Genomic DNA, 46,796 nt, shown 5'->3' on the forward strand with positions numbered 1-46,796 from the left:
AGACCCTGTTGGGCGATCCCACGAATGCAAAACAGAAACTGGGCTGGGAGCCGGAACTGACCGTCCAGCAGATGTGCGAAGAAATGGTCTCCGAAGATCTGAAAACGGCCAAACGTCATGCACTGCTAAAAGAGCACGGGTATGAATTGCCGGTCAGCCTGGAAAACGGCTGAGGAGTAGGCTTATGCGTAAGATCTATGTCGCCGGTCACCGGGGTATGGTAGGCGGTGCGATCCTGCGCCGCCTTCAGGATCGCAAAGAGGCGGGGGAGTCGCTGGAACTTGTTACACGAACCCACGCGGAACTTGATCTGACGGATCAGTCCGCCGTTCGAACCTTTATGGAAACCGAACGCCCCGATGTCGTGATACTTGCCGCCGCAAAAGTGGGCGGCATTCACGCCAACAACACATATCCAGCTGATTTTATTTATGAAAACCTGATGATCGAGTGCAATGTGATTCATCAGGCTTTTGCTTCAGGCGTCAAGCAACTGTTGCAACTGGGCAGTTCCTGCATCTATCCCCGAGCGGTTCCGCAGCCAATGCGCGAAGATGCGCTGCTGACCGGGGTTCTGGAACCCACCAATGAGCCGTATGCCGTGGCCAAGATTGCAGGTATCAAGCTGTGCGAAAGCTACAATCGCCAGCACGGTGTCGACTATCGCTCGGTCATGCCCACGAACCTCTACGGGCCGGGTGACAATTTCCACCCTGAGAACTCGCATGTTCTGCCCGCGCTGATCCGCCGGTTCCACGAGGCGGCCCGGGACGGTCTGGATGAGGTTGTGATCTGGGGAACTGGAAAGCCACGGCGCGAATTCCTGCACGTGGACGACATGGCCGAAGCCTCTCTGTTTGTGCTGGACTTGCCGCGAGAGGACTACGAGGCGAACACGCAACCTATGTTGAGCCACATCAACGTCGGTTGTGGTTCAGACGTGTCGATTGCCGAATTGGCCGCGCTGGTGGCGAAGGTCACTGGTTTTTCGGGCAAGATAACCCAGGATACCAGCAAACCTGACGGCACAATGCGCAAATTGATGGACGTTTCACGGCTTGCTGACATGGGCTGGACCGCGCGGATTGAACTGGAAGGCGGCATTCGCGAAACCTACGATTGGTTCCTCAAACAATCCGACGCGGACATTCGGGTTTAAGGGCCGCCCGGCAAACCTGCCGGACGGCCATCCATCAAAACCAGCGTCCGACAGCAATCATGACGGGTGCCGGTGTGGATGTATCGGAGCTTGCCGACATCACCTGATAGGTCACCTGAGTGTCTGATGCTGTGCCGCAGCCAACAAAACGCTGCGGCGCGCCGCCGTTTCCACTGACGGCGGGGGTGCTGCCGGCGACGAATGCGGCCGGGAAATCCCACGTCATGACCGCGCCGGTGTCGAACAGCGCGCCTTGCGCGTTCGTACAACTCACTCCGGCTAGCGTTGCCGAGCAAATCTGGGTTCCGTCGGCAAATCTTACGAACTCTCCGTTTGCGGTGCTGCCGCGTTCGATGACGGCACCCGTGGGTGCACCGGCATTTTCAGAAACCGTGCCCACCAGATTGCCAGGTCCGTACCCGTAATCCGCCCGCATCAGTCTGCCGGGTGTGGTATCGTCAGCGCTAATCTGCACGGCTGCGCCGCTGGCTGTTCCCGTGGCCGGATCGATGGCCAGCGCTTCAGTCCACGATCCGCCATTCGGCGAAACCTTGATGGTAAACCCTGTTCCCCCGGTCAGCCCCATTTCCGCGTGACCGGTCCAGTTTGACTGGAACAGAAGAGACGCGGTGTCTCCTGCGCTCGCCTTGTTGATTTTCAACTGATGCCCGGCCCCGTCGTGAGACAAGAGCGTTGCCGGTGCACGCACCGACAAGCGGTTGTTTTGATCATGGCTGGTCGCAATGCCGACACCATCGAGGTTCTGAAGCTCAACAGGCGGCTTGACCCACGCTGAGCCGTCCCAGACCACAAGCTGGCTTGCGAAAGCATCCCATGCCCGCCATCCCGCGCGGGCAGAGAAAAAGTGCCATGTGTCGTCCAGCCAAGCCGCAAGCTTACCCGCCTGACCTACCCAGTCTCCGGTCGGATTGGTCCCCAGGCTGTGAATATCCCCTTCGGCAGGAGAGACCGGCGGTGTCATCGCATTGGTAGACGCCAAACTCAATTGAACGACAAGGTCCAGTTTGCGCAGTGCCTCATTGTGGGTGACGTGTTTTTGCGCCTGTGAAGGTTGCAAAAAGGGCAGGGCCAAAAGCGGCGAGATCTGTGGCATCGGAATCTCCTGTCGATGTTGTCCGGCAATTCGAATTGCGCGCAACCCTGCGACCGAACCAGTAAATCTCATCCGAGCAGCCCGAGCTCTCAGTTGATTTTTTGTTTACCGTAATTTCTCGAATTGGAAACAAACGCCACAATTGAGCCCATTTGTAGACCCAGCCGCGACCTTCACCGCCTGCAACATGGTTTGTGGAGTGGAAACAAAATTGTGGTGGGGCCATGAAACCGGTGTTTCAGGGGCGTCTGACGGCAGGTCAGGCTGTTCTGGATTTAGATTTGCGTGATCTTCAGATAATTGACGGGCCGTCGGGGCCGATCCTTTACGCGGCAACAGGTCAGAACGGGGGCATCAGTGCCTTTGACGTGAACGAGGGTGCTCTGGCATCGTCGCTTCCTGGAAAGGTGTTCTTTTCACCGGCGGATGTTGGGCTGGGTGTCGGTACGCTGGTCGACGCCGATACAGGGACCGGGCCAAAGCTGTTGCTTGGATCGGGGCCAGGGCACAGTTTGATCGGATACGACCTGCATGCGAATGGCGGATTTGGCAGCAAAGCCGAAACCGGGCTGCCGAGCGGCTCGGGCGGAACTATCAGCGGAGTGGCAACGGCATATCTGACGGATGGTCGGATGGCCCATTACGTACTGGATGCGAATTCGGGAAAACTTGGCAGCTACGTAGAAAACGCCAACGGCGGATTGGATGCGATCGCAGATGCACAAATAGACGCGCTTGAAACGCAGAAGGGCGCAAGCATTCACGACGTGCAGTCGGGCGGTTCGCGCTACGTCGTGGTGGCAGGAAGTGGCTGGGCAGGCCCGGGCAGTGTCACCAGCTACCGTGTCGATCCGGCGACCGGCGCTTTGGAACAGCGTGACATCAGCGGGGCTGTTGACGGATTGGGAATAAACACGCCAACCACAATGGCAACCGTCAGTGCGAATGGGACCGCCTGGGTCGTCGTCGGCGATGGCGCTGCTCAATCCCTCAGCGTTCTGCGATTGGGCGCAGATGGCAGCCTGACACCGACCGACTACTTGTTGGACACGCAGGAAACGCGTTTTGGCAATGTTCAATCTGTTGCGATGCTGGAAACAGACGGCAGGATTTTTGTTGTCGCCGGCGGAGGGGATGACGGATTTACCCTATTCACCCTTCTGCCCAACGGCCATTTGCTGCAGCTTGCGACGCTTGCACAAGCACCCGGGCGCGGCCTGCGGGACGTCACGGCATTGGAAATTGTCCGCGTCGGCGACGAATTGCAGATATTTGCTGCAGGTGAGGGCGCCCCCGGAATTTCCCAGTTCCGTGTATCGTTGAAGGATCTTGGGCAGGTAAAGCACGATCAGGATCCTGAGGCCCAGACCGTTATCGGAACAGGCGGCGATGATTTGATCGTTGCGACCGGCGAAACTTCCTCTGCCGGGGCGCGTGACCGGCTTGAAGGCGGAGCGGGGGATGACATTCTGGTTTCCGGAGGCGACGGCAGCGACATGCATGGCGGTACAGGGGCCGATGTATTCGTTGTGACCGAAGGCCAGCATCACATACTGGATTTCAATCCAGCCAAAGACGCCCTGGACGTTAGTGGATTGCCGTACCTTTACAGTCCCTTGCAACTTGATCACGAGGTAAAGCCGGATGGGATTGTACTGCGTCACAACGGAACCGAGATCCGGATTACATCTGCGGATGCCAGCCCACTGACATTGGCCGATCTTTGGCCGGGTAACCGTTTTGACACCGCGAACCATTTTCCTGTTGGTTCACAGGCTCCGGGTGCACCAATCAATGTATCCGGCAGCGACAACGCGGACACGATTGAAGGTACTTGGGCGAACGAGATTTTCACGCTTGGTGCCGGCTCGGACGCGTTTGTCCTGATGTCCAATTCGGGCGCGGACACGATCACCGACTTCAACCCTACCGAAGATCGCCTGGATTTTTCGAAACTGGACGCTGTTCAACAGGCCGCTCTGACGTCTGTTCAGGTCGGCTCCACACGGATCATAACGTTTGGGGACAGCTCCACTCTGAAACTGACGGGTGTTGATGTGAACTCAGCACCGCAAGGGACGGCATCCGTGAGCGGGTGGCTTGGCACAGGCCAATCTCTCCAAGCAAAGACCGTGGGCATACAGGATGCAGATGGCATTGGAACCGCGTTCACCTATCAGTGGTTACGCAATGGGGTGGAGATTTCCGGAGCGACAGCAGCCAGCTATCGATTGAAGGACTCGGACGCGGGTGCTCAGTTTTCCGTCCGTGTAAATTACATGGACGGGCTGGGAACATGGGAATCCGTCCAGAGCCAGAAAACAGGCTCAGTTTCCGCCGCATGGCGGGGAAACAATTTGAACAACGTCATGCAAGGCAAATCCTCTGTTGATTTTATCGAAGCGCTAGGTGGGAACGATGTGGTTTTTGGCAATAAAGGGAACGACGCGATCTTTGGCGGTTACGGAAATGACAAGCTCTATGGCCAGTGGGGCCAGGATTACATGGTAGGAGGTCGTGGTAATGACAGGCTTCTGGGCGGTCAGGGCGCTGATCGGCTTGATGGGGGTGACGATCACGATTTTCTTTCCGGTGAAGATGGCAACGATGAGTTGTTTGGAGGGTCGGGGAACGACGTTCTTCATGGCGGCATCATGCACGATACTCTTGATGGTCAGCGCGGCAACGACAGTCTGAACGGTTGGTATGGGTCAGACATACTCAGAGGGGGTGATGGGCACGATAAGCTATATGGGTCGTTCGGTGTCGATCAGCTGTTTGGTGACGCTGGCAATGATCTGCTGCAGGGAGGTGGTGGAAACGACAAGCTTTGGGGTGGCAGGGGCGATGACATTCTGAAGGGCGGACCTGCGAATGACCTTTTGTATGGGGAACAAGACAACGACGAACTTCGGGGGGGGAACGGGGACGACTCGCTTTGGGGTGGTGAAGGCCGTGACAGATTGTTCGGACAGGGAGGGAACGACCAGTTATTTGGTGATCACGGTGATGATTTTCTTGCGGGAAAATCTGGGGTGGACACTCTGTGGGGCGGCAGCGGTAACGATATTCTTATTGGTGGGCTGGGTGACGACATTCTTCACGGAGGGAGTGGCGCCGACGAATTTCGCTTTGTCGGGAACCACATGAACGACACGATCAGCGATTTTGAGCCGGGGCAAGACACGATTTCGCTGGTAGGTCTGGCCAAGTCATACGACGCCCTGACGATTGAAGCGCGTGAGGGCGACGCATTCATTACTCTCGGCACGGGGATCATTCATCTTGTGGGCGTAGCCCCCGATCAGTTGAGCGCCGACGATTTTCTTTTTCTGTAGAAATATAAAAACCCCGCAATGCCATACGGCAATTCGGGGTTTTTGAGTGGGCTATTACAATCGCCCGCTTCTTTTTAGGCCGTGCATCAGCTACGGGCGTAAACGTCTTCGTAGCGGATAATGTCATCCTCACCCAGATACGAACCGGTCTGAACCTCAATCAGTACCATAGGAACCTTGCCCGGGTTTTCCATCCGGTGAACTGCGCCGAGCGGAATATAGACCGACTGATTTTCCGAGATGAGGGTAACTTTATCGTCCACGGTAACCTTTGCGGTTCCTTCAACTACGATCCAATGCTCGGAACGGTGATGGTGCGATTGCAGGCTCAGGGACGCGCCGGGGTGAACATGGATGCGCTTGACCTGAAAACGGTCGCCAATCACCAGACTTTCAAACCAACCCCAGGGCCGGTGATCGACGGGCAACGCTTCGGCCTGTTTCGCCCCTTTGGCTTTCAACGCGGCCACCGCCTGTTTGACGTCTTGTGCCTTGTCCATGCTGGCCACAAGAACCGCATCGGGCATCGCCACTGTAATTACGTTTTCCAGCCCCATCGCGACAACCTCTTGTGCGGGCGTCTCAGAACGCACAAGAACGTTTTTGCAGTCAATGGCAGTCACTTCGCCGGTTGTTGCGACACCGTTTTCATCGGGTTCACTCAGTTCCTGAACTGCTTGCCAGTTGCCCAGATCAGACCACCCGGCAGAGTATGGGACAACGCTGAGATTGCTGGCTTTTTCCATAACCGCGTAGTCGATCGAGATGTCTTCGACCTGGTCCCAGGCTTTTGGGTCCAGTCGCAGGAAACCCAGATCAATCTGGGCATCTTCGACGGCCTTCTGAACGGGCGCCAGCAGCTGTGGGGCGTGCTTTTCGAAGGCGGCCAGAATATCGCGCACTGAAAACAGGAAAATCCCCGAATTCCACAGGTAGCTGCCATCTTTCAGCATGGACTTTGCGGTTTCCAGATCCGGTTTTTCCACAAATCGGTTCAGTGGAACCGTCGCACCTGAGCCATCTGGCTTTTGTGCAAGATTCAGATAACCGTAACCCGTTTCAGGGCTGGTCGGTGTAATGCCAAACGTGATCAGATCACCATTGGCCTGAATCGCACGAACGCCTTCTGCGATGGCCTCGTGGAAAGCACCTGTGTCCGGGACCACATGGTCTGACGGTGCCACCAGCATGATGGCTTCAGGGTCTTTCTTCGCCAGATGCAACGCGGCGGCCAGAACCGCCGGTGCGGTGTTGCGGCCATCCGGTTCAATCATAATCGGGCCGGGGTCCATCCCGATCGAGGCCAGTTGTTCGGTGACGATGAACCGAAAAGCCTGATTGGTCAGCACCATGGGGGCGGCATAGGGCGCACCCGCCGGGCCTCGCATCCGCTCGGCACAAGCCTGTAACAGCGTCTCGTTTCCTACCAGTGGAACAAATTGCTTGGGATAGCTTTTTCTGGACAACGGCCACAGCCGCGTGCCGGAGCCGCCACAGAGAATGATAGGATGAACAGTTGTCATAATGCCCGTGCTTCTAGACCAATTGAGGGGGAGGGGCCGCTGAGAAGCCCCTAAGACTGGATCGCAGTTTTGTCACTGCGCGGCATGTTCGGCAAGGGTCAGATCCTGCAAATAACTGGACAAGTCAGCGCGCAGGTCGTCACGCGCCAGCGCAAACGCCACGGTTGCCTGCAAAAACCCTGCCTTTGACCCGCAGTCAAATCGTTGCCCGTTAAACCGGTAGCCATAAACCGGAACACCACCTGCGATGTCATCCGCAATGGCATCGGTCAGCTGAATCTCTCCACCGCTTCCGGTTTTCATCTGGTTGAGATTGTTCAAAACCGTCGGGCTCAGAACGTATCGTCCGATAACGGCAAGATTCGAAGGTGCCTTGTCAGCCTCGGGCTTTTCAACCATGCCCCGAGCAGACACAACCGCGCCCATGTCTTCGGCAACGTCCAGAACACCATACGCGCTTGTTTTTTCGGCGGAAACCTCCATCGCGGCAACCATGTTGCCACCGGTTTCAGCATATGCTTCGATCATTTGCTGCAAGCATGGCTTTTCGGCAGCGATCACATCGTCCGGCAGAATGACTGCAAATGGTTCATCACCGATCAGGCGGCGCGCGCACCAAACTGCATGCCCAAGCCCCAGCGCCTTATGCTGGCGGATATAGGCGATGGCACCGCTTTCCATGTTGGTCGCTTCAAGAACTTCCAGAAGGTCGTCCTTGCCTTTTTTCTTGAGCTCCTGCTCAAGAGTCAGGTTGTGATCAAAATAGTCCTCCAGCGCGGACTTTCCGCGTGAGGTTACAAAAATAAATTCCTTGATCCCTGCCGCGCGGGCCTCGTCGATGGCGTACTGTACCAGAGGACGGTCAACAAGGGTCATGATCTCTTTGGGAACAGATTTTGTTGCTGGCAAAAATCGGGTGCCTAACCCAGCAACCGGGAAAATTGCTTTGGTCACCTTACGCGTCATAATACCTCACAGAATCTTAGCAAACCGGAGCAGCCGGGTGTCCCTCATATGCGGAACGCTGCGATCTATCAATGTTAACTGCACTTTACACATCAACTTCGCCGAATTCTGCCACTCAGCCACATTGAGGGCAAGTTGATAGGTTTCAATGACTGTGGCTGCAAGTTCCGAAGACCAGCCGCATCATCTTGAAATCGTGTAGAAAGGGGACAAGAAAAGCGCCAAACTTACTGTTTCTGATAAAGATGGAATTACCTCCACGGCGACTGATTGTCCTTGCGCGACGTTGACCGATGTCGCCTGTGGTGCGTCAAGCACGTTTCATCACGCGGAATCGTGATCGACTTGAAAATACAAATGCGCCGGAGCCAGTTTTGGCCCCGACACTTCAGTCTCGAATGCTTTGTGTTATGCGCTGATGATGTTGTGGGCAGGCCCGTAAGGAAAGCCCGTGATATTTTCAGCGCCATCTTCCCCCACGACCAGAATATCGTGCTCGCGGTAGCCACCGGCGCCGGGTTGACCCTCGGGGACCCAAAGCATGGGTTCAATCGAAACCACCATCCCGGGTTCCAGAACCGTGTCGATATCCTCACGCAACTCCAGACCTGCTTCGCGCCCATAATAGTGGCTCAGTACGCCAAACGAATGACCGTATCCGAACGACCGGTATTGCAGCAGACCCTCATCGGCAAAGAACCTGTTGATTTCGGCGGTGATGCCCGAGCAGGTCGCGCCGGGCCGGATCAAGCTGAGGCCAAGCTCATGCGCGGCGACATTTGCCTCCCACAGCTTAAGCGATGCCGAGTCAGGTTCGCCCAGAAACAGGGTCCGTTCGAGCGCGGTGTAATAGCCGGAGATCATCGGGAACGTATTGAGAGACAGGATGTCACCCTTTTGCAGGGCCCTGCTGGTCACCGGGTTATGTGCACCATCCGTATTGATCCCGGATTGGAACCAGACCCAGGTATCCCGATACTCTGCACCCGGATGCGCGCGGGCAATTTCGGCCTCCATCGCGTCACGACCGGCCATCGCAACTTCGATCTCGGTCACACCTTCACGGATTGCGGCATGAATTGCGGCTCCGCCAACGTCTGCAGTATGTGCGCCGCTTTTGATCAGAGTGATCTCTTCGTCGGACTTAACCAGTCGGGCGGACATTGTTTCTGCTGCGATATCGACCAGTTCCGGGCCTCCAAGCATATCCAGTGCCACATCGCGGGACGCCAGCGTCATGTGATCGCCTTCGATACCGACACGCTTTGCACCCCCGATCAACGAGGCAACGGCTCGCCAGTAGTTGTTCCGCTTCCAGTCGGTATAGATCACGTTCTCACCCACCGAGCGCCGCCAGGGCTGACCGGCGTCAATATTTGCCGAAACGGTTGTAACCGCATCCTGGGTAACGACGCAGCCATAGGGGCGGCCGAATGCGCAATACAGAAAGCCGGTGTAATACGCGATGTTGTGCATCGACGTCAGCAAGACAGCGGGAATGTCGCGCGCCGCCATGATTGAGCGCAGCATGCTCAAGCGGCGATTGTATTCAGCTTCGCTGAACTGCAGTGGCGCTTTTGACCCGTTGTGACAGGTGAAAAATTCGGGGCGATTGGATAGGTCAGTCATTTCGGTCTCCGTTCAATGCCGAACGGAATCCGCCCGGCCACGAAGTCCCGGCGTTCAGGACAATGCGGCCTCGGCACTCGAGGACCGTGCAAGCCGGAATTTCCGCGACGCCATCGCGGCCGGTCCGCACGGTGAAATGGCTAGATCAAGAAAAGCGACACGTCAAGACGGAGACATGCCCCGCAATCGCTCCGAACGCCTGCGCAACAGTTCAACGGTCGTCAAAAGCGCGATCGAGATCACGACAAGGATCGTCGCAACGGCCAGGATCGTCGGGCTGATTTGTTCGCGCAGACCGGTAAACATCTGCCATGGCAGGGTTTTCTGGCTTGCGGAGCCTACGAACAGGACCACCACCACTTCGTCAAATGAAGTGATGAAGGCAAACAGTCCGCCAGAAATAACACCCGGCAGAATCAGCGGCATCTGCACCCGGAAAAAGGTTGTCACCGGATCAGCGCCCATATTCGCCGCAGCGCGGGTCAACGAGCGGTCGAACCCAACAAGGGTGGCCGTAACCGTGATGATCACAAAGGGAATGCCCAAAACGGCGTGGGCCAGAACAACTTTGATATAGCCGACAAAGTTCTTGGGCAGGCCAAGTGTTCCTTCCAGCCAGTTGCCAATGGAGGAGTAGAAAAAGAACATGCCCGTGGCCGAGATGATCAATGGCACGATCATTGGCGAAATCAGAATTGCCATGATCGCGCGTCGGCCCGGCACGTGGCTTTGACTAAGCCCAATTGCTGCCAGCGTGCCAAGTGACACGGAGATTATCGTGGCAATTGGTGCGATGATCAGCGAGTTTTTGAAACTGCGTTGCCATTCGTTGTTGGTGAAGAAATCGCGGTAATGCTTGAGTGAATACCCTTCGGGATCAAAACGCAGCATTTCCGGGGTAAAGGTAAAGAAGTCCTGAGCGTTGAAGCTGAGAGGCAGAACAACAAGAATCGGCGTGATCAGGAAGATGAAGATTGCGCCGCAGATCGCCCGGAAACCGTAATGCCACAACACTTGATTTGACGTAAGATACGGTGGCAGCCCGTGACGATAGTGGCGATAGTGCACCCAGAATACCAGTTGCGCGGCAATAACACCGCCAATAATTCCGAACAGCGCGCCGCCCAGACTGCCCACAGCCAAACCGATCAGAGCACCCAATAGGGCGCTGACGATCTTGGCGGGTCTGGCTGAGTCGAACAGTGCGATGACCGAATAGGCGTAGCCAATTGCCAGTGCAGCACCAGCCGCTACGGTCAGCAGGAATTCTGAGAAATCAGATGCGGTCGATACACCGGCCACAAAGCTGACCGCTGCAACGACAAGACCTACCAATGACAGCGTGAAGGACAGCGAAACCGGAACTTTGATATCAGAAAGATCGTTTGCCATATTCACTTAACCCAGCTTCACGTTGTCGATGCCGACGATCTTGTCGTAGGCCCAGTAGAGGATCAGAACCACCGCAAGAAGGATCGTTCCAAGCGCAGCCGCCAGTCCCCAGTTAAGCGAGGACGAGATGTGATAGGCGATCCGGTTCGAGATGAAGACGCCTTTGGTGCCGCCGACGATTTCGGGCGTGATGTAGTAACCGATGGCAAGAATGAACACGAGGATCGAGCCGGCACCGATGCCGGGCACGGTCTGGGGGAAGTAAATCCGCCAGAACGCGGTCCAGTTTGTGGCCCCCAGCGATTTCGCGGCTCGCAGATAAGTGGGCGGAATGGTCTGCATCACGGAATACATCGGCAGGATCATGAAGGGCAGCAGGATGTGAGTCATCGCGATGATTGTGCCCAACTGGTTGTTGATCATCACCAGACGCGCATCATCGGCTACCAGCCCCAGCCAAACCAGCACATCATTGATGACGCCCTGTTGTTGCAGCATCACCTTCCAGGCTGACGTCCGAACCAGCAGCGAAGTCCAAAATGGCAGCAGTACAAGGATCATCAGAACGTTTGCCTTACGTGCCGGCAGGTTCGCAAGTATCCAGGCCACGGGATACCCTAGGATGACACATGACAGCGTAATCACCAGCGACATGATCAACGTCCGCCCAAAGAGCTTTACGAGGATCTGCTTGCTTTCCGGTTGTGCCTGCGCCCCTTCGGGCGTGCGGCGCATGTCGACAGCGTTAAGGAAGTAGCCATTGGTCAAGGGGACGGAATGTGTCTTGATCGTTCGCCATGTATCCGGATCTCCCCAGTCCTTGTCGATATCGATCAGCGTTTCCTTGAACGGTCCGTCCGTTGCAGGATCCAACCGTCTGATCTTGCGACCCGATTTGCGGAACAGCGACGACATCCCCGTCTGCTCATAGTTCAAGCGGGTTCCCAGTCGGGTATGCTCTTTGGCTTCGATCGCCACCACCATGTCGTTGACGAACGCGTCAAAGACCTGTTCATCCGGCAACTGTCCGCTATTGGCGTCCCATTCCTGCAAAGCTTCGACGGTCAGGGGCAGCGTGTCGGAGACGATGTTGTTTTCAACCGACCGGAACAACATCGACGCAATCGGTATGATGAAGGACAAGAGCACAAACAGCAAAAGCGGCGCGATCAAAGCCAGAGCCCTTAACCTTTGATTACGCAAAGATCGTTGCAGGCTTCGCTTTAGCGGTGTGCCATCAGCTGCCAGCACCGGGCCGGATTGTGTCTCGTCGCTCATCTTCGTCCCCGTCTGTGACGTGTTTATTGGTCAAAAAGTGACTAACGAATGCCTGTAGAGAAGAGGGCCAGATGGCCCCCTTCGGTAGTGCGTTTCGCTTATTGCGCCAGCCACGCCTGGAATTTGGCGTCGATGTCGTCGCGGTAATCCGCCCAGAACTCGTAGTTATAAAGGAACGTGTTCTTGGCGTTTTCCGGATCGGTCGGCATATGCGGAGCCATGTCGATGCCAAGATCGGCATGCTGACCAACCAGCGGTGCCGACGAGGCACGTGCTGGGCCGTACGAGATGTACTTGGCCTGATCCGCCAGACGCTGAGTGTCGGTCGCGAACATGATGTAATCCAGCGCACGTTGCTTACGCTCATCGCTCAGGCCCGCCGGGATGATCCAGCCATCCAGATCGAACACCTGTGCGTCCCACAGCATGGCCACGGGTTGGTTCTGTTCTTCGATGACCGAGAACAGACGTCCGTTATAGGTCGAACCCATCACGACCTCGCCATCAGCCAAAAGCTGCGGTGTGTCGGCACCGGCATTCCACCAAACGACGTTGTCCTTGATGGTGCCCAGCTTGGCAAGCGCCTGATCCTGACCTTCTTCGGTGGCAAGCACGTCATAGACGTCTTCCTTGGCAACGCCGTCACACAGCAGCGCCCATTCCATGTTGTTGATCGGGCGCTTTTCCAGCGAGCGCTTGCCGGGATAGTTTTCCAGATCGAAGACATCGCAAATGTTGGACGGCGGAGTGTCGCCAACCAGATCAGTGCGATAGCCGAAGGTGGTCGAATAGACGATCTGTGGAATGAAGCATTCCGAAACCAGCAGGTCACCAAAATCGTCTGCAGCAGATGTGCCGTCAGGCGCCGGGGCCAGCATCGTGTCGGGATCGATTTCCATGGCCAGACCTTCGTCGCACAGGCGAATGGCGTCAGCCGCCACAACATCGACCACATCCCAGGTGATGTTGTTGGCCTCGTTCATCGCGCGCAGTTTGGCAACGGCTTCGGCCGAGCTGTCGTCGTTGATGATCGTGACGCCGGTCTTCTCTGAATAGGGCTCGTGATACGCCTTAAGCTGCGACTTGGAATACGCGCCACCCCATGACACGATGGTCATTTCCTGAGCGGCCGCCGACCCGGCTGCTGTCGTAGCGGCCAGAACGGCGAGAATCTTTGTCGTTGATTTCATTTTTTTCTCCCAGTTGGTTTACCCGAGTTTTTTTATGCGAGACCGGAGCGGGTTTTGGTCACCGGTCTCGTATTGTTGTTTGCTGATTCGTCAGGCGTCCAGCGCCCGACAATCCTGCGGCAGCCAGCCAATTTCGATGATCTGGCCTTCTTTGAGTCTAACCGCATCCGGTGCATTTCGTGTCTTCACGATGAAGTCATCATTTCCGGCTACAGAAAGACGGAAACGGAAAATGTCACCCATATAGATGAATTCCTTGACTTCAGCCTTCAGCATATGTGCGTCGGCGTGCAGCCTGTCCTTGTTGAATTCCACACGCTCCGGGCGGATCGAAACCTTGGTCCGTTCGCCGACCTCCGACACGTTGACCGGTTTGGCGTCGATCTCTTCGCCATCATCCAGCTGGATGACGCACCTGTCCCCATCAATGGAGCTGACGGTTCCGGTTAGCGTGTTGTTCTCGCCGATAAACTGCGCCACGAAACTGTTTTCGGGCTCTTCATACAGCTGGTCAGGTGGGGCGATCTGCTGAATGCGACCATCGTCGAACACGGCAACCCTGTCTGACATGGTAAGGGCTTCGGTCTGGTCATGCGTCACATACACAGTCGTGATGCCCAGGTTATGCGCCAGGCGCGTGATCTCGAACTGCATATGCTCGCGCAACTGCTTGTCCAGTGCGCCCAAAGGCTCGTCCATCAGCACGAGCTCAGGTTCAAAAACCAGCGCTCGGGCCAAGGCAATCCGTTGCTGCTGGCCACCCGAAAGCTGCGCCGGGCGTCTTCCGCCGAACTCACCCATCTGAACCATATCCAATGCGCGTTTGACCTTGTCTTCACGATCGGACTTGCCGATTTTCCGAACCTCCAGCGGAAACGAGAGGTTCTCGGCTACTGTCATATGCGGGAACAGTGCATAGTTCTGGAACACCATCCCGATGCCACGTTTGTGTGGCGGGATGTTGTTGATCGGTTGCCCGTCTAGCAGAATTTCCCCGTGAGTGGCGGTTTCGAAACCCGCAAGCATCATCAGACAGGTTGTTTTTCCGGACCCCGAAGGGCCAAGCATTGTCAGAAACTCTCCTCTTGGTAAGGACAGGTTCAGGTCCTTCACCACCAGAGTTTCACCATCGTATGATTTCTGTACGCGTTCGAATCTAACGAACGCATTGTCGTTTGCCGTATCGGCCACGTGATCTCCCCGTCTAATGTTCCTGTGGCAGGTTGATCCCGCCATCGCATTTGACATCGCCCATTAGAGAACAATGAGAACGCATTAGGCAACTCAAAAATAAATAATTATTACAAAAGGTTGTGAGAATGTTCTGCGGCAAGCTTTTTCATGTGCCAACCAAGCGATTGATTGCTGGACAGAACCGGTTTGCCAATCAGGTCCTGAACTTTTGGAATCGCATCAAGTGTTCGCAAGTTCGTGCAACTGATGAAAACTCCTTCAACTTTGGGGTCTTCCCCAAGTTTCTGGGCCGCGGTGATCACCGAGCTCAGTGATATCCGAACGACCTTGGCCTCTTCCGATTCGCCGAAACTGCCGAACACTTCGGTTGACAGGCCGCCTTTGGCGAAGGCTTGCCTCAAAGGCTCATTAACTTCCTCGATATACGGCGACAGCAACGCCAGCCGGGAGATACCCAGATCAGTGGTGCAGGCGAGTGCGGCGCGTAGCGGGTTTGTTACGACCTTCGCGTTGCACCCTTTTTGAACCAGCCTCTCAATTCTCTCTGACCCAATGACCGAGCTTGCGGAGGTGCAGCCATATCCAACCACAGGGTAGGGGGCTGCGTCCGGCAACAGCGATGCGGCGGCCGTCAGGTCATCTTCCATTGCGGCAAGAGTGCTGTGTGTGACCTCGGCAGAGCTTGGAATGCGGGACACATGAAGCGGGGCGGGATGATCCGAGAATACTCGTCGAAACTCGGGTTCGATCGTCTGATCGGCCTGCAGGACGATCAACCCCATTGGCGGTGGCATGGCGTTTGCCGGTTCGAGTGTATGTGGGAATATTTTCATATTTCGATGATCTCCGGCCGTGCTTTCGGGCTTAGGAATCGTGGCGAACCCTGGGTTATGACGATGTTTTCCTCATGTACCATGATCTTGTCACCAACAGTGATCCCGGGCTCAAGTGTCAGCACCATACCCGGCTCAAGAACCGTATTGTCCGACGGGATAAGGGATGGCCATTCAGTCAGGGACATCCCCAGCCCATGCCCAAGGCGACCTGCATCGGTATCACCACCGCCATCAGCCAGAACCTTGTTCATGGCATGAAAAAGGTCTGCTGCGGTTGCGCCCGGCCGCGCAATGTCAAAGGCAGCATCAGATGCTTCGATAAGTCGTTGATGCGCTGACCGAACCGCTGAGTTCGGCGGCCCGACGGACCAGTTGCGATCATAGTCGCAAAAGTACCCATCCCAGACCAAACCTGTATCCAGCATCAGCACATCACCGGGCGCCAGCGGGGTTTCTGTAGCCGGAGAAATCACATCGCCATAACCTGACTGTCCAGCTCCTCCGGCAAGATAGGAAACCCAATCCGCGCCTTCGTCCAGGCAGAGCATTTGGAAGCGGCGATAAACCTCATCCAGCGGCACGCCTGCGCGGGCAATTTCAGGTACCCGGGCAAATGCCCGGCCGGCGATTTCACAAGCCTCCTCGATCTTTGCGATCTCGGCTGCGGACTTCACCATACGGAGCCTGCGCAGAATACCGTGATCACCAGATAGCTGACGGCTGCCTATCAGCCCCTTCAAACGTCCGAGGTCAGCCAGAGGCATCCGCAAATGAGTTTCGTGGCCATCAGGAATGCCGATTCTTGCGGAAAGGGGCGTGAGTTCGACAAGCGTGTCGGCAAGCAGGGTAACGCCATCATCCTTCAAATCCGGCGACGTCCAGGTCCGGATATCTTCAATCCACGTTTGCCCCATCAGGGCTGCGCCGATGGAGGGGATCACCGCAACTGGTGGGCCATCGATGGGCAGGACCAGAAACCATGGCCGCGTCGGGCTTTCCCAAAAGCGGGTCAGGTAGCCGGTGAAATACCGCAGTTCCGGCTCGGTCGTCAGCAAAAGCGCCGATAATCCGTTTTCAGCCATCAGTTCCTGCGCGCGCGCACAACGGGCGGTAAATTCCGACGTATCAAACCCCCTCATTCAGGAGCCTCGGACAGGAAACACAAAACCCGGGATGTGCTGTCGATACCAACTGTGGTACGTGTATCCGGTGTCAACACCGCGGCCACGCCCGCTCCACCTGATGCGGTCGTGGCCAACCCCGCCGAGGCAAGCGCGGGCAGGCAGGTTGCTACCGCCTCGTCCCCGATCGTCAGAAACAGGTCGGCATCCCGCGCCAATCCGTTTAATGCGATCAGCGAAGGTTCCTTGCAGTCCAGACGCCCCATGTTGCTGACCGGTCCGTCAGCAAAAACAGACTTCCCTGCCTGGATGCTGGCCTGAAGGGCAGGGGCCGCCTCGGGTTCGACGACGACGATCGTCGGACCATCGCCCCAAGCCTCCCGAATATGGGCCGCGACTGCACCGGCCAGTCCCCCCACGCCCGCCTGAAGCATGACGTGTGTCGGAACTTCGGGGCATTGGCGAACAGCCTCGGCCGCCATCTGCAGATACCCTTCCATCAGAATATGAGGCAGTTCCGTATATCCGACCCATGAACTGTCCGACAAAAGTATCCATCCGTTCTGCTCGGCCGCATTCTGTGCTGCTTCCATCGATGCGGCATAATCCTTGCCCTGCCGCTCCACTTGGGCACCCTGCTCCCTAAGCCGCGCAGCAAAGCTCTCGGGTACGGTTTCGGCAATGAAAACCACTGCATCGGCACCAAAAGCCCGCGCGCCTGCCGCAACGCTCATTCCGTGATTTCCCGCGCTGGCCGTTACATATGTTTTGCCCTTTAGCGCGTTCTGCCCCGGCGTGTCGCCTTGCGCCTGGACCGCGTGTCGCGCGATCACATAAGCCGCACCCAGAGCCTTGAATGACCCAAGGTTCATACGGCCCCGTTCGTCCTTAATATAAAGCGCAGCCACAGACCCTAAATCGGAAGCCTCGACCAATGGTGTCTCCTGAGCTGCAGGGCACTGCGCCAAAAGCGCAGCCACACGTTCGGCAGCCACCGAAGGAAACGGGGCATCAGCCACCAATTTGGCGCCCCCACGATATGGGTTATTGATAACTGGCACGGCTCGCCAACCTCCGGGTTTTGCCTGACCTTAGCTGGGCAGGGATCGCTTCGTGATGGCAAAGCCTGTCATTTTCGACTGCCGATTGAAAGACCCGTGTTTGCAGGTGGAGAAGTCGCTTGTTTGACTGGCGGTTTGTGCGGAAAGTGGGGGCACGCACACCTGAATCAACTTGGCCAGCCGGAGTAGAAAAGGGCGGCAGACGCACTGCGAACATTTGCTAATGGCGGAGAAGAAGGAGGTAAAATAAAACCCGCAAACTACTGTGTAATATATATTAAACTAGCTGAATACCTCAACATACCACTAAAAGTGCCACACCGAGATTCATTCAGGCGAGGCAAAGCCTAAGGTAATAGATGGCAGAAATTTCAGTTTGAAACACATAGCAGACACTCATGAAGATGCCGCGAACTTTAGCTGTGAGCCCATACCTCCCAAATGCCGCGCCTTACCCGAATGGCCGCGATGCACCCAGTATGTCGCTGCCTAGTCGCGCGGTTGAAAAGTCACTCCCCAGCGACTTGGCGGTCATAGTCAGCGCTGTCGTACCAACCTAACGATTTGCTCACATTCAAATTTTCATCCAGGTCCCATTCTTCCCAACCAGAAAAGCGAACGCGGTTTCCTGTATCTTTGTGTTCGCCTTCGAAAGTCCACGCATAAACCATGTGATGGTCAGCAACGAGAACAGTATCGAGACTAAGAACAAGGTCAGGGAAGTCAGCCATGAAACCTTCAGCCATATCAGATATTTGAGCGCGGCTGGTCATAGGTTCGCCGCCGTTCATGGCCATCGAGGTCTTCTCGGCATACCTACTGGCTACACGCTCCGGTGTTCTGTCAGTCCAGGCGGCACAATGATCCTGGGCCAATTTTCGAGCCGTTTTGATGTCGGGTGTCATAAGAGTGTCCATGGCTTCTGGAAAGGTTTGAACACAAAACGGTAACTGGGTTTTTAAACTCGAACAACTCCACCTTCGGATAGACTTAAATCTTGGACGTCTTCTTTGTCCGCAACACGGAAGTCTATTGGTCGAAACTGTGATGTCCTCTTTGCGTTTAATCCTGCCTTGATAATTGCGTTCGGCCAACAGTTGTTGCACCCTCACGCAAAAAATAAACACACAATAACAACAGCCTACGATCCACCAGAGGACGATTCCTTGCGTTGTGCCAAACCCGCTGGAAGCACTGTGGAAGCTCGCGGCAGCGTAACCAGCGTGGCAAAATCGCAGCGCTCCCGCAATCTGCGCGTCGTGCCTGCGCTCCGATATATAGCGTCTGCGCGCAGAGCCGATAGGGCCTCGCTGACACGAAATCCCAGGAACATCCGAAGATTGCCTTCGTTGCGAGCGAACTCAACAGTTTTCTGGGCCGCGCCTCTTGTGGCTTGAGATAGCCCCTTTTGCTGCTTTAGTATTCGTTGCGCTATTGTTCTACTTGTTTACTCGCTCTGACGGACCAACACGTGTTGCACCTGCAGCTTCCGAAACAACGCAAGATGAGTGAGATCATAACTCGGCTTTTCGCGAGTTTCTGTTTGGATTGACGTGAACTTACTTTTGAACCGTGCACCACCGGCAATCAGTCCGTGGGCGAACCAAGTGTCGGTTGCTACAGGTAGGGAGAGAGTAGCCGCGCCAGTCCGTTGCGCAATTTGACCCATAGCGGGAGATCATTGATGTCTTCGAGGCCCATCTCGCGTGAGCCAAGTGCTTTTGCGTCAAGGATGGCATGGAGTTCTTCTGACAATGTCCGATGATAGCATTCAACATTGAATTCAAAATTCAATCGCAGGCTTCGGGGATCCCAATTAGTGCTTCCAACAAGGGCCCAAACGTCGTCCACGAGCATGAGCTTTGTGTGATCAAATGGTGGCTTAGTGACAAAAACCCGGCACCCGTGTTCCATTATTTGTCCGATTTGAGCCATAGCCGCCCACTCGACGAGTTTAACGTTGTTGTCTGACGGGAGGTAAATCTCGACCTTGATGTCACGCAGGGCTGCCACTGAAAGCGCTTCTATCAGGCGTGAATCCGGAAGGAAGTAGGGGCTTACGATACGCACACGTTCCCGCGCTGCTGACAGTGCCGCAAACATAAGTTTGCTAAGCGTTTCGAAGTCCTCGTCCGGTCCGTGTGAAATCCCGCGCGACCAGACTGAACCGCTGCGAGAAAGCTCGGGAAACCATGCAGCACCTTTCAACTGCTCACCTGTGGTGAAGGCCCAGTCCGTAACAAATACTTGTTTGAAATGGCTTACCACCGGCCCTTCAAACTTGAAATGCAGGCATTGCGTCGGCCCCTTGGGATCGAGGTTCAGGCAGTGCGCTTCGCGAATATTGGTTCCACCTGTAAAGCCAATACAGCCGTCTACAACAAGGATTTTTCTGTGATTTCGCAGGTTCGAAAAACGACGTGAGGAGAACCCGCTTGTGGGAAGAAAACTCGCGGCCTCAACGCCGACCTCTTTCAAACGGGTAACCATGTTTTCCTCGCTGTAGCGCGCACCGACGCAGTCGATAAGAACGCGTACTTCCACGCCGCGATCCTTGGCACGAACAAGGGCATCCAGAAATTCTTGTCCTGCTCGGTCACTGTCAAAAATATAACTCAGCAGGCCAACTGAAAGTTTGGCGCTATCGATGGCCGCGATCATTTCTGGAAAAGCTTCATCACCATCCCGCAAACAATGGACTTTATTTCCCGGCAGCAGCGGCTTTGCGCTAAGAGCCTCCCCGGCGCGGGCTAAACCGGCTATGTGAGGAAGTTGGACATTGGTCTCTTCAAACAGCACTCTCTCGCTCTCCGAGAGTGAGAAGTTTGGAATCTGCCGCATGATATCTGACAGGCCCATCCGCGTACCGGCCCGGTTTATGCGATTAACCCCCAGAACGATATATGCCAGCGAGCCCACAAACGGCGCAAGCCAAGCAAGGGCTGACCAGCCGATGGCCGCGCGCGTATCTCTTTTTTTTAGAACGGCATGTAAAGTAACGCCGAAGGCCAATAAAACCTGCGCAAGCATGACGAGAAATGCCCAAACATAGACGAGGCTCAATTCGCAATTCCTCCAGATACAGCTGTAATACTTACAACCTCACCCTAACTATTTTGGCTAGCATCAGTGTAGAAAGTTTAGGTTAGAGAATGTATAGAACTAGTCCTTGGGGTATAGGCCTTTGCGATTGGCGTAGTGAGCCCACTTTGACCGATGCTGCTGCTTGAACGAATGACCGCTCAGGTAAATGCTAACCTTCGGTCTTATCCAGCGCGGCGTAATAGTTGCGATCTGTTGATGCGCGCCTCGACGTAGCGATAAAGAAAAACAGCCGCGCCTGTGGCACCGCTTGACGCGGCAACCAGTTCAGCACTTCCCCCTAGAATAATTGCGACAGCGGCAGTTACACCTGTTATGAGTGTCGCCACCCCGCCACTCTCTTGAACAATCTGGCCATTTGTCGAGTAAACCTCAATTGTGTGATTAAGAGTGACCGGTTCTTCACGGTCTTTTGAGACCACTACACGAAGCTTATTCCTCGTCTTTCCTGCAGACTCAATATTATTCACATCCTGCACGCATACTTCATCATTTAAAGAAAGGTTCATTTCGGGATGCTCAAACGACATTCCTATTCCTGAAAATGAAAATAAAAATTCGTGGTTCTTATTTTCAGCATTGCCATCATCGACGAGCATAAAGCATTCAACCTGTTCCTTAGCTTTACATTGGCGTGGCGCGAGCAGATGTACGGCTTCGAGAGGTTCGAACCACTGATAGCGTGCTTCGATCTCAGCTCTAAGCTTGGTGGTTGCTTCCCGCAAACTGGCCGCTGCGTCAGCGGCTCGGGACGCGCTTGTCGCTAGGTCATAATCCTGATCGCTCATTCTTGCATCTAAGAGGCCAAGCTCTTCCTCAAAGACCTTCTCTGCATCCCTCAAATGGTCGCTACTCATTCCAAGGAAATCGGCAACTCTGATAAGAGTTTGCCTTGCGCTTTTATTCAATCCTTCCCGTTCGGCAATCTCTTCATGGTATCGGCCCCGCATTAGTCGTTCAACATTCTCAACCTTCTTCAAAATAGGTTCAATTTCATCAATATAGTTTTTGTGGATTTCACCTAAGTCAAAATCCTTCTTCTTCATTACATCTTGCAGCTCGTCCAATTCAATCAATAGCTTTTGAACTGTTGAGCGTTTTTTTGCATCACCTAGTTTGTCGATTATTTTTGTAAGACGGTCGCTTAATTGGCGAACTTGACTAGCAAGTTCTGGGCCAAGACGACTACTCAGATCACGCTTAGCGTTAGCATTTATTCTTTCGTATTCAAAATCAAATACGTTGTACTTTCGCTCGGCTTCAGAATACTTACCCTCTCGAAGAAGGCGATACCCATCGCGCCTAATTTCAACTAGCGCATTTATTTCCCTTCGTTCATTAATCATAGCCGGGATATGATGAAGGAAATTTGCATAATTTTCGAGAGGCTTTATGCGCTCAAGCGCCTGATCGTCCCGGGAATCCAGTGCAAATTCGGTGACCCTTCTGCCACCTATTTTCCATACCCCAAACACACCCTCTGCCAACCCTAAAAGAATACCAGCCATAGCCACATATGGTATGCCGGTTAAGCCACGGTCGCCGAAGGTCCACAAAATTACCACCGGTGGTATAACTGTGAAGTATGGCAGGATTATTGAAGCGTTTGCCATCTGCTGTGCCGCATGCAAGTTAACTGCTAACTGGGAAGCTATTCCAAGTATTGCCGCCATTGTTACCATCAAGAAGATAGGGTTTGTCAGAATGGATAAAATCGAAGATGAAGAAACACTTTGATTGGTAAGAAGAAAAAATCCATAGGACGCCAACGCAATGCCAGTGGAAGCATTTATCAATTGCAAGTGGCGAAGACGTCGTGGGTTAGATGGTAGCGATATCAAAAATTTCTTAAAAGGCGGAACTATAAGCTGGATGTAGAAACATAGAGCAAGAACGTATGCACCTCCCACAGTGAGGCTCACTACTTGGAAGAGCACTACTATTACACTCAGATACACCAATGCATCAAGAAAAACAGAAAGTAACATCCTTACTCAATCCCATGTCTATGACAGAACCCTGTAGAGTTTATGGTAGTTTGGTTTCCGCGACGCCGTTTTTTTGTTTTCCGATCTCTGTTGAGAGTTAATCAGAGTTGCCCATAGTAGTGCATTCAAACCGTTCTGACAAAAGAGGTTACACAGAGTGTAACTGTTGGAAATATCATGTTTGGGAAATTGTCTGCTACCTGGGTTCCTCAACCGCATACCCAATGCGGACTTTGATCACGCGCCGGGTTTAGGTCCACTTCGTCCGCTCTTCAGAGGGCGACCAAAAACTTTACAAAATCGAAAACGATTTTGCCAAAGGTTTGTGGCACAAGGTTTTCCAGAGGTCTCTGTACGCGGCTCACCGCCGCCAAAAACGACCGTTTCTGACCGAATTTTCCTTCGAAGGCTGTCAACGCGCTCATGACATAAAATGACATTCGCGCTAAGCTGGTACCGCGTTTATCTGAGGTGACGAGACCGCGATGGCCACGTCCGTAAAAGAAATTGAGCTTGAAAAGGCAAAATTAGATATCGAAAGAAAGCGATTGGACATCGCAGAGGATGTTCAGAAGCGCGAAGTCGCCCTAAAAGAACGACAGCATAAAGATCGCTCCTTAACTCCGGCGCAGGCAACCATTGCCGGTGCTATCCTTGCACTCATAAGCGGTTGGGTCGGCGCGACAATCTCAAGTTCATCCGACAAAGACATCGCTGAGACAAACGCTGCAAATGCAATTGCCATAGAGAAAACAAAAGTTCAGGGGAACCTTGAACTGGCCAAATTGGAGTTCGAGTCTTCTCTCATTCTAAAAGCAACAGAAACGGGAAACCGCGAAGAAGCGATTAGGAATTTGCGATTCTTTGTTTCAGCTGGCTTTATATCCGATGAGGAGGGAAAGATCGCCGCAATGGATTCCTCTGACTTTCCGTCACGCGCGCCTTTTCCCAGTATAGCTTACAATGACGCATCCGACCTGATTGCATCATTTGAGGGTTTCTTAGCAGAGCCGTCCCTCATTTCCGCCGGAGTACAAACCATCGGATATAGTTACATATTGTCGGAGGAATAAATCTCTTCCGAGATCATTGAAATCGGTGATTTGGAGATCGATTTTTCCAACGGACTCTCCGAAGTTGACGCATTAAAAATTCTTGCAATTCAGATTGAAGAAATAGGTGCCAAGATCGATGATTTGGTTGAAGTTCCACTTACTCCAAATCAGAAATCCGCGCTGGTATCATTCGCATTCAATGTTGGAACTCGTGCATTCGAAAACAGTACGCTTCTGAAGCTCTTGAATACGGGAAAATACGAGGCGGTGCCGGATCAGCTCAATCGATGGACAAGCGCAGGAGGCAGGCCACTTCCAGGCCTAATAAGCCGCAGACAAGCAGAAGCCGAGATTTGGCGACGACCTCCTGATTAGCGACAAACCAGAAGATGCTGAAGGAACCTTCCTTCCGCCTGTGCGACACATCTTCCGTACAGGGTTTTGCTTGTGGGGCGTGGCCGGAACAAATACGACCGTTTTTTTGACCTGCTACCCGAAAGCTGCCATTGGCGCAGCTGCAGCGAAAACTCACTTTGTCCGCATTGCGGTTTTTCGCGGCAACTTTCTACAACGTCCACTTTGCAAACTAAGCAGACACAATTTTTTAGTGGCGGCTACTTCCCGTTGGACGAAAGGCAATCAAATTCACGGTCAAGAAAGAATGTAAGCAGAATTCTGATAAGAACGATCGCGACGAGCACACCAAAATCTTCCAGGGACCGATGGGCGATGCTGTGCAGAATGTCCGAGACAATCAGAACCTCAAGCGCCAGCAAAATCAGTTGACCCAAGTTTAGCCTTAACTTCAAGAAATTGGCTTGTGGTTATTCACCATTGACCCATGATTTATGCATTGCGCGAGCAGGAAGCAATGGCCGCCTGCAAGTAGAACGATAGCGCCTGCATCAACAATGCCAGCGATGAGCCCTGCAATATTCTCGATCATATTCATGCTTGAAACGATTACCTCATGAGGCTTCAAAACCCACCGAACAGTGTCCCAAGCAGGATGATTGCAACCAATGCAATCATCGGTACAAGAACAGCAACTACGAAGATATCACCATAAGCTTCACGATGGGTAAGGCCACATATACCGAGTACCGTGATGACCGCTCCGTTGTGGGGCAAGGCGTCAAGGGCGCCGGAAGCGACAGAAGTGACGCGATGCATGGCTTCCAACGAGGTGTTGGTTGCGGCGGCAAGTTCGACAAATTGCGAGCCCAATGCATCAAGGGCGATACTCATGCCTCCAGAAGCAGAGCCAGTGATCGCTGAGAGCGTCGTAACGGAGACAGCCACGGCAACAAGCGGATTGCCCTCGCTCAACTCGAGCATGACATCGGTGATGGATTGAAAAACAGGCAACGCCGCAATTACAGCACCGAAACCAACGAGGCTGGCCGTGTTGAAGATTGGTAAAACGGCTGCATCGGCGCCCTTGTTAAGGCTTGTTTTGACGCTTGCAAGACGAGGCCAATTCGTTGCGAGCAGGAATAAGATAGAAGTGGTCAGCGCTACAATAATGGACCACACTCCACGCACGGCCTCAATGGTTGTCTGCCCAAACAACGGTTCTGCGAGGTAACTGGTATCCAAACGCGGAACGGCCAACTGTATGAAAAGAAAGTTTACCACGACCACAAGCACAACTGGCGTGATAGCCAGAGCGAAGGCTGGTTCATTCCTTTGGGTGACACTTCCCGGTTCAATCTCGTTTAAGTCGAAGCCTTCACCCTGAGAGCGGGCGCGCATCTCGCTATCCAGTGCGGGAAGAGCTTCATCGTGTTGTCCATATCCTTCACCGGAAGCTGCAGCTCTGGAGGCCCGACGGTTGAGCCACGCCATACCAAGGCCAGCCATGATAGTAGCTGCGATGAATCCAAGGCCCGGTGCGGCGAACGCAGTGGTTCCGAAGAATGGCATCGGTATGGCGTTCTGGATCGCAGGGGTGCCCGGCAAAGCCGACATCGTGAATGTGAATGCGCCAAGCGCGAGTGCGCCGGGGATGAGCCGTTTGGGAATATCCGCGTCGCGGAAGAGTGCTGCTGCGATTGGATAGATCGCGAATGCTACCACAAAAAGCGAGACGCCGCCGTAAGTTAGCACTCCACAGCACAGAACGACTGCCAAAATAGCCTTGTCAGCGCCAAGTCTGGAGATCACCCAATGTGCGATCGAACGCGCTGAACCGCTGTCGTCCATCAACTTGCCAAAGATCGCACCAAGAAAGAACAGTGGAAAAAACGAAACGATGAAATCGCCTGTATTTGCCATAAATATCTGTGTGAAGCTGGCCAGCAGCGGCAATGCTCCCGTCAACGCAGCCGCCAGCAAAGCAAGGAGCGGCGCCAATATCAGCAGCGTGACACCGCGAAATGCAAAGTACATGAGCAACAAGAGCGAGAGTAGAACAGAGGCGATATCCATTTATGACTTGGGCTCCCGATCGGTACCTTCAGCCAGATGAGCCGGCTGGAGACTTTCTTCAAAAATCTCTCTTGGCCGCCAGGTTGACACCTTTCCGACGTCCGGCCATGCCGTCTTAACCCAATCTTCAGCAGTTTCGCGGCCGATTTGGAAAAGGTGATCCAGAAAGGCCATCTCGGCGTTCATCTTGCTGGAAACGCTGAGTTCACACATGGCTTCAGAAGAATGAATACGGTGCAACCGCCCATCTCGGTACGCGGCCCGATCGAGATTGTCGTGCTCTATGATTTCCCATAGGAATCCAATTGAGCGGAGTTCTTTCATAAGGCTTGAGTTGAACGTGATCTCGTTGAGACGATTTTCGATCTCGTAAGGCGTAGTGGGGACATCCGCACGTTCGAACGGATTGATTTGAACTATAACGATGTCTCGCGCTTCGGTTTCGTCGACAAGGGGGAAGAGTGGCGGGTTTCCCATGTATCCGCCATCCCAGTATGCTTCTCCGTCAATTTCAACAGCTTTGAAGACATGTGGAAGGCAGGCTGACGCCATCACCGCATCTGCACTCAGATCGGGTTGGCGAAACACTTTGGGCCGTCCGGTGCGCACATTTGTAGCGGACAGAAATATGCGCGGTCCTTCTGCTGAATTGATGGCGTCAAAATCAAAACAATCCTTCACGAGATCCCGCAAGGGATTAAAGTTGAGCGGATTGAATTGATAGGGGGACGCCATTTGGCGCGTAAACTGCGAAATGATAAAGCCGGGAGAATACTCCAAGCTCCAATCGCCCCGCAACCTGTCCCATAGAGTTCGCTTATAGGGACTCGCCATGCTGGCTCGACTCACCCGCGTCCAGTAGCGCCTAAGCAAGTCGCGTGCGCCCTCAGGCCCGGCCTCGGTCAGGCCCTGTGCGAGAGCGACGGCATTCATAGCACCGGCGCTGGTGCCGGAAATGCCCACGATTTCAATATCTTCAAGCTGTAGCAATCGATCCAGCACGCCCCAAGTGAACGCGCCATGCGATCCACCGCCCTGAAGGGCGATATCAATTCGTTTCTTGGGCACGTTTGAATCTCCTGATTACAATTTCGCAAGCCCAACATCAGTATGCCGCAACGCAGCAATCCCTCAAAGAAAAAGAAACTGAAAACACTATTTGTCGCATTTCAATGGCTGCTTTGGGCTTACAGCGGTCGTTTTTTGCGGCCTGCCTCAACTGGCCGAACTGGCCCATAGCGGTCGTAAGCAACCTGGCAGCCCTTCGCCGGTTCAACATGCAGCGAATGGAGCTAAGTAGGCGCCCCCTGTTCGGGCTACTCGCAGTCTCCACAATCCCCGATCACAAACACTGCATCTTCATACGAGGTGCCGAAGTCGCTTCAGAGCGCTCCCGAGGCGGTCTGGGTGTAACGTCGCGCAGGTTAGCGTTGTATCCTTTGATGTAAATTCACGTTTCCATATTGTTCTCGAGCATCGCAATTACCTCTATCTCGATCACCATGTCTTCGTAGACCAGATTGGGCACCGGGATGCCTGTCGTGGCTGGGCCGGGTGCAGTGTAGGAATTGGAGCGGATCAGCAGGTTTTCGTGTAGCGCTTCGGCTGAGGCACTGCCTTGATAGAAGGTGGTGACCTTGACCACATCGTCTAGAGTGGCCCCGAACTCATCCAAAACGCGAGCCACATTCTCCATTGCGATACGGGTTTGGGCGACCATGTCGCCGGGTTCCAGCACCTCAGCTTGCGTATCCAGTGCCACCTGGCCGCCCACATGGATGAGCTGGCCGGAACCGACTCCGTGTTTGTAAGGCAGTGCGGCGGTCCAATTCCAGTGCCCGTCAGGCCAGATATGGCGGATTCGACGCGCTCCGGGAGCACAGGCGGTCGCGGCGATGCGTGTGGTCAAACCATCATGGGGAAAGGAAGGTACGGGAATGCCGGTGGGCGTCGGACCGGGATCAGGGAAATAATCGGCACGGATGCGGGCCGAAACTTCCCAATCTTCCGCCGTGCCGTCGCCAAGGTAGAACGTCTTGACCTTGACCACATCCTGCATCCCCGCACCTGCCATCTGAAGTGCGCAGGAGAGACGCTCCATCATCAATCGGGTCTGCGCCACGATATCGCCGGGATAGGTGACCGATCCGTCGGCAGAGCGGGCGGTCATGTCACCGGTAAAGATCATGTCGCTGCATTTCACCACATGCGAGAAGGCCCTGGGCAGGGGCGACTGGGCGTCGAGATGGAAATTCTCGCGGGGCAGAGTGCTGCCATCAGGAGCTCGCATAGCGACGCCTTCGATTTCGCACAGCATGTCAGGGTAGCAGAGTTCAGGCAGGTTGATCAGATTGACCACCGGTTTAACCTCATCTCCGATGATGTCGGCCAGAAGGTTCAGCAACCGGACCTCATCACCCGCGTCACCGACGTAATATACAACCAGCCGCACCAGATCGGTGAAACCCACGCCAAGGTCGGTCAGAAGATCCTGCATATAGGTCATCGAATTACGCACTTGGGCATCCAGATCGCCGATGTTGCGAACGGCTCCCTGGGAATCCAAATCCACCTGCCCGCCAGTAAAGACCATGTCGCCCGCACGCACTGCATGGTGGTGCGTCAGCGTTACCGGCCAATTCCAGTGCCCCTCGGGAAAGCTGTATCGCCTGGTCATGGAGCGCCTCCTGGCTGTTCGCTGCCTGTAAGAGCGCAAGTAATCATGGAGCTGAAGATCTGGCCAGTGGTTTCTGGAACGCGCATGTGCCGACAGCACAATTGTGCGTTTTGAGCCCAACGCCACCATTCCTGTGTGAGACGGATTTTGCGGGTGCGTTCGTCGGGTTGCAGCGCAAATCGGACATTGGAAGCGCCAGTGAGTTAAGACAGGTGAGCGGGACAATACAGACGTTTGGTCAGTGTCCGCTTTGTAGCTCATTTCGTTCGCCATCGAACGGTTATTACTGGCTGCATTCGTTTTCTGTCCTTAATCTGTCTTGCATGGCAATCGAACCGAGACTGGACATAATCGGGGCCGCGCTCGCCGATCCCAGCCGATCCCGCATCTTGTGCGAACTGATGGACGGGCGCGCATTCACCAACAAAGAGCTGGCTTGTGCGGCCGAGGTTAGCCCGCAGACGGCGAGTGCCCATTTGAAGCAACTCGAAATTGCCGGTCTGACCTCTTCGTTGCGAAGCGGTCGGCATATTTATCACCAGGTGGCAAGTGCTGACGTTGCTCAGGTTCTGGAAGGATTGGCAACTCTGTCACCGACTGACCACCTGTCTCGGCCCGGCCGGATCGCGACAGACACGCAACGCGCACGCAGTTGCTACAATCATATTGCTGGTAAGCTCGGTGTCCTGATGACGAAGCGCCTTGTTGCCCTTAACGTGCTGAATCTCAGAGATGACGCTTTGACATCCGGCCCTCGTTATCAAGATTTCCTCGATGATATCGGGATCGAGCCTCCACCTGTTTCATCGGGGAAACCTCCGGCAAAACTCTGCCTTGATTGGACAGAGCGTCGGCACCACATTTCCGGCCCGCTGGCCACAGCGATCATGCAGAAGTCACTGACGGCGAACTGGTTGAAGCGCAGGACCGGTAGCCGCGCCCTTACCATTTCCGACGACGGGTTCGATGCGCTCGAACGCTGGTTCGGCCTGAGCAGACAGGCTCTGGACGGCTCGGGTGACACCTGACGGTTCGGCCGATAACGAACCGTCATTTTCCAGAACATCGCCAAAACGAGCTATTTCGGCAGAAACTGCTGGAGATAAACATGACATTGCCTAAACTCAAAAATGACAGGTTCGTTCCTGAAAACGGTCTGCGGATCGTCGTCCAGGTGCCCGATACACACGTGCAAAAGATCATTGACGCGGTTCTGGTCGATGACGCTCTGGAGTATGGCGACTACGATTGCGTCACCTATCGGACCGCGCCGGGAATTCAACAATTCAGATCACTGGGGAGTGGGCGCAATACGGCAACCAAAAAGGCTGTCGAAGTGCCCTGTGTGGAGCTGTCTTTCTTTCTGTGCAGCGACGAAGCCAAAACCTTGCAGGTTCTAAGAAACATCTATTCATCACACCCCTACGAAGAGCCGGTGATCCTCGTAGAGCCGTGCATGCGGACGCTCCATATCCGGGGAATGGACGAGGACAATCCTAACAGGTTCTGGAACAACGAGGCCGAAGACTGGGTGCCAAAAGAGCACCGTTAGGTGAGGGTGAACCCAGCAATCACCGAACCCCAATGAAATAATAGGCAGGGCTCGCAGTGGCCATTCATTGCAGCGAGTATCAAATTGGTGGTTTCGAGCCCACTGCCGCCAATTCAGTGAAACTTGGAAGCTGCAGGTGCATTGGGCCGTTTGCAGCCCAAACCTAACATTCAAAGTCAGGCTTTGCACTTTCCGATATGCGAGAGAGTACCGCCACACTTGTTCCATACGCAGGCGGCTCGTGTATGTACTTTGTTTCCGAAAAAAGGGCCGCTTGTGACGCCTCCGCCGGATGTGTGGAGGATACGGCACATAGTTGAATCAGGCTAACCGTCAATTTTGGGATAAATAAACCCGTTCACCGGGTAGAAACTGCCATACCGGCCCGGATTGCTTTCGACCCGGACCAGAGTCCAATCATTGTTTTTGGATACATCCTTGACGCCCATTTTCAACGATACCTTGTTGCGGTGCCAGTTGGCGTGGTTCACGATGACTTCCCTGTCGGCGATAACATCTGATACGACAGCCACGTGACCAAGGGGCATCCCTCGGGTTGCTCGAAATGACATGACCGCACCGACAACCGGTTCACTACCTCGCTCAAAACTATTGCGCGCCTTGCCCCACCAGTCCTTGGCATTTCCGCGAATTTCGATACCGCTGAGGTTACGTGCGTAGGGTACACACCACACCCTTTGCCCTCGAGCTTGTTTTTGTGAGACCTCGCGCAAAGCCATGGACTGACGTTCTGGGTCGAGATCCGCCTCGTTTGAGCCCTGAGCGCAGGCAGATAGAAGAGCAAAACAAACCATCGCAAACGCAGCGCGGGCAGTGCCGGGCTGGCGCGGCCATTTCGTAGTCGTTTTGCTGTCGCTGTTTTGCAAGAAGCTATATTGCCTGTTTGAGGGGTTGCGGAGTTTTATGGCGATCTTGGGGTTATGAAAAGAGCCCGGCCTATTCCCCGGCAGGAATTTGCCAGTTAATGTTCCTCGTCTACGGGACGAGCGCGAGGCTTTGCAAAGTCAGCTTTCTACATGCTGCTGCCGATCGTGGCGCCTGATACTGCAGACTCAGAGAAGGTCTGTTTTGTGGCCTTCCAACCTGCCCCGGCGATCTAAGTTGAATATCGGCTATGTCCGCCATAGCGGTCGTTAGTTGCAACTTGCTCCAACGTCTTCCTCGCGGACAGAGCGGACCATAGCCAGATAGCCTTCATTGGTCATTTACATTGGCTCATTGCACTCGAAGCCCACTAAGGAACGCAATCAAAGCGACCCTTTCGGCGTCCGATAGATCCGGCATTAAAGCCATCTCTGTCCCAGGAACACGTCCTGCGGGATCGGCGATGAATTGATTGAGTTCTGAGACGCTCCAAACACCGGAAAGCGAAGCCATTTCGTTTGAGTAGTTGTAGCCTTCAACTCCGGCTTTGGTGCGTCCGACCACACCAATGAGCGACGGGCCGTGATTGTGCGCTCCGCTTGGTGCGGTTCCTTCTTCGATAATGTGGCATTGCGTGCAACCAATTGCTGAAATCCGCCCGAGTTCCAAGTCGGCAGTCGCTAACTCAGTTTCGGAAATGGGCGGTGGTTCGATTGGTCGTGCACCGCTTTCTGAGAGAAACGAAACCATCTCTGCTTTATCTTTCTTTTTGGCCAGATGGATCGGCGGCACACCCCAAAACTCTCGGGCATTAACGTTTGCACCATAAGCCACAAGAATTTTGGCGGCGTCCAATGCGCCCCTCTCGGCAGCATCATGAAGCGGCGTATAGCCCTTATCACCTGCCTGTGCGCTTGGATCCGCTCCCGCATTCAGTAAAAGTTCAACTATCTTTTTATGGTTGCCGCGGGCAGCCTTTTGCAAAGGACTACCAAAGTCGAGCATCGTGTTGGCATCTGCGCCATGTTCGAGAAGTATTGCGACAACGTCGGTGTGGCCGGACTGAGCGGCGAAGAACAAAGGCCTCTCCAAACTGGTTGGATCAACGCCTTCTTCGGCGGCGAGCGCAGCCTTCAAAGCCTCAACGTCTCCTTTTCTGGCTGCCTGTAATATGTCGTCAGCACGAGCAATCTGCGAAGACAGCAAAACCATAAGAAGGGGACAGAATAGCCAATGGAATACTCTGAATCGAAGCATCGTACGGTCCTCGAACAGTGGGTTCTCCGTCGATTTTACCATATTTCACCGCAGAGCGCTGATTGGGGTCATATCTTACTTAGTACAACGAGATCTGTTTACGCCATTGACCGGATGCTAGGTCCGTTTTGGGCTCACAGCGGACGAAGGCCCGGCCTGGACAAGTTTGCATGTGAAATCCGATACCGTTAGAAATTTCCGAGACGACAGTATTTTGGTAATCGGGAACCACGCCATGTTTAAGCGCATTATGTTGATCACAGCTGCGTCTTTGGGGCTTTCTGCCTGTGCTGATACCAAGCCTACGGAGCCTGTTAATCAGGGCTTCAACAGCTTCCCTGGAAGTTTGCCGCCACCTGTAGCCGATAGACGCCCCGAAGAACGCGAAGCGACTAAAGAATATTATCGCGGGCCTCGTGGAGAAGAATGGTCCTAGTTCGGACACGATAGTGAATTTTTTTGATTCTATGAAATCTGCGCGGGCTTTCGAGTCCGCGCGTTCTGTTTGGAGACCTGCGCCAATGATCGGAACCATCGCTGCACTTCGCACATACGCCCAAGACCGAGGAGAAAGCCCATTCAGCATCATGCCCAGCGAGAGGAAGTGAAAATGACAGACCTACCCAAGACGCTTTCCGATTTCTTTGCGGAGATTGAGCGAGAATGGGCCGCTAATGATCCGGTGAGTATCTTTTTTGCAGATCATCGAAGATGCGATCAATGTGCTCGCCTACAAAGTCGACGCCGACCCCTTTTTGGATTGAGGTCGCGTATTTCACACGCATGGTTTCCGTTAACTCTAATACTGCATGAGGGTTTGCGTCGGATCTGGAAGCGATAGCGCGCAAGGCTGTTTCCAAAAGGCCTTTGTAAATAGAGTTCTCAGCCCCCAGCATCATGAGTTGCTTGTCTTTCTCGTCCATATCCCAATCTCCCCAAACCAATGGTGAGACGGTCACCGGGAATCGGGGAGCGAGTCAAGGAAGGGCACGGGGCTTTACGTAATCCAGCGCAATGTGGATAATCGTAGTGGAATTTATGCTTTGAAATTGAATTGTACCTTCGTTCTAAAAGGTAATAGCGCCATGAATCCTGTTGATGTATTCCGCGAAGAATTTCGCTCAGGGCTATCATCCTTAATTGACCACATTCCAGGTCCGCAAATCAAAGAACTTCGGGGCGAGATCACACCGCAACTCGCTAAGCTGGAGCCGGAGTTAGCAAGAATTTACGCAGAGTTACTGAAGGGCAATATCAACCTAGAGATATTTGTCAGTCTTTCCGAGCGGGCCATTCATGAAAGCTACCTGAACGTCGCGAATTTAAGGGCCCGGTATGGATACAAGGAATCGGAACCTTTCCGGAGGTTTCTAGAGGAACGGTTGCTGGCTCTGGTTCAGCGATCGGTAGACCGCAGAACTCAGGAAATGTGGGACAATTTGGACCCGGACATCGGGGATGAAAAAAGAAATAAAGTTGTATGGGACGAGCCACAGTCTGATGAAGGGGACGGCGATACTGATTGGGGTGGCGCACGGATCAATAAAGGGGACGATGATACTGACTGGGGCGGCGCACGGATCAAAGAAGACGACGACCCACAGACCGATGAAGAGGATGACGACACAGACTGGGGTGGCGCACGGATAAGAGAAGAGGGCGGCCATACATACAGAAGTGGTATACGGACCAACGAAGACGACGACCCACAGACCGATGAAGAGGACGGCGAGACAGACTGGGGTGGCGCACGGATACGCAAAAACGAAGAGGGTAAAGGGGACTGAATGGCATGCCGACCAAGTCGAAATTGATGGAAGATCTTGATTGGCTGACTGAACGGGTTTCGAACCGCGTTTGGACGATATCGGTTGGCGTTTTGGCAACCTGCCTGACCTACATCATCGAAAGCCTGAAAGCTGACGGAGTACCCTTCCTGCATCCACAGCAGGTGACAATGCCTATGGCGTTGGCGCTTCTCGCCCTAGTGTTTGACTTGATGCAGTATTTTGCAGCCATAAAACAAAGCAGGGCTCTGTTGGATAGAATGGAGCAAGAACAAAGAGAAAGCGGAAAATACAACAATAAGTCGTTCTTTTATCGTCTCCGAGAGTTTTCCTTCAACGCCAAGTTCTACCTCGCCGGGGCAGCAGTTTTGTGGCTGATTGCAATCTCTGGCCTCCGAGTTCGTGAAATACTACTTGGGTAGAGGTGCGTTGTGAGACCTGAGAGGGCGGCGCCTGTAACCCCTCAAGGGGTGGTGCGAAAGGAACCACTTAGATCAGGGCGGTGGGTTAGTGTCGCAGAGAAGATCTGTGATATGTTCTTGAGTAGAATTTTGTGTGCGATTTTCATTGGAGGATCGAGATTGTGTATGGATATGTTGGCTATCTAATTGGTTCAGTCGGACTTGTTCTTTCATTCTTGGGTGCTGTTGCTCTAGTGAAGGAGGTTCGAATATCTCTGATATTGGCTGCCAGAGAACTCCCTGAATACAAAGAACTCCTAGATAAGAAACTGGAAAAAAGGCACGAGGAAATTCGAGACCTGATCGGTGCTCTACCTGAAGTTCAAGCGGAGTTTGACGCCCAAAAAGTGCCCTGGGAACATTACCTGTTGCTATACCTACACTCTACAGTGCTTTTGCCGTCAAAGGGCCTATCAACATTACAGCAAGTTCTTTGATTCAAATTTTGATTTTCTTCGGGTCTTTGACCTGCCTTGTAGCCACGATTATTGTTTATACACGCCGAGCAAAATCCTCCTTAAACTTGAGAGATTCAATCCGTAGACGGACTAGCGGAAATGAGGACGAGCGGGCATGACCGAAGAACAACTGTCTGAGCGGATCGAAGCCATCGTTTTGGACATCGACAAAGTTAATTGTCGCGGTCTGTACGATGCCAAGCAAAAACTGCGGCAGTTGCAAAGCGACATCGCTGGTGAATTATGCAGTCTTCGTGAGGATCGGGATTACTGGCAAGGTGAGGCCAGCCTGCAGCTGACCGAACGGCTATCGTCCATTGGAGAAGACGCACAATAGGGAGGGACGTCCGCTATGTGGACAAAACAGACTATTGTTCGGCTGATTTCTGCTTTTGCATGGCCTAGAATCCGCTAATCGAAGCGAGCTTCGGTGCTGATACGTCAATCCGCACATATTCGATCTGTACCTTTTGAAACTTCTATTCCAATGGCCGGTTCGCTGCCTTCATCATAGCAAGCGTTCTCAAACTGCGAGCCCCAATAACCATTGGTTTGTACTTTGATCCCGGAAATATTTGCTCCGTCAAAATTCGCATCGTAAAGGGTAGAGCCCACAAATGTTGCTCCACTAAGGTTTGCGCCTCTAAAATCGGCACCTTGAAGATTGGCGTGATCAAATTTTACACTCGGCAGATCTGCATGCCTAAAATCTGCTCCAGTCAAATTCGCGCGGCTAAAATCAGATTCATTCAGTGATGCATATCTAAAATCCGCGTCTTGAAGGTTGGCAGCCCTAAAGAGCCCGAATCGCAATTTCGAAGAAATAAACGAAGATCCATTTAGGTTCGAGGATCTGAAGTTCGAATAAATCATGTTTGAATCGTCAAAAATGGACAATTCCATTGAAGCGTTGGCCATAGAGACGCCTCTCGCCGTGACGTTCCGCAAATTGGCCTGTTCCATGGATGCCCGATCTAGGATTGCAGAATCCAATAACGCCGATTCCAATTGTGCATTCGGCCAAAAAACTTGTGTGAGATTCGCACGCAAAAACGAATTTAGCCAACTTGGAACCATGGCAGGTGGCAACTCATCCAATTGTCTACGTCGTAAAGTTAGCCAGTCTTCGGAAAGCTGTTCGACGTGCTGAGATTGAAGGTCACTGCAACCGCCTTCAGGCAGCGAATCGCAATACTGCTTCAAGTACGCATTTTTTGCCGCGCCGTAGCTCATCCAAGTCTTGGGTTTGGGAACGATTTCGACACCTGCGAAGTCTATAGAGGCAATTTGAGGCGCTGCCCTATTAGGAAGGAAATTATTCGGTAAGAAACTTAATACTGATAGGCTGACCGTCACTAGGGTGCACATGACGAGTGCTCCGATAGTCAGTTGCTTAATCCGTACCAAACTCGTGCTGCTTCCATTTTGAGTCGTGAGGCTATTAAAAAGAGCGCTCAAGCTGGAAATGCCGAACACTGAGGCGGTAATGACGGAGGCCGTAGTGATTCCTGTCAGCGCAAAGTTTTTTAACGGAATTACAGAGTAACTCGCCAGAATCAGAACAAAAATTCCAAACCCCCAAAGTGCCAAGAAGTTTATTGTCGAAGCGGCGTGTTCGACCAGCCTCTTTGTTCCATAAAAGGGATCGGTTTCCTCCTTCACAGATAGAGATCGCAAATAGAGTGCGGCATCAATTACAAGCCAAGGTGAAACAACCTTGCCTAGTGGCATCTTCCCCACTGATGGTGGAGCGTTACCTAGAGCATCCCACAGGCGGATTAAATAAAGATGAAAGTATGCATATACGATCGCTGTAATAGGTGGAGCAATAGTGAAAAATGCAGACGTCGAAACGGGAATATCGACAAAGGGTAATTTAACCGACTTTGTAGGATCAAAGTAGTCAATATGACGAAATCCCATTAATGAAAGGCCAAATAGAGTCAAAGATGCAAGCAATGCAAACCAAGACGCTCGAGAGTTTCTCGTTAGAGCATCAATCCGTTGCACTTGCTCTTGGACATTCTCAGTAGCAGCCGAAGACTTGTTTGCCTGGAACGCTTGGGCCCTTCGTTCAAAATCGCTTCGCTTCAATGCACTTGCCCTGTCTAAATGATATTATTGTTGCCCAATTTGGTACATTTGGCAACTTTGAGCCTTCAAAGAGAACTGAGGGCCATCGCCGTTTAGGGCCCAGATCAACTAGGCAAAATGGGCTCACAGCAGACATTTGAAAGTTCACAATTGGGAGGGACGCCCCCTATGCGGACTAATCTGCCACTCGGTTACGGAAGATCAGTAACGAGTGGTCAAAGAGATTGTTCGCTGTCTTAGAAAGTCGAGCAGCCCCCGAGGATCGCCTGCCCATTTTGCCAGTTCGTCTCTCGGCATAGGGTTGCCTACAATGGGACGCTGAGGTTTGTCTAAAGCGTGCCGCACTTCGTACAGAAGCAGTCCCTGGCGCAGTGTGGCCGAGATATTGCTCGCAATTTGATAGGCGCGACTGTTACTTCCTTGAAAGCGGACTGGGACCACGGTGGCTCCGGAGCGTTGTATGATCTTGGCCGTGAATGGATTCCATTTGCGTTCTATCGCAGGTCCCCACCAACTGTCCGAAGAGGCAACGACCCCGGAAGGAAACAGTGCAATCAGCCCCCCGTTCGCAAGGTGCTCCATGGCATTGCGGCGCATCTCGAGGCTCTTTCGGAGAGCGTCCGGTTCATGATCAAAGGGCACTGGGATCATGAATTGGTCGATTTCACCCACACCAGTAAGCAGGGACCTCGTTAGAATTTTATAGTCGGTGCGGACCTGACCTATCAATTCCGCTAGGATCATGCCATCGACAAGCCCGTGCGGATGGTTGGCGATGACAACCACGGGTCCTTTGCTCGGAATGTGGCGAATTTCTTGAATAGGTGTTTGCAGTGCAATGCCCATCACCTCCAAAGCCTGCCCCCAGAAAGGTTGTCCAAAGGGAACGCCCATTGCCTCGAATTTTCGAATGCGACGCAATAAATGGAGTTTGCTTGTCGCGAGTTCGATTGCTTGAATCGTGCGTCGCTGGACCGGGTTGCTGAATGTGGACGCATAAGACAAACGGCGACGGTCATAGGGTTGTTCGTTCAGGTTCGTTCCATCGCTCTGCCCAAGCAACTGCCGCGTCTCTTTGTGCTGATCTCGTGAGCGGCCAGCCCCGGGTCTTTTGAAGTTCTGAGACACCTTGCCGCTCATCGAAGGATGAGGACGGAACAAGGCGCACGTCGCGAAATACGCGATGCGGTCGAGCCCAGAAGATAGTCTTGAACTCCGGGTTTATGAGACCCTACAATTACTAGATCAACATCGTTTTGGCGGGCATAATCCGCCACTTTCAGCCCTGGCTTTCCAGTCACTACTTTGGTCGAGATGTCGTCTGCGCCGCCTGCGACCTCATCCAGTTTTGCCTTGATGCGCATCGTAAGGTGGTTTTCGGGTTTGGATTCCACAAACTCTGCAACAAAACCAGGTATGTCTTCCAATATCCTTGGGGATTCATCCAGCCGTGGCCGCGTCGCATTCCCCAGCGAAAGCGCAAACGACGGGTCATTGAACGATAGCCTGAATTCAGGCGCGATCGTCTCTTAACACAACAGCGGAAACCCAATCCAATGAACCAACAGTTTTTCCTGAAGAAAGGGGACACGAGTCCCGCAATCCGGTACCAGGTTAACTTGCCGTCCGGAAGCACGCTGAATGGGGCGACCGCCAAATTCAAATTGCGGGACTATTTTACCAACGAATTGCTGTTTGAGCGGGATGCAGACGTCGATGGCGCCGCAGGTACTCTGCAATATGACTGGCTGCAGAACGATACAAATACGCCTGCGATTTACCGGTCTGAATTCGTGGTCACTTTCGCCGACAGCAAAATCGAAACCTTACCGAACAACGGCTTCATCGAGATTCACATCGGCGACGATGTGTAATCCCCGCGTCGGGGTGCGGCGCATATCAGCGTAAAGGAGGCGCATAAGCTTCACTCATTCAGCTGAATAGGGTGGGAACTTTGTCCCTGTTAACTAAAGCCCGCTGACGTTGTTCAGCGGGCCTTTTTCGACGCTCAGAGCTCTGTCGTTTTGAAAAAATGCTGGTTTCTGCTAAGATGGCGACAAAGATTGTTGCTTGAAAATTTGTTGTGATTGTTACGGGGGACACATGTTTATAAAATTGTTGCTGCCTATTGTACTTGCTGCGACCGTACTTTCTTCGCCGAAAGAAGCTTCCGCAGTTACCGTTATTTTCGACAGTTTTGGTGCGCCGGTTCAACCTGGTGGATTGTCTGTGGCCGGTGGCAGCACCACATTCAATCAAGGGTTAATTTTTACGTCTCAACAAAACGGATTGCTTCAAGATGTTCAAACGAAATGGAATAGTTTGAACAGCGCTACCACTTTGACTCTCACACTCTATAGTTACAATGGGTCGACTTTAGGACCTGCTTTAGATTCAGCTCAGGCTTCGGTATCGTCAGCTTCCTATACGCCAACCAATCTGTCTTTTTTGGGTTGGACTTCATCTCTGATCGCCGGGCAAAGTTATGGTTTGATCGCGTCTGCTTCGCAAGGTTCGCATGGCTGGGCTTACACTGACGTTGCCGTTGCGAATAGTTTGGGTAGGTTGTTTTTCCAACCTAACGGCCCGGTGTCAACATCTCCCCTGACACCAATTGCGAGTGTGAGTGTGGTTCCAGCAGTAGTACCGCTCCCAGCCGCTGGTTGGATGTTGATTGGAAGCTTAGGATTCCTGGCCATGTTTAGACGCAGGATCCTGCCGTCCAAGACAGCTTAGGTCATCATAACAAATTTGACTGGTGACGACGTTCTAGATTGTTGATTACGATTATTTGGGGAGGGGGATATGTTTAGAGGACTAAAGGCCGTTTTAGGCGTCATAGTGGTGTGCGGTTGGGCTACGCAGTTTGCTCAAAAAGCAGATGCAGCTACGGTTGATGTCTACTCTTGCTTTTCCGGGCAATCGTGTTTGCGGTCTATTGATGGATTTCAATACGGTTCTTCACTGTACAATATTACGTTTGCAAGACAGACGGATTTGTTGACAGCAGGCTCAGAGTTCACAGCTTTTTTGGGTGATCCTACCGGGGCCACAGCACTCTTAACTTCTCTCAATTCTTTCCTTGAAGGAAATAATATTTTTGGTGTTGGTGAGCCATTTGACTCCTCGTACGGAGTGCTGACCTCTATCACTTCGTCCACTTTGGGTACCTTTCAAGGCACTTCGAGATCTTCGTATAGTCCTACAATTCAATGGCAAGGTCCGATATCCTCGTACAACCTCTCTATTTTTCAAACGAGTGGTGTTCTTGTCGGAATTACGCAGGTCGCAGCGGTCCCAATATTGCCATCTGGGCTGTTTTTGCTTTCGGGTTTGATTTTCATAACGGGTGTTAGGCGACGTGGACGCCCAAGTAGCCTCTAACACTGATTGGTACTTCATCAGTGATGAGTTTCAGCCGCTTCACCGGTTGTGGTTCAGACACCACCGCTGTCACACTTTTCAACTCATAAAACGTTTCGCCGGGATTCGGTCTGGCGAGACGCTCAGCCTCTCGATCCGCGTCCGCTTTCGACGATCTGGCTTCCTTAATTATCTACGAAAACATTGACTACAATCTATGTGCTTAATGTCTACAAACCAAGACCTATTTACTACGGAAGTGTAGAAAAAAGTGGAACCTGTAGATAATTCGGGGCAACGTCCGCCCATGAAGACGGGAATCGGGACACCTGCGCAGAAAAAGGCGTTGTTTGCGGCTGGGGCTGAAAAGGTCGTTACACACAACGAACTCGACGGGATTCTGGAAGACGAAGATTTGGCTGACTTCGTGTTCCGTCAGGGCGATACCGTCATTCTGGTGCAGTCGAACTTGCTGCCGATCGTGCCGATGAAGGCCATCGCCAAACGGGGCGTAACATTCGAAGTCCCAGGGCACTAACCCCGGACATGCCCGACCGATGACAGCATTCGCGAGTTACGCAAGCTAGAACCGGTCAACGTTACAGTCGAGAAGAATGAGGCGCGGGGGGCAAAGCCGGTCTGGCCGGTTCCTACGGCCCAGCAGGTCCAAACCATCGTGTCGCTATGGCGTACCCCAGAAATGAAGCGCAGCGCTGTCGTTGCGCGGGCGCGCGAAATTGTCGGAGCGGATGTGCCAGACCATTGGGTGCGCGATCAGGTCATTAAGGCGACCGGATCTGCAGCACGGAAATTGAAATAGGAGTTTCCATTGTTTGAAGCCGATTATGATCCGAGTACCTGGATCCCATATCTGATAGTGCTTTTTGACTTATTTAAGGGGGTGGCATGGCCAGTAGCTGCATTGCTTATCGCGTCAGTCTATTCCCGAGAGATCAAACAGATTATTCCCAGAATAAAACAACTAGGACCAACCGGGGTTCATATTCGGCAGGTTGAGCAGGATGATAGGGTGCCAGAAGGGTTAACGTCCTCAAAAGTGTCGCTCGATCCACTGGATGATCTAGAGGATCAGGTGGCCGCAGAAATTGAGGAGGAAAATCGAGCGCTGCTGAAAAATATCCCTGAGGATGCGAGAGAGGATCGTCTCCTTCGAGCGTTAACCTGGCAGCAGCTGCAACGAAATTTCGCGATGGCATATCTCGGAATCTTTGGAAGCCAAATAAGAGCGTTGAAAGATCTAAATTCTCGCAGGATTTCCCGAAGCGAGGCAGAGGAAATGTTCTCAAACCTTCAAGATGAGAAGCCAGCTTTTGAGCATTGGACCATAGATGAGTACCTGAATTTTCTCTTCACATGGCGGTTTATTTCGTTCGACAGCGGCACATACAGTATCACTGAAACCGGCAAGAATTTTCTTCGATTTCTGATTGAAAATAGTCTCCCTGAAGATAAGCCAAACTAGAAAAGCGGGACCGAAGCTGGCGCGCGGAAACCGAAGTAGTAAGCAAAGTTTAACTGAGGGTTTTGATGTCGGAAGAACAGCAACAAGCAGTCGATGAAATACACTACTATTGCTCTGCAAATGTATTGACCAGCATTCTAATAAAAAGAAGGTTGTGGTTGACGGATCTCAGTGTTTCAAATGACTCACTTGAAGGAATGTGGGCATTAGAGCGGTTTGTTCGGAGTATCGATCCGGGCACATTGGAGCGAGACAGCGTCAAAAAACGGGCTGCTCGATTTGTAATTAGACAGTCGCTTATGGAACATTTCGCTCTTGGAATGTGTTTCTCAGGTAAGAAAGATCTTTTGAGCCAGTGGCGTGGCTACGCGGACGAAGGGGCTGGATTTTGCGTTAGTTTTCCAAAGTCATCGATTCAGAAGATTGCCAAAGAGGGAGGAGGGGTGTTTTCGAACCTTCTGTTCGACCAGGTGTCCTACGACAAATCATTGGATGATCTTTGCCAAACGAAAATGTCCGAGGCGTTCGACGAATACATAGCCAAATATCTTGAAACATCAGCCGGAGCAGGGTTTGTGGGTCGAGGAAAGGCAGATCAGTTGCGCGAAGCAGTTCAAAGAATGTACCTCGCAAAAAACCCGGCTTTTGAAGAAGAGGACGAATACCGGCTTTTTCTGGTTAGCCGCCCTGAAGATTTAAGCGAGATGAGTATTAGGGAAAGTGGTGGAGTGATTTCTCCAAAAGTGGAGTTGGAGATAGATTTAGCGGATATCTCGTCGGTCACGATGGGCCCAAGAAACCAAATTCCGTTTAGTACTATGTTGCATATTCTTAAAAAGATGGAGTGCTCGGCAACGCTCCATTCCTCGAAAGCTAGCCTCCGTAAGGCTGGTTCATAGAGAGTGACAATCGTGGAGATGAAGGTGAGTGAAGTTTCCCAATGGCTTGCGACCGGTGGACTCGTATTGGATATATTCGGTGTCGTCCTGTTGTTTCGGTTTGGGCTGCCTGCGAAGTTGGATCGAGAGGGTAAAACTTACATCATTACTGAGCAGAGCGATGATAAAGAGAAAAGCGCAGCAGCTTTGTTTGATGGGCTTTCTTATATAGCCCTGGGTTTTCTGGTCGTTGGCTTCATGTTTCAGATACTAGCGGTATGGATGTAGATAACAATCGGGAGCAGGTCGTGGGAAATTCGAACGTTGGGGCTTTAATACTGATTGCGTTAGGACTGGGAGAAGTTCTTTTTCCGGGTTGGAACGGATTTTTTGTTCGACCGCACCTTACGTTCCGAAGACACCATTCGAATTACTAGCATGATGTGCTTCGTGGGTGCCGCTGTGTTGTTTTTCGCCCCGCGCAATAGTTCACAATAGGGAGCGGAATAAAGTCGGTCGTTAGTTCACTTGTCCAAAAGCGTTGACTAGCCTGAATCTGATCAGCACTCTAACTCCGTAAGTATGAGGAGCATTGTTATGATGTTGAGGTCCGTTATTTTTTCTGCATTTACAGCGATTTGCATGTCATGGGCAGCACTTGCCGATGAAAGGCCAAGTGAGAATGTAGCCAGACTGGTTTGTTATAAAACAGAGCGGCAAGGTGACCCAATGCCAGCGATGCCGGGGTTTGTTGCGGTAGCACAGCAACTCAGTACAGATGCCGTGAAGCCCGAGGTTTTTCTTCCTAACACCCTACTTTTTGACGAGGTCAGTTGGGTTCCTGACGTTCCGTTTGAATTGAAGGTTTTTGAAAACACTACGGAACACATTAGCCGAAAGGATTTGAAAAAGAAGCTCAGTCAGATCGAAAATAGCAAGCTTGATCAAGATTTTAAGTACACTTCAGACGTTAGATTTGTAGAAAGCCTAGTTCCGTCAGAGTTTCCTGAAAATGTAGATTTCGAGGCCGTTGTTGAGTATTTGCTTCAAGGACAACCCAGTACAGAATATCCCGAAGTTCGAGCCTACAAGGTAGCAAGCAGCATTGAATTGATTTTTGGTTCGGACGAGAACGCCGTCTCGCTGGAGTATTATTGGAACTACCAGGAATCGAACGTATTTATTGATTCCCCCAATGGAGTTCTGGCTTTCCTCCACTGCTTAGATCCGTATTTGGTTCCCAAAAACTGAGGCTCGCAATCGTTCTACTCTGGCTTATTAGTCCACTATGAGGAGGAAGGAATTCAGTGTCTGAGTACGTTGGCTTCCCTCGAAATGAGGCCGAAAGGAAGTTATCCGCACTGCCTATGGCTGTGCTCATTTCTTACGCCCACACGATCATTGAAAACCCGGAGCACTGCGAGTTGATCAAGACCGGATGGGATCGAAAGCAAACGTCCTCTTGGACAGACGACCAGCACGCAGAGCAGGCTTGGAAGGAGGAGGATCTGGGTGAAGCCTTTCTGAAGACTGCTGGTTATGGCGGGCTTTACAAGCGGCATAGCATCGCACTGGCACAGGTGGCAAAGGCGGTTTTCAACTTTCTATCTTCCATGAATAAAGACTTTGAAGCGTTTATCCTGAAAGAAATCAAGGATTCTCCTTTTGTAGCAGATAACGTTTAAAAAAACCCGCAAAGCTGTAGATCGACAATAAGGAGCTTGAAGTGTTCGTATTACTTTTGGTGTTTTTGATTGACGGTGAGGGATCAGGATACATCCACACCGAAAAATTTGGACCATACGATAGCAAGCAATCATGCGAGAACGCAGCCCAACTAGTTCACAAACCAGTGCTGACTGACGGCAACGTTTTTGGGAGCATGAGAGCCTACTGTGTGCCTTCTGTTATTCAACAATAAGGAGACGAAAAAAACGTTGTTTAGAGGATTTTTGAAGTGGGTATCCGGGCGCATTCCAGATATCGAAAGATCGATAGTTACGTTGGCTGCTATCCTGGCTCTTTGGCCTTTGTATGAATGGTACTCTGAGCGTGAGGCTCGGCGACTTGAGAGGATTGCGGGGTTAATAGAAGCAAATATCGCCTGTGAGGACCTCAAAAGATCAGAGGGGCTAAGCATAGATGCTGGCGAGGTGAAAAAAGCCTACAAGGGGCAGGTCTCATCAAGCTATCTCATGAAAGCAAACCTTGATCTCATGTGCTTCGAAGTAGCAATGGCGACTGTTCGGGACGATATCCCGATTGAGGTACTGGAAGAGTTAGGCGAAGAGGTAAAAGCCGTCGTTCAATCTCTTAAGGCCAGACATTCTGTAGACGACAAATAGGAGCGCGAAGTAAATTGGACATGGAAAGCACAATTGAATTAACGAAGGCGCTTGCATGGCCTCTGGTCATATTATTTGGCTGTCTTATTTTTAGAAAAGAAATATCGGCAGTGGCGAAGGATGCTCCATCATTATTTCGACGAACATCTGAAATCAAAGTTGGCCCCGTAAAGCTGGCGATAGAAAAGCAAGCTATGACCGCTGGTCATCCAGAAATTATGACTGCGTTGAAAGGAATTGGTGCTAGGGAGCTCGAGCATTTCATGCGCTTGGAAGACAGCATTTCTTGGCGGGGTGTAGTCGGTCATGGCTCCGATCTTGAAGGTCGCGAATTTTATAGTCTCCCCAGTCAACAAAAAATTGAAATTCTTCAAAGGTTAGAAAAGAGGGGGTTGGTCAGGTTCAGTCAAGGGAGTTTGGCGGAATTTTTAGATTTTGCAGTGAACCTTGATCATGTCATTAGGCAAGAGCCGCACAGCTGCGTCGAAATCAATGCCGAGGGGTTAAGCTCAAAAGAAACTGAAAAACTAACGGGCGAACGCTATGCGATTACTACTCTGGGTGCATCCGCCAAAATGATCATCTTCGATACAATAGCGAAAGACTTGTCGGCTGGGTAATGGCGAAACTAAAGGTACCTACCCGTGGTTTAGCTGATATTGCTCTTGGCAATTTGAGTGTTGATCGGAATGACTGTTGGAAAGGTTCTGACTTGGTGGGTGAACAAGAAGCTGGATAAGAGGGCAGAGCGCCGATCCAAAGGTTCACAATAAGGAGGGACGTCCGTTATGCGGACATAGCTGACGTTCAGTTCGAACCAGCAAGCCCACGATTTTGGCTCTGAGCCGACATCCATAAACTGACTCAAATGCTGCGGATGCAGCCCACTTTGCCGTCATGCGTTACCATGGCGGTAATGCTTCTTGTGCGAGCGACCACAAAGCTGACGAACTGGCGCGAACGTCACACAGGAACCCATTTCTTCCGTTAGATTTGGTACAACGGCTCTATCTGCTTATGGTTGGCTTAAGCCGTTGAATTCGGAGGCCCATATGTTTCGACTGATTATTGTTACTCTGTCGCTGTTCATCTTTCCGTTTGAGAAGGCATTGGCGGAAATCATCCATCTTCACGCCAAACGTGGAAATATTGAGGGCGTTCTCGCGGAACTAGACAAGGG

The 46,796-nt window shown here is 52.6% G+C and carries 45 protein-coding genes (1 of these 45 cut by a window edge); 20 read left to right on the top strand and 25 right to left on the bottom strand.

Going from position 1 to position 46,796, the window contains the following annotated elements; translation table 11 throughout:
• Together gmd and fcl are read left to right on the top strand one after the other, a co-directional pair.
• On the top strand, window positions 1-173 hold the final stretch of the coding sequence (gene gmd, locus ACR0D6_RS20220; RefSeq protein ID WP_480766849.1) for a GDP-mannose 4,6-dehydratase. The gene continues 952 nt to the left of window position 1, outside the view; the window shows 173 of its 1,125 coding nt (coding positions 953-1,125); its start codon lies off the left edge, out of view; its stop codon occupies window positions 171-173.
• Between the two features lie 11 nt (window positions 174-184).
• Window positions 185-1,159 (top strand): GDP-L-fucose synthase, encoded by a 975-nt coding sequence (fcl, locus tag ACR0D6_RS20225; protein ID WP_480766850.1) that lies wholly within the window; start codon window positions 185-187, stop codon window positions 1,157-1,159.
• A gap of 34 nt (window positions 1,160-1,193) precedes the next feature.
• Here the strand turns inward: fcl and ACR0D6_RS20230 are convergent, their stop codons facing one another.
• Window positions 1,194-2,273: a DUF2793 domain-containing protein gene (locus tag ACR0D6_RS20230; protein WP_480766851.1), complete on the bottom strand. Its 1,080-nt coding sequence runs from the start codon at window positions 2,271-2,273 to the stop codon at window positions 1,194-1,196.
• A 224-nt stretch (window positions 2,274-2,497) separates the two neighbouring features.
• Between ACR0D6_RS20230 and ACR0D6_RS20235 the strand changes: the two genes are divergently transcribed.
• On the top strand, window positions 2,498-5,611 hold the full coding sequence (locus ACR0D6_RS20235) for a M10 family metallopeptidase C-terminal domain-containing protein (protein ID WP_480766852.1): 3,114 nt from the start codon (window positions 2,498-2,500) through the stop codon (window positions 5,609-5,611).
• An 86-nt stretch (window positions 5,612-5,697) separates the two neighbouring features.
• Here ACR0D6_RS20235 and ACR0D6_RS20240 read toward each other — a convergent pair whose 3' ends face one another.
• The 13 genes from ACR0D6_RS20240 to ACR0D6_RS20300 all read right to left on the bottom strand — a co-directional run bounded on the left by ACR0D6_RS20240 (window position 5,698) and on the right by ACR0D6_RS20300 (window position 22,891).
• On the bottom strand, window positions 5,698-7,134 hold the full coding sequence (locus tag ACR0D6_RS20240) for a mannose-1-phosphate guanylyltransferase/mannose-6-phosphate isomerase (protein WP_480766853.1): 1,437 nt from the start codon (window positions 7,132-7,134) through the stop codon (window positions 5,698-5,700).
• Window positions 7,135-7,206: 72 nt separating this feature from the next.
• A complete protein-coding gene (gene galU / locus ACR0D6_RS20245) occupies window positions 7,207-8,100 on the bottom strand; it encodes a UTP--glucose-1-phosphate uridylyltransferase GalU (protein ID WP_480450429.1) in 894 nt (297 codons plus the stop codon).
• Between the two features lie 408 nt (window positions 8,101-8,508).
• Window positions 8,509-9,729 carry an aminopeptidase P family protein gene (locus ACR0D6_RS20250; protein WP_480766854.1) on the bottom strand — a complete coding sequence of 407 codons (1,221 nt, stop codon included), beginning with the start codon at window positions 9,727-9,729 and terminating at the stop codon, window positions 8,509-8,511.
• 162 nt (window positions 9,730-9,891) lie between these two features.
• Window positions 9,892-11,121 (bottom strand): ABC transporter permease, encoded by a 1,230-nt coding sequence (locus ACR0D6_RS20255; protein WP_170652825.1) that lies wholly within the window; start codon window positions 11,119-11,121, stop codon window positions 9,892-9,894.
• 6 nt (window positions 11,122-11,127) lie between these two features.
• Entirely contained in the window at window positions 11,128-12,399 is a 1,272-nt protein-coding gene (locus tag ACR0D6_RS20260) for an ABC transporter permease (RefSeq protein WP_480766855.1), read from the bottom strand.
• Between the two features lie 98 nt (window positions 12,400-12,497).
• The gene (locus ACR0D6_RS20265) at window positions 12,498-13,589 is read right to left on the bottom strand and encodes an extracellular solute-binding protein (protein WP_480766856.1); all 1,092 of its coding nucleotides are present in this window, start codon (window positions 13,587-13,589) and stop codon (window positions 12,498-12,500) included.
• A 90-nt stretch (window positions 13,590-13,679) separates the two neighbouring features.
• A complete protein-coding gene (locus tag ACR0D6_RS20270) occupies window positions 13,680-14,780 on the bottom strand; it encodes an ABC transporter ATP-binding protein (protein ID WP_170652831.1) in 1,101 nt (366 codons plus the stop codon).
• Window positions 14,781-14,890: 110 nt separating this feature from the next.
• The gene (locus ACR0D6_RS20275; protein ID WP_480766857.1) at window positions 14,891-15,616 is read right to left on the bottom strand and encodes a maleate cis-trans isomerase family protein; all 726 of its coding nucleotides are present in this window, start codon (window positions 15,614-15,616) and stop codon (window positions 14,891-14,893) included.
• Window positions 15,613-16,758: a M24 family metallopeptidase gene (locus tag ACR0D6_RS20280; RefSeq protein ID WP_480766858.1), complete on the bottom strand. Its 1,146-nt coding sequence runs from the start codon at window positions 16,756-16,758 to the stop codon at window positions 15,613-15,615. Before ACR0D6_RS20280 ends, ACR0D6_RS20275 begins: the two co-directional genes overlap by 4 nt.
• On the bottom strand, window positions 16,755-17,801 hold the full coding sequence (locus ACR0D6_RS20285) for a pyridoxal-phosphate dependent enzyme (protein ID WP_480766859.1): 1,047 nt from the start codon (window positions 17,799-17,801) through the stop codon (window positions 16,755-16,757). Before ACR0D6_RS20285 ends, ACR0D6_RS20280 begins: the two co-directional genes overlap by 4 nt.
• Before the next feature lie 509 nt (window positions 17,802-18,310).
• The gene (locus ACR0D6_RS20290) at window positions 18,311-18,706 is read right to left on the bottom strand and encodes a nuclear transport factor 2 family protein (protein ID WP_480766860.1); all 396 of its coding nucleotides are present in this window, start codon (window positions 18,704-18,706) and stop codon (window positions 18,311-18,313) included.
• 712 nt (window positions 18,707-19,418) lie between these two features.
• Window positions 19,419-20,864, bottom strand: a complete 1,446-nt coding sequence (locus tag ACR0D6_RS20295; RefSeq protein WP_480766861.1) for a phospholipase D-like domain-containing protein — start codon at window positions 20,862-20,864, stop codon at window positions 19,419-19,421.
• A 203-nt stretch (window positions 20,865-21,067) separates the two neighbouring features.
• Window positions 21,068-22,891: a hypothetical protein gene (locus ACR0D6_RS20300; protein ID WP_480766862.1), complete on the bottom strand. Its 1,824-nt coding sequence runs from the start codon at window positions 22,889-22,891 to the stop codon at window positions 21,068-21,070.
• A 485-nt stretch (window positions 22,892-23,376) separates the two neighbouring features.
• Between ACR0D6_RS20300 and ACR0D6_RS20305 the strand changes: the two genes are divergently transcribed.
• Window positions 23,377-23,964 carry a hypothetical protein gene (locus tag ACR0D6_RS20305; protein ID WP_480766863.1) on the top strand — a complete coding sequence of 196 codons (588 nt, stop codon included), beginning with the start codon at window positions 23,377-23,379 and terminating at the stop codon, window positions 23,962-23,964.
• A gap of 30 nt (window positions 23,965-23,994) precedes the next feature.
• Window positions 23,995-24,321: a lysozyme gene (locus tag ACR0D6_RS20310; RefSeq protein WP_480766864.1), complete on the top strand. Its 327-nt coding sequence runs from the start codon at window positions 23,995-23,997 to the stop codon at window positions 24,319-24,321.
• 239 nt (window positions 24,322-24,560) lie between these two features.
• Here ACR0D6_RS20310 and ACR0D6_RS20315 read toward each other — a convergent pair whose 3' ends face one another.
• The 5 genes from ACR0D6_RS20315 to ACR0D6_RS20335 all read right to left on the bottom strand — a co-directional run bounded on the left by ACR0D6_RS20315 (window position 24,561) and on the right by ACR0D6_RS20335 (window position 29,053).
• Window positions 24,561-24,737, bottom strand: a complete 177-nt coding sequence (locus tag ACR0D6_RS20315; RefSeq protein WP_480766865.1) for a DUF1622 domain-containing protein — start codon at window positions 24,735-24,737, stop codon at window positions 24,561-24,563.
• A gap of 14 nt (window positions 24,738-24,751) precedes the next feature.
• Window positions 24,752-24,892, bottom strand: a complete 141-nt coding sequence (locus ACR0D6_RS20320; protein WP_480766866.1) for a hypothetical protein — start codon at window positions 24,890-24,892, stop codon at window positions 24,752-24,754.
• Between the two features lie 32 nt (window positions 24,893-24,924).
• Window positions 24,925-26,376, bottom strand: a complete 1,452-nt coding sequence (locus tag ACR0D6_RS20325) for a GntP family permease (RefSeq protein ID WP_480766867.1) — start codon at window positions 26,374-26,376, stop codon at window positions 24,925-24,927.
• Complete coding sequence (locus ACR0D6_RS20330) at window positions 26,377-27,444, bottom strand: patatin-like phospholipase family protein (RefSeq protein ID WP_480766868.1); 1,068 nt, start codon at window positions 27,442-27,444, stop codon at window positions 26,377-26,379.
• 382 nt (window positions 27,445-27,826) lie between these two features.
• Window positions 27,827-29,053, bottom strand: coding sequence for a RidA family protein (locus ACR0D6_RS20335; protein ID WP_480766869.1), 1,227 nt, complete (start codon window positions 29,051-29,053; stop codon window positions 27,827-27,829).
• Window positions 29,054-29,376: 323 nt separating this feature from the next.
• Here ACR0D6_RS20335 and ACR0D6_RS20340 point away from each other — a divergent pair, with 323 nt between their 5' ends.
• Window positions 29,377-30,081, top strand: coding sequence for a metalloregulator ArsR/SmtB family transcription factor (locus ACR0D6_RS20340; RefSeq protein ID WP_170650628.1), 705 nt, complete (start codon window positions 29,377-29,379; stop codon window positions 30,079-30,081).
• Window positions 30,082-30,161: 80 nt separating this feature from the next.
• Entirely contained in the window at window positions 30,162-30,605 is a 444-nt protein-coding gene (locus ACR0D6_RS20345) for a YqfO family protein (protein WP_170650627.1), read from the top strand.
• A gap of 326 nt (window positions 30,606-30,931) precedes the next feature.
• Here the strand turns inward: ACR0D6_RS20345 and ACR0D6_RS20350 are convergent, their stop codons facing one another.
• The 3 genes from ACR0D6_RS20350 to ACR0D6_RS20360 all read right to left on the bottom strand — a co-directional run bounded on the left by ACR0D6_RS20350 (window position 30,932) and on the right by ACR0D6_RS20360 (window position 33,670).
• Window positions 30,932-31,420 carry a CHAP domain-containing protein gene (locus ACR0D6_RS20350; protein ID WP_480766892.1) on the bottom strand — a complete coding sequence of 163 codons (489 nt, stop codon included), beginning with the start codon at window positions 31,418-31,420 and terminating at the stop codon, window positions 30,932-30,934.
• Between the two features lie 421 nt (window positions 31,421-31,841).
• The gene (locus ACR0D6_RS20355) at window positions 31,842-32,702 is read right to left on the bottom strand and encodes an ankyrin repeat domain-containing protein (RefSeq protein ID WP_480766870.1); all 861 of its coding nucleotides are present in this window, start codon (window positions 32,700-32,702) and stop codon (window positions 31,842-31,844) included.
• 716 nt (window positions 32,703-33,418) lie between these two features.
• A complete protein-coding gene (locus ACR0D6_RS20360) occupies window positions 33,419-33,670 on the bottom strand; it encodes a hypothetical protein (protein WP_480766871.1) in 252 nt (83 codons plus the stop codon).
• Window positions 33,671-33,832: 162 nt separating this feature from the next.
• Between ACR0D6_RS20360 and ACR0D6_RS20365 the strand changes: the two genes are divergently transcribed.
• From ACR0D6_RS20365 to ACR0D6_RS20375, 3 genes are all read left to right on the top strand, one after another.
• Window positions 33,833-34,534 carry a hypothetical protein gene (locus tag ACR0D6_RS20365; RefSeq protein ID WP_480766872.1) on the top strand — a complete coding sequence of 234 codons (702 nt, stop codon included), beginning with the start codon at window positions 33,833-33,835 and terminating at the stop codon, window positions 34,532-34,534.
• A gap of 5 nt (window positions 34,535-34,539) precedes the next feature.
• On the top strand, window positions 34,540-34,956 hold the full coding sequence (locus ACR0D6_RS20370) for a hypothetical protein (protein ID WP_480766873.1): 417 nt from the start codon (window positions 34,540-34,542) through the stop codon (window positions 34,954-34,956).
• 612 nt (window positions 34,957-35,568) lie between these two features.
• Window positions 35,569-35,790, top strand: coding sequence for a hypothetical protein (locus ACR0D6_RS20375; protein ID WP_480766874.1), 222 nt, complete (start codon window positions 35,569-35,571; stop codon window positions 35,788-35,790).
• Between the two features lie 104 nt (window positions 35,791-35,894).
• On the opposite strand, the gene ACR0D6_RS20380 is transcribed toward ACR0D6_RS20375, so the two are convergent.
• The 3 genes from ACR0D6_RS20380 to ACR0D6_RS20390 all read right to left on the bottom strand — a co-directional run bounded on the left by ACR0D6_RS20380 (window position 35,895) and on the right by ACR0D6_RS20390 (window position 38,974).
• On the bottom strand, window positions 35,895-37,547 hold the full coding sequence (locus ACR0D6_RS20380; protein WP_480766875.1) for a pentapeptide repeat-containing protein: 1,653 nt from the start codon (window positions 37,545-37,547) through the stop codon (window positions 35,895-35,897).
• A 201-nt stretch (window positions 37,548-37,748) separates the two neighbouring features.
• Window positions 37,749-38,687: a lysophospholipid acyltransferase family protein gene (locus ACR0D6_RS20385; RefSeq protein WP_480766876.1), complete on the bottom strand. Its 939-nt coding sequence runs from the start codon at window positions 38,685-38,687 to the stop codon at window positions 37,749-37,751.
• Window positions 38,684-38,974, bottom strand: coding sequence for a universal stress protein (locus tag ACR0D6_RS20390; protein ID WP_480766877.1), 291 nt, complete (start codon window positions 38,972-38,974; stop codon window positions 38,684-38,686). The genes ACR0D6_RS20385 and ACR0D6_RS20390 overlap by 4 nt, the downstream gene beginning before the upstream one ends.
• Window positions 38,975-39,103: 129 nt before the next feature.
• Here ACR0D6_RS20390 and ACR0D6_RS20395 point away from each other — a divergent pair, with 129 nt between their 5' ends.
• The 10 genes from ACR0D6_RS20395 to ACR0D6_RS20440 all read left to right on the top strand — a co-directional run bounded on the left by ACR0D6_RS20395 (window position 39,104) and on the right by ACR0D6_RS20440 (window position 46,236).
• Window positions 39,104-39,421: a hypothetical protein gene (locus ACR0D6_RS20395; protein WP_480766878.1), complete on the top strand. Its 318-nt coding sequence runs from the start codon at window positions 39,104-39,106 to the stop codon at window positions 39,419-39,421.
• 229 nt (window positions 39,422-39,650) lie between these two features.
• Window positions 39,651-40,283 carry a VPLPA-CTERM sorting domain-containing protein gene (locus ACR0D6_RS20400; protein ID WP_480766879.1) on the top strand — a complete coding sequence of 211 codons (633 nt, stop codon included), beginning with the start codon at window positions 39,651-39,653 and terminating at the stop codon, window positions 40,281-40,283.
• A 934-nt stretch (window positions 40,284-41,217) separates the two neighbouring features.
• Window positions 41,218-41,448 (top strand): hypothetical protein, encoded by a 231-nt coding sequence (locus ACR0D6_RS20405; RefSeq protein WP_480766880.1) that lies wholly within the window; start codon window positions 41,218-41,220, stop codon window positions 41,446-41,448.
• 291 nt (window positions 41,449-41,739) lie between these two features.
• On the top strand, window positions 41,740-42,393 hold the full coding sequence (locus ACR0D6_RS20410) for a hypothetical protein (protein ID WP_480766881.1): 654 nt from the start codon (window positions 41,740-41,742) through the stop codon (window positions 42,391-42,393).
• 65 nt (window positions 42,394-42,458) lie between these two features.
• Complete coding sequence (locus tag ACR0D6_RS20415; RefSeq protein WP_480766882.1) at window positions 42,459-43,292, top strand: DUF2971 domain-containing protein; 834 nt, start codon at window positions 42,459-42,461, stop codon at window positions 43,290-43,292.
• A 24-nt stretch (window positions 43,293-43,316) separates the two neighbouring features.
• On the top strand, window positions 43,317-43,559 hold the full coding sequence (locus ACR0D6_RS20420) for a hypothetical protein (protein WP_480766883.1): 243 nt from the start codon (window positions 43,317-43,319) through the stop codon (window positions 43,557-43,559).
• A gap of 309 nt (window positions 43,560-43,868) precedes the next feature.
• The gene (locus ACR0D6_RS20425) at window positions 43,869-44,522 is read left to right on the top strand and encodes a hypothetical protein (protein WP_480766884.1); all 654 of its coding nucleotides are present in this window, start codon (window positions 43,869-43,871) and stop codon (window positions 44,520-44,522) included.
• 56 nt (window positions 44,523-44,578) lie between these two features.
• On the top strand, window positions 44,579-44,956 hold the full coding sequence (locus ACR0D6_RS20430; RefSeq protein ID WP_480766885.1) for a hypothetical protein: 378 nt from the start codon (window positions 44,579-44,581) through the stop codon (window positions 44,954-44,956).
• A 210-nt stretch (window positions 44,957-45,166) separates the two neighbouring features.
• On the top strand, window positions 45,167-45,616 hold the full coding sequence (locus ACR0D6_RS20435) for a hypothetical protein (protein ID WP_480766886.1): 450 nt from the start codon (window positions 45,167-45,169) through the stop codon (window positions 45,614-45,616).
• Between the two features lie 20 nt (window positions 45,617-45,636).
• Window positions 45,637-46,236 carry a hypothetical protein gene (locus tag ACR0D6_RS20440; protein WP_480766887.1) on the top strand — a complete coding sequence of 200 codons (600 nt, stop codon included), beginning with the start codon at window positions 45,637-45,639 and terminating at the stop codon, window positions 46,234-46,236.
• The last annotated feature ends 560 nt before the right edge of the window (window positions 46,237-46,796 follow it).

The sequence above is a fragment of the Ruegeria sp. BJ6 genome (assembly GCF_056537885.1).

What these genes read in the sequence shown, in the direction of transcription:
- ACR0D6_RS20340 (WP_170650628.1), top strand. Translation starts at nt 29,377, where the DNA reads ATGGCAATCGAACCGAGACTGGACATAATCGGGGCCGCGCTCGCCGAT.
- fcl (WP_480766850.1), top strand. Translation starts at nt 185, where the DNA reads ATGCGTAAGATCTATGTCGCCGGTCACCGGGGTATGGTAGGCGGTGCG.
- ACR0D6_RS20265 (WP_480766856.1), bottom strand. Translation starts at nt 13,589, where the DNA reads ATGAAATCAACGACAAAGATTCTCGCCGTTCTGGCCGCTACGACAGCA.
- ACR0D6_RS20370 (WP_480766873.1), top strand. Translation starts at nt 34,540, where the DNA reads ATGCCGACCAAGTCGAAATTGATGGAAGATCTTGATTGGCTGACTGAA.
- ACR0D6_RS20235 (WP_480766852.1), top strand. Translation starts at nt 2,498, where the DNA reads ATGAAACCGGTGTTTCAGGGGCGTCTGACGGCAGGTCAGGCTGTTCTG.
- ACR0D6_RS20395 (WP_480766878.1), top strand. Translation starts at nt 39,104, where the DNA reads ATGAACCAACAGTTTTTCCTGAAGAAAGGGGACACGAGTCCCGCAATC.
- ACR0D6_RS20290 (WP_480766860.1), bottom strand. Translation starts at nt 18,706, where the DNA reads ATGACACCCGACATCAAAACGGCTCGAAAATTGGCCCAGGATCATTGT.
- ACR0D6_RS20280 (WP_480766858.1), bottom strand. Translation starts at nt 16,758, where the DNA reads ATGAGGGGGTTTGATACGTCGGAATTTACCGCCCGTTGTGCGCGCGCG.
- ACR0D6_RS20300 (WP_480766862.1), bottom strand. Translation starts at nt 22,891, where the DNA reads ATGTTACTTTCTGTTTTTCTTGATGCATTGGTGTATCTGAGTGTAATA.
- ACR0D6_RS20345 (WP_170650627.1), top strand. Translation starts at nt 30,162, where the DNA reads ATGACATTGCCTAAACTCAAAAATGACAGGTTCGTTCCTGAAAACGGT.
- ACR0D6_RS20230 (WP_480766851.1), bottom strand. Translation starts at nt 2,273, where the DNA reads ATGCCACAGATCTCGCCGCTTTTGGCCCTGCCCTTTTTGCAACCTTCA.
- ACR0D6_RS20275 (WP_480766857.1), bottom strand. Translation starts at nt 15,616, where the DNA reads ATGAAAATATTCCCACATACACTCGAACCGGCAAACGCCATGCCACCG.
- ACR0D6_RS20440 (WP_480766887.1), top strand. Translation starts at nt 45,637, where the DNA reads ATGGAAAGCACAATTGAATTAACGAAGGCGCTTGCATGGCCTCTGGTC.
- ACR0D6_RS20375 (WP_480766874.1), top strand. Translation starts at nt 35,569, where the DNA reads ATGACCGAAGAACAACTGTCTGAGCGGATCGAAGCCATCGTTTTGGAC.
- ACR0D6_RS20240 (WP_480766853.1), bottom strand. Translation starts at nt 7,134, where the DNA reads ATGACAACTGTTCATCCTATCATTCTCTGTGGCGGCTCCGGCACGCGG.
- ACR0D6_RS20305 (WP_480766863.1), top strand. Translation starts at nt 23,377, where the DNA reads ATGGCCACGTCCGTAAAAGAAATTGAGCTTGAAAAGGCAAAATTAGAT.
- galU (WP_480450429.1), bottom strand. Translation starts at nt 8,100, where the DNA reads ATGACGCGTAAGGTGACCAAAGCAATTTTCCCGGTTGCTGGGTTAGGC.
- ACR0D6_RS20360 (WP_480766871.1), bottom strand. Translation starts at nt 33,670, where the DNA reads ATGGACGAGAAAGACAAGCAACTCATGATGCTGGGGGCTGAGAACTCT.
- ACR0D6_RS20255 (WP_170652825.1), bottom strand. Translation starts at nt 11,121, where the DNA reads ATGGCAAACGATCTTTCTGATATCAAAGTTCCGGTTTCGCTGTCCTTC.
- ACR0D6_RS20250 (WP_480766854.1), bottom strand. Translation starts at nt 9,729, where the DNA reads ATGACTGACCTATCCAATCGCCCCGAATTTTTCACCTGTCACAACGGG.
- ACR0D6_RS20405 (WP_480766880.1), top strand. Translation starts at nt 41,218, where the DNA reads ATGAAGACGGGAATCGGGACACCTGCGCAGAAAAAGGCGTTGTTTGCG.
- ACR0D6_RS20365 (WP_480766872.1), top strand. Translation starts at nt 33,833, where the DNA reads ATGAATCCTGTTGATGTATTCCGCGAAGAATTTCGCTCAGGGCTATCA.
- ACR0D6_RS20400 (WP_480766879.1), top strand. Translation starts at nt 39,651, where the DNA reads ATGTTTATAAAATTGTTGCTGCCTATTGTACTTGCTGCGACCGTACTT.
- ACR0D6_RS20425 (WP_480766884.1), top strand. Translation starts at nt 43,869, where the DNA reads ATGATGTTGAGGTCCGTTATTTTTTCTGCATTTACAGCGATTTGCATG.
- ACR0D6_RS20355 (WP_480766870.1), bottom strand. Translation starts at nt 32,702, where the DNA reads ATGGTTTTGCTGTCTTCGCAGATTGCTCGTGCTGACGACATATTACAG.
- ACR0D6_RS20350 (WP_480766892.1), bottom strand. Translation starts at nt 31,420, where the DNA reads ATGGTTTGTTTTGCTCTTCTATCTGCCTGCGCTCAGGGCTCAAACGAG.
- ACR0D6_RS20320 (WP_480766866.1), bottom strand. Translation starts at nt 24,892, where the DNA reads ATGATCGAGAATATTGCAGGGCTCATCGCTGGCATTGTTGATGCAGGC.
- ACR0D6_RS20335 (WP_480766869.1), bottom strand. Translation starts at nt 29,053, where the DNA reads ATGACCAGGCGATACAGCTTTCCCGAGGGGCACTGGAATTGGCCGGTA.
- ACR0D6_RS20325 (WP_480766867.1), bottom strand. Translation starts at nt 26,376, where the DNA reads ATGGATATCGCCTCTGTTCTACTCTCGCTCTTGTTGCTCATGTACTTT.
- ACR0D6_RS20385 (WP_480766876.1), bottom strand. Translation starts at nt 38,687, where the DNA reads ATGAGCGGCAAGGTGTCTCAGAACTTCAAAAGACCCGGGGCTGGCCGC.
- ACR0D6_RS20260 (WP_480766855.1), bottom strand. Translation starts at nt 12,399, where the DNA reads ATGAGCGACGAGACACAATCCGGCCCGGTGCTGGCAGCTGATGGCACA.
- ACR0D6_RS20415 (WP_480766882.1), top strand. Translation starts at nt 42,459, where the DNA reads ATGTCGGAAGAACAGCAACAAGCAGTCGATGAAATACACTACTATTGC.